Origin of the sequence: Siccirubricoccus soli, assembly GCF_024178315.1 — a bacterium.
Lineage (GTDB): Bacteria > Pseudomonadota > Alphaproteobacteria > Acetobacterales > Acetobacteraceae > Siccirubricoccus > Siccirubricoccus soli.
The window spans coordinates 1-55227 of the sequence record NZ_JAMZIK010000009.1 but is presented as its reverse complement, the minus strand read 5'-3'; the positions used below and the strand labels follow the sequence as shown (position 1 = coordinate 55227).

The following is a 55227-nucleotide window of genomic DNA, read 5'->3' as shown; positions in this document are numbered from 1 at the left end:
CTATCTCCTCGCCGTCGCCGAGCACCGGCATTTCGGCCGGGCCGCCGAGGCCTGCCATGTCAGCCAGCCCACCCTCTCCGCCCAGCTGCGCAAGCTGGAGGAGGAGCTGGGCGTGGCCTTCTTCGAGCGCGGGGCGCGCAGCGTCACCCTGACCGCGGCGGGCCGGGCGCTGTTGCCGCATGCGGAGGCGGCGGTGGCGGCGGCGGATGCCCTGGCCGGCGGCGCCCAGGCCATGGCGGACCCGCTGGCCGGGACGCTGCGCCTCGGCATCATCCCGACCCTCGCCCCCTTCCTGCTGCCGCCCTTCATGCCGCAGCTCCGGGCGGAGTTGCCGCGCCTTGCGCTCGAGCCCTGGGAGGATCTGACCGAGGCGCTGCTGGACCGGCTGCGCCACCATGCGGTGGACGCCGCAGTGATCGCCACCGCGCCGCCGCCGGGGGAGCTGGAGGCGGTGCCGCTGGCGATGGAGCCCTTCCTCGCCGCCCTGCCGCCTGGCCATGTGCTGGTGGGCAAGGGGCCGGTGCCGGAAGCCTCCCTCGGCGCCGAGCTGCTGGTGCTGGCGGATGGCCATTGCCTCAGCGACCAGGCGATCGCCGCCTGCGGTCGGCAGGGAGCGGCCCAGGGCACCGGGCAGGGCTTCCGGGCGGTCAGCCTGGCGACGCTGATGAACCTGGTCGCCGCCGGCTTCGGCGCCACCCTGCTGCCGGCCCTGGCGGCAGGGGCGGCGCGGCAGCAGGGGCTGGTGCTGCGGCCGCTGGCCGGGGGGACGGCGCGGGAGCTGCGCCTGGTCTTCCGCGCCGCGACGCCGCGCCGGCCGGCGCTGCTGGCCCTGGCCGGGGTGCTGCGGGCGGTGCTGTTCCAGGCCGGGCTGCGGCCGGCCGGCGAGGGCTGAGGGTCGGGCGGTGCTGGCCAAGTCCCGGCCGCGCCGCCAGACTGCCGGGATCGGGAGGGAGGACAGGCTATATGGCACGCATCGGCTTCATCGGCCTCGGCAGGATGGGGGCGCCGATGGCGCGGAATCTGCTGAAGGCCGGCCACGCCGTCACCGGCTTCGACCTGGTGCCGGAGGCGCTCGCCGGCTTCGCCGCCGCGGGCGGCACCCCGGTTGCCAGTGCCGCCGCGGCGGCGGCCGGGGCGGAATTCGTCATCACCATGCTGCCCGCCGGGCCACAGGTGCGGGAGGCGGTGCTGGGCGCCGGCGGCATCGCGGCCGCCAGCCCGGCGGATGCGGTGCTGATCGACTGCTCCACCATCGATGTGGCGACGGCGCGGGAGGTGGCGGCGCAATGCGGCCGGGCCATGCTGGACGCCCCGGTTTCCGGCGGCACCATGGGGGCGGAGGCCGGCACGCTCACCTTCATGGCGGGCGGCGAGCCGGAGGTCTTCGCCCGCGCCGAGCCGGTCCTCCGCGCCATGGGCCGGACCCTCGTCCTGTGCGGCGGGGCGGGGGCCGGCCAGGCGGTGAAGGCCTGCAACAACATGATGCTGGCGGCCAACATGATCGTCACGGCCGAAGCGATGATCCTGGCGGAGAAGCTCGGCCTGACCCATCAGGCGTTGTTCGACGTGGTGAGCAAATCCACCGGCCAGTCCTGGGCGTTGACCAGCTACTGCCCGGTGCCGGGGCCGGTCCCCGCCAGCCCGGCCAACCGGGACTACGCCCCAGGCTTCTCCGTGGCGCTGATGGAGAAGGATCTGGGCCTCGCCCAGGCGGCGGCGGAGAGCGTGGGGGCGGCGACGCCGCTTGGCGCCATGGCGCGGTCGCTCTATGCCCGGTTTCTCGCCGAGGGGCAGGGCGGGCTGGATTTCTCCGCCATCATCCAGCTATTGCGGCGAGGGGACATCACTACCGGCTGAGGCGAAAGGGCGATGGTCCGGAAGACATTTTCCGGACATACTCAGCCATGCAAGAAGGTTATGGCCGCAGGCAGGCCACCCCGCAGCAACCCCGCAAGCGCCACCTCGCCATGATGCCAGCCGGCCGCCGGACCCATTCGCCCGCAGGCGCCGAGCCGGGGCCGCCCATCCGCTGCCTCCGGGGCGCGGCGCGGGGGCAGCGCGTCCCGGTCCTGCCGCGGCCCGGCCTCCGGGGGGGTGGGTGCTGAGCGCGCTGTCCGCCCAGGCGGAGGCGGCAGGACTGCCCGCGGAACTCGCCGGGCTGCTCGACATGCTGCCCCTGCCGGCCCTGGTGCTGGAGCCGGAGAGCCTGCGGCCACGCCTCTGCAATGCCGAGGCGCTGGCGCTGCTGGCCCCGGCAGGACCCGCCGCGCATGGCCCGAAGGAGGCTCTCGCCATCCTCGCCGCCGCCTGGGCGACGGCGCTGGAGACGGCGCCGCACGGCCCGCAGCTCCGCCGCCGGTTGGGCCGGCTGACGGCGCGCGAGGTACCGGAAAGTTTCGAGACCGGCTTCGTCCTGCCCGGCCGCACCCCGCTGCACCTGCTGCTGCGCGCCCGGCGGGTGCGGGTCGGGGGGCGGGAGTGGATCAGCCTCGGCCTCGTGGACCTGACGGCCCACCACCAGACGGAGCAGGCGCTGAGCTTCGCCCATCGCCAAGCGGAGGTGGCGCTGGCCGGCGCCGATCTCGGCGCCTGGCACTGGGACCGGCGGACCGGCGTGCTGCAGGTGACCGAGCGCTGGTGCAGCATGCTCGGCCTGCCGTCGGAGAACCGCGAGCTGGCGGTGCAGGACTGGCAGGCCCTGCTGCATCCGGACGACCTGCCCTGGACCCGCGCCCTGCTGGACCGCTACCTGGCCGGCACCTCCGCCCGTTACGAGGCGGAGTTCCGCATGCGCCACCGCTCCGGCCGCTGGGTGTGGATCCTGGCGCGGGGTGAGGCGCTGGAGCGCGGGCCGGATGGCCGCGCCCTGGTGCTGACCGGCACGCATCTCGACCTCACCGCCCAGCGCCGGGCCATGGCGGCGCAGGTGGAAAGTGAGCGGGAGGCGCGGCGGCGCCTCGCCGATCTCGAAATGCTCTACCAGGCGGCGCCGCTCGGCCTGGCGCAGCTCGACCGGGAACTGCGCTTCGTCCGCATCAACTCCGCCCTGGCGGAGATGAACGGGCTGCCGCCCGAGGCGCATCTCGGCCGGAGGCTCTGGGACCTGCTGCCGGGTCTGCGGGTGGCGGCGGAGCCCGTGCTGCGCCGGGTGCTGGAGGCGGGGGAGACGCTGACCGGCGTGGAGGTCCAGGGCGAGACGCCGCGCGCGCCCGGGGTGCAGCGCGACTGGGTGGAACAATTCTACCCGGTGCGGGACCCGGAAAGCGGCGAGGTGACCGGCGTCGGCATCGTCTGCGAGGAGGTGACGGAGCGGAAGCACGCCGAGCGGGCGCGCGACCTGCTGGTGCGGGAGCTGGACCACCGGGTGAAGAACCTCTTCGCCATCATCGGCGGGCTGGTCGTCTTCACCGCCCGCACGGCAGAGACGCCGGAGGCGATGCGCCGGACCCTGCTCGGCCGGATCGAGGCACTGGCCCGGGCCCATGACCTGGTGCGGCCGGCCATGGCGGGGAGCACGGCGCTGCCGGCGACGGGCGGCGGCACGACGCTCGGGCAGTTGCTGGAGGCGCTGCTGGCGCCCTTCCAGGGCGAGCCGGAGCGGCTGTCGCTGGATGGCCCGGCGATCCGCCTGGGGGCGACCGGCGCGCCGCCGGTGGCGCTGGCGATGCACGAGCTGGCAACCAACGCGGCGAAATACGGCGCCCTGTCTCGCGCCGGCGGCCGGGTGGGCATCGGCTGGGAGCTGACCGGGGAGGGCGCGGTGCTGCTGCGCTGGGTGGAGCTGGGTGGCCCGGCGGTGCAGGCGCCGGAGGGGGCCGGCTTCGGCCACCGGCTGGTGCGGCAGAGCTGCGCCCAGCTGGGCGGCGAGGCGGCCTTCGAATGGGCGGCGACGGGGCTGACGGTGCAGTTGCGCCTGCCGGTGGACCGGCTGGGCAATTAGTACTGCCTGGGCAGGAACGAAAATTCCGCGGCGAAATCAGTGGCTTGCCGGCCAGGGCCTGAATTTCGCACCACTCTGAATTTGCTGAATTTTTGGTCGTTTCCGCCCAGGTAGTGTTAGAGCAGATCGCCGTAGGGCGGCATCGCCCGAAGGCCTGAATCTGCCCTGCAAACAAAAGCGTAGAGCGTTTTCGGTGAACGCATGTAAACCGAAAACGCTCTAGGGCGGCCACAGGCCGGCACGATCGGCGAGGCGGCCGGGTGCGGTTTCCGGGTGCCTGTCGTCAGGATGCTTCCTGGGGAGGCTGGGCGGCGGCAGCCTCCGGCTGCCCACGTCTCATGCCGGCCGCGCGGAAGGCTGACCGATGTCGATCCGTGGGCGCGCGGCCGGTATGCCCTTGCGGCTGGCGCGCAGCCGTCCCAGCAACCTTGCGGGGATACCCGGCCTGGACTTTCCGGGCCGGGTATCAGCCTGGGCCGGTGCCTCCGGGCAGCCGTCCCGCGTCCCGGCGCTGCTCATAGGCCTTGCAGTGCAGCAGGGCGGCTTCGTGGATCTCGCTCGGCACCCCCGCCCGCTGCGCCGCTTGGACCAGGAAACCGAGGATATGGTCGGCCTCGATCCGCTCGCCTGCCTCCAGGTCCCGTAGCATGGAGGTGGTGTAGCCGCCCTGCGGGTCGGCGAAGACGCGGCCGATATCCTCGAGGAAGCTTTGCCGCACCGGTTGGCCCTCGGCCGCGGCGATGGCGGCGTTGCGGGCCAGCACCTTGGCCATGAATTCGACGCCGCCCGGCGCCCGTGCGATCTCCCCCGTGCTGGCGCGCAGCAGCACCGTGCCGATGACGCTGGTGCCGAGATGCACCAGCTTCTCCCACATGCGCAGCATGATGTCCGGCACCGCCTCCGCGACGATGCCGGGCGCCTTGCCGGCCAGCGCCGCCAGGGCCTGGACGCGGGGGGAGAGGGTGCCGTCGCGCTCCCCGAAGGTCAGCCAGCGCCAGTCGTTGAGCTGCCGCACCGTGCCGTCCGGCGCCAGCGTCGCCTGGATCTTGGCCAGGCCGCCCAGCACCGCCTCCCGTCCGAAGGCGGCGTCCAGGGTGGCGAGGTGGGAGAGGCCGTTCAGCACCGGCAGCACCGCCGTGCCCGGCCCGACCGCGGGGCGGATGGCCTCGATCGCCGCCGCCAGGTCATAGGCCTTGCAGGTGAGGAGGATGAGGTCGTAGCCGCTGCCCGGCGCCTCGGCGGCGACGGTGCTCACCGGCAGGGTGGCGTTGCCGAAGGGGCTTTCGATGACCAGGCCGCGTTCCGCGAGCTGCGCCGCGCGGCGCGGGCGGACGAGGAAGCTTACCTCCGCCCCCGCCTGTTGCAGCCTGCCGCCGAAATAGCCGCCGAGCGCGCCGGCGCCGAGCACCAGGATCCGCATGCCTTCCCCCCTACCGCCAGCGGCGGTGCATCCACAGCCATTGCCCAGGATAGTCGCGGATCCAGCCCTCGACGATCCGGGTGATGGCCGCCGTCGCCGCCTCGATATCCACCTCGCCCTTCGCGTCGCGGGGCAGGTTGATCGGCTCGGTCAGCTCCAGCCGGAAGCGGGCGCCGTCGAGGCGGATGGCGCGGGCGCCATGCACCGGGCAGTCGAAGCGGCGGGCGAGGCGCGGCAGCAGCGGGTTGGTCGGCGTCTCCCGCCCGAAGAAGGCGATGCGCGGGCCGCGGCTGAAGCGCTGGTCCACCAGCATGCCGACATGCAGCCCCTCATCCAGCGCTTCCAGCATGCGGACCGGGGCGCTGATGTTGGTGGGGATCAGCCTTCCCATGCTGCCGGCGCGCAGCCTGACGATCAGCCGCCCGATCGCGGCATTGTTCGGCATGCGGTAGAGCACGGCGGAGTCGAGCCCATGCGCCGCCGCGGCGATCGCCGGCAGCTCCCAATTCGCCAGATGGGCGGCGAAGAACAGGCCGGGCTTGCCGTCGCCCCGCAGTTCCATGAAGCGGGCCACGGTCTCGGGCGAGAGCTGGATGCGGCCGGTATTGGGATTGGCTTCGTCGAAATCCCAGATGCGGTCCATATGGACGTATTCGCAGGCGGTGCGGCCGAGATTGTCCCAGGCCTCACGGGCGATGCGGCGGTGCTCCTCGGGCGGCTTCTCCGGGAAGGCGCGGGCGATGTTGTCCAGCGTGGTGCGCTGCACCGGCAGCAAGGGACCGATATTCCGCGCGAGGAAGCCGCCGAGCGCCGAGGCACGGTCCGGGCCCAGGGCACGCAACACGGCGAAGAGCGCGCGGACCAGCAGGGCGAGGACGGAATCGAGGAAGCGTTGCATGGCGGGTTATGCGCGGGGCGCATCCGCGGCCCAAGCCTGCCCCGCAGGGCCGGGATGGGTGCGCCCAGCGCCGCCGCGCAGGCGGCGCGCGCTACAGCGTGACAACGATCTTGCCGAAGACCTGCCGCGTCTCCAGCCGCGCCAGCGCTGCCTCGAACTGCTCGAGCGGCGCAACGGTGTCCAGCACCGGCGTGATCCCCGCCGCCATCTTGCCGAGGCCGTCGGCGATGTTGCGCATGGAGGCGCCGAAGCTGCCGAAGATCTTGAGCTGGCGTTGGAAGACCATCATCAGGTTGGTTTCGGCCGAGACGCCCGAGGTGCTGCCGCAGGTCACCAGCCGCCCGCCCATCCGGAGCGAGAGCAGGGAGCCCGCCCAGGTGGTGGCGCCGACATGCTCGAACACCACGTCGACGCCGCGCTTCTTCGTCACCTTGCGGGCGACGCTCTCGAAGCGGTCGGTGGTGTAGTTCACCACATGGTCGGCGCCGAGGGCGCGCGCCTTCTCGCATTTCTCGTCGGAGCCGGCGGTGGCGATGACGGTGCAGCCCATGGCCTTGGCCAGCTTCACCGCGACGGTGCCGATGCCGGAGCCCGCGGCCTGCACCAGCACCACCTCGCCCGGCTCCAGCTTCGCATTGTCGAACAGCATGTGCTCGACGGTGGAGAAGGTGATGGCGGCGCAGGCGGCCTGCTCCGCCGGAATGCCCTCCGGCACCGGCACCAGCAGGCGGGAGTCCTGGTTCACCTTCTCCTGCGCGAAGCCATCGACATGGAAGCCCTTCACCCCGCGGACATTCTCGCAGAGGTTGTCGCGGCCCTCGCGGCAGGCGCGGCAGGTGCCGCAGGTCAGCGCGCCATAGGGCACGGCAAGCTGGCCGGGGCGCCAGCCCGAGACGCCCTCGCCGAGCGCGATCACCTCGCCCACCGCTTCCGCGCCGACGGTCAGGGGCAGCTGCCGCTTGGCGAAGGCCATGCCGCGCCAGCCCCAGACATCGATGTGGTTGAGGCCGACGGCGCGCATGCGGAGCTGCACCTCGCCGGGCCCCGGCGGCGGCGGGTCCGGCACCTCGACAAGGCGGGTATCGCGGTCGCCGAAAAGCTGCAGCGCGCGCATCAGGCCGACGCCCCGGCTGCCGCGCCGCTCACGGGGCAGCCCCCAGCACCAGGCAGACATTCTGCCCGCCGAAGCCGAAGCTGTTGGACAGCACCTGCGTCACCTTCGCGTCCCGCGCCACATTCGGCACCACATCCAGCGGAATCGCCGGATCCGGCACCTCATGGTTGATGGTCGGCGGCAGGCGCTGGTCGCGGATGGTCAGCAGGCTGAACGCCGCCTCGATGGCGCCGGCAGCGGAGAGGGTATGGCCGATCATCGACTTGTTGGAGGAGATCGGCGGTGACGCCTCGCCGAAGACGGCGCGCATGCCGAGGGTCTCCATCTTGTCGTTCTCCGGCGTGCCGGTGCCATGGGCATTCACGTAGTCGATCTGCCCCGGCTCCAGCCCCGCATCGGCAATGGCCGCGCGCATGGCGCCGATGATGGCGCCGCCATCCGGGTTGGAGCGCGTGCGGTGGAAGCTGTCCGCCTTCTCCCCGGCGCCGAGGACCAGGCCGAGCACCGTCGCACCGCGGGCCCGGGCGCTCTCCAGGCTCTCCAGCACCAGCGCCGCCGCGCCTTCGCTCATCACGAAGCCGTCGCGGGACTTCTCGAAGGGGCGGGAGGCCTTGGTGGGATCCTCGTTGCGGGCCGAAAGGGCGGAAAGCAGCGAGAAGCGGATCAGCGCCTCCGGCTGCACGCTGCCCTCGGCGCCGATGCAGAGCGCCGCCTCCGCCTCGCCGCGCTGGATCGCCTCGACCCCGAGCTGGATGGAGGAGGCGCCGGTGGCGCAGGCGGTGGTCAGCGAGATCGGCGCGCCGCGTGTGCCGAAGCGCTCCGCCAGCCGCTCGCCCACGCCGCCGAACAGGCAGCTCTCGAACAGCGCCTGCTGGCCGGTGGCGGCGGCGATCAGGGCCGGGTAGCTGCCCGCCTCCCCGCCATTGCCCTGGCGGGCGAGGGCGAGGCGGGACGGCCATTCCACCTCCACCGGCGGCATGCCGAGGAAGAGCGGGCCGGGGAAGTTCGCCCTGGCGCCGATGCCGGCCTCCGCGACCGCTTCCTCCGCCGCCAGCGCTGCCATGCGCTCGACCCGTTCGGGGGAGCTGAGGGGCTCGCGCCCCGCCTCTTCCGGCAGCACCACCTGGCCGGCGATGGTGGTGCGCAGATGCTCGGTGGGGAAGCGGGTGATGCGGGAGATGCCGGAGCGGCCGGCGAGCAGCCCGGCCCAGCTCTCCGCCACCCCGAAGCCGAGCGGGGTGACGAGGCCGATGCCGGTGACGGCGACGATGGGGCGGCCGAGATGATCGCGCATCAGATGGGCTCCATCAGGGCCAGCGCCTCGCCGCGCCAGACGCCGAAGCCGGTGACCAGCGCCTGCGGCGCGCCGGCCTGCACCGAGGCGGCGGCGAGCGCCAGGTTGGTCGGGAAGGCGGCCTCCACGCTGTGGCCCAGCGTCTCCGCCGTGCGCACCACCGGGCCATGGCCGGGGAGGGAGGCAAGGAATTCCTCCTCCGCCGCCCGCGCCGCGCCGGCGCCGCTCATGCCGGAGATCACCGCCGCGCCGGGGCGGATCGGCAGCCGCGCGGCGAGCGCCGTGGCGGAGGCGGCGGCGCTGTCCGTGCCCCGCCGGCGGGCGGCGCCGGTGGCGATGCCCGCGAGCTTCGCCAGCCCGGCGGCGCCGCGCGCCCGGGCATGGGATTCCGTCTCCAGCACCAGGAAGCAGGCGGCGCTGCCCATCACCAGGCCGGCCTCGCCGCGCTCCGCCAGCCGCGCCCAGGGGCCGCGATGCAGTGTGCCGGAGGCGGCGTAGAGCAGCAGCATGTCCCAGCGCCCGGCGACATAGGCGCCGCCCGCGAGCGCGATGTCGCCCCGCCCCTCGGCCAGCCGGGCCGCGGCGATGCGCACCGCATCGGCCGCCGCGCTCTCCTCCCCCATGAAGGTGCGGGAGGAGCCGGTGACGCCGTGGACGATGGAGATGTTGCCGGCCAGCAGGTTGGAAAGCTGGGCAAGGAAGAGGGTGGGCCGCAGCCCGCCGGCCAGGCGCTCATTCAGCTTTGGCCCGGCCTCCTCCGGCGGCAGCCGGGCCAGCTCGGCGCTGATGGCCTCATCCAGGCCGATATCCCGCTCCCCGCCGCCCGCCGCGACGACCAGGTGCATGTCGGAGACCAGGTCGCGCGCCGCGGCGGACTCGATCGCGAGGCCGGCGGCATAGGTGCCGAGGCGCTGCCAGGGCTCCATCTGCCGCTGGTCGCCCTTCTTCGGGATCTGGCTGTCGAGGTTGAGCGGCGGCAAGGGATGCACGGGGAAGGGGGCGAAGGTCGCCTCCTCCAGCACCGGGGCGCCGCCGGACAGCGCCGGGCGGTTCGCCTCCAGCCCCTCGCCGAGGGAGGTGACGAGGCCGATGCCGGTGATCCAGACGGGCTGGCTCATGAATTCTGGTCCTTCAGCAGGCCGACCTCGCGGGCGCGGCCGCGCATCGCCTCGGCCAGTTCCGGCGCCGGGAAGTCCTGGATGCTGAACTTCATCTCCTTCACCTCCGCGACCTTCCGGCCGGCGGCGGTGATGGCGGCATCCGTGACGGCGAAGCCCGAGCCCTCATGCACCAGCGTTGCGGTGACGGTCAGGCGGGTGTCCGGCCCGACGAAGCTGCGCAATTTCACCGCCCCGGTGCCGATGAGGAAGGCCATGCGGGAGAGGTTCAGGCGGGAGAGCAGCAGGAAGCCGCCGGCCTGGGCCATGGTCTCCACCAGCAGCACGCCGGGCACCAGCGGGTGGCCCGGGAAATGCCCCTCGAAGACCGGACTCGCCGCAGGCACCAGCGCCTCGGCGGTGATGCGTTCGGGCGCCAGCTCCAGCACCCGGTCGATCATCTGGAAATATTCGAGGCGCATGGCGATGGGCGGCGCGCGGGGTGGGGCCTCAGCCGCCCTTGGCCGCCACCAGCTCCTCGATCCGGGCCGCCAGGTTCTGCATGACGAAGTATTGCTCGGCCGGGGCGGCGCCGGAATTCACTTCCTGGGTCCAGGCCTCGACCGGGACCTTGATGCCGAATTCCTTGTCGATCGCGAAGACGATGTCGAGGAAGTCCAGGCTGTCGATGCCGAGGTCTTCGATGACATGGCTCTCGGGCTTGATGTTCTCGCGCGGGACATCGCTGGTCTCGGCGATGATCTCGGCGATGCGGTCGAACGCCGATGCCATGGCGATTCTCCGGAAAAGGCAGGGGGCAGGGAGGGGGGTCTTTGGCGCGTTCCCGGCGGAATGTCCAGCGGGACGGCGAGGATGGTGGCGCCGCCCCCGGCCAGGGCCGGGGGCGGGAGGGCGGCTCGCCGCCTCAGGCCACCGCCGCAACCGGCGCCGGCCGCGGCCGGGCGCCGAAGATCGCCGCGGCCGCCAGCAGGCATAGCACCCCGGAGAGGAAGAAGAAGGGCAGGTAGCTGTCATAGGCGGTGCGGGTGAAGCCGGCGCCATAGGCGGCGAAGGCGGCGCCGAGCTGGTGGCCGGTGAAGACCCAGCCGAAGACGATGTTCGCCCGCTCCCCGAACCGGTCCGCCGCCAGCTTCACCGTGGGCGGCACGGTCGCCACCCAGTCCAGCCCGTAGAAGACGGCGAAGACCGCCAGCCCGTAGAGGCTGAAATCGGAGAAGGGCAGGTAGATCAGGGACAGGCCGCGCAGCCCGTAATACCAGAAGAGCAGCCAGCGGCTGTCATAGCGGTCCGAGAGCCAGCCGGAGCCGATGGTGCCCGCGACGTCGAACAGGCCGATCATGGCCAGCACGCCGGCCGCCGCCACCGGGGCGATGCCGAAATCGCCGCAGAGCGGGATGAAATGCGTCTGGACCAGGCCGTTGGTGCTGGCGCCGCAGACGAAGAAGGTGCCGAAGAGCAGCCAGAACACCCGGGTCTTCGCCGCATCCCTGAGCGTCACCAGGGGGGAGGCGAGCATGGCGCCGAAGCCGAGCGGCGGGGGCGGCGCGGCCACCGGCGCGGTGGCGCCGTAGGGAGCCAAGCCGATATCCGAGGGCCGGTCCCGCATCAGCGCCAGCACGGCCAGCGCCGTGACCAGCAGCAGGGCGAGCATGAGGGACAGCGCGCCGCGCCAGCCGATGCTGTCCGTCAGCGCCGCCAGCAGGGGCATGAAGACGAGCTGGCCAGTGGCGCTGCTGGCGGTCAGCAGCCCCATCACCAGGCCGCGGCGCTGGGCGAACCAGCGTTGCGCCACCGTCGCGCCCAGCACCATGGCGGTGAGGCCGGTGCCGAAGCCCACCACCACGCCCCAGAGCGCCAGCAGGTGCCAAAGCCGCGTCATGAAGAAGGAGCCGAAGATGCCGGCGGCGACCAGGGTCAGGGCGAAGCTCGCCACCCGACGGGGACCGAAGCGATTCAGCAGCGCGGCGGAGAAGGGGGCGAGCAGGCCGAAGAGGACCAGGCGGATGGCGAAGCCGGCGGAGATATCCGCGGTGTCCCAGCCGAATTCCTGCTGCAGCGGGGCGATCAGCACGCCCGGCGTGCCGACCGCGCCGGCGGTGACCAGCATGGTGAGGAAGGTGACCGCCGCCACCACCCAGGCATAGTGCCGGCGGCCGGGGGCGGGCGGTGGGGCGTGGTCCGGTGACATGAGATGGTCCTCAGAGTTAGGGGTATATACCCGTATTGGCCGGAGAAACCGCCATCAAACGGCGTCCAGAACCTCCTCGAAGGCGCGGAGGCGGTCCGGGCCCAGCCGGGCTTCCAGGGCCCTCTGGCATTCGTCCCAGACCGGGATGGAGGCTTCGAGCACGGCCCGTCCCGGCTCCGAGAGGGTGACCATGGCTTCCCGCTGGTCCGCCTTCCCCGGGCCGAGGGCGGCGAGGCCCTGCCGTTCCAGCACCCGGACATTGCGCCCGATGGTGGAGCGGTCGAGCTCCGCCAGCCGGCCCAGCTCCGTCAGGCTGATGGGCTGGTGCCGTTCGATCATCCGCAGCAGGGAGTACTGGGCGATGGTGATGCCGAGTGGCGCCAGGGCCTGGTCGTAGAAGGCGTTGAGCCGGCGCGTGGCTTGGCGAAGGCGGATGCAGTAGCAGCGTGGCGACATGATGCGGGTATATGCGCGCATCATGCCGCGAGTCCAGGACAAAATCCCGCCCCGGCCCTTCGGGGCAGGGTCTGCGCCAGGGGCTGAGCCCTGTCAGGGCCGGCGGCGAAGCGCCGCTGCCTATTCCACCCCTTAGCGCGGCGCCGGCCGGCCCGTCCGCGTCGCCTCGAACAGCGCCAGCCGTGCTGCCTCGGCCCGCTGCCACAGCCCGAGATCGGCCAGTGGCGGGATGGTCACCGCCTCGCCCTGGTCCAGCCCGGCCAGCGCCGCGTCCACCATGTTCTCCACCGTCATCACCATGCCGGTGTCCAGGCTGGCGAGCGGCACGCCGGAATTGTCCCAGATCTCCGTCGCGGTCGCCGCCGGCAGCACCGCCTGCACCTTCACCCCGCTGCCCGCCAACTCCTTCTGCAGGCCGCGGCTGAAATTCAGCACAAAGCCCTTGGTGCCGCTGTACACCGCGCTGCCCGGCAGCACCTCCAGCCCCAGCACCGAGGCGATGTTGATGATCAGCCCGCGGTTGCGTGCCAGGAAGCCCGGCAGCAGCGCCTGGGTGAGCTGGGTCAGGCTGGTGATGTTCAGCGCGATCTGGCTCAGCGAATCCGCCAGCGGTGCGGTGCCGAAGGGTGCCAGCTTGGCGAGGCCGGCATTGTTCACCAGCACCTCGATCCGCGGGTTCGCTGCCAGCGTGGCGGCGGTCTGGGCCAGTGAGGCGGGGTCGGCCAGGTCGGCGACGTGGATGTCCGCCTTGCGGCCATGGGTCTCGGCGATCCGGGCCGCCAGGGCCTGCAGCCGGTCGGCCCGCCGGGCAACCAGGATCAGGTCATGGCCGCGCGCCGCCAGCCGGTCGGCATAGACGGCGCCGATGCCGGAAGAGGCGCCGGTGACGACGGCGAGGGAGGGCTCGGTGGGCATGGCAGGGCTCCGATCGGTTGAGTGCTCAAGGAATGGCCGCCCGGCATTTGGGACGCCCGCGCCCCTGGGCAATGCTAGAGGGCGCAACTAATTTCATGGCATGACCCGCCGCCTGGAGATCGAGCCCGCCGGACCGCCGCCGGACGCGGCCTGCCCCCTGCTGCCCGGGGAGCTGAGTTGCCTGAATGCGACGCTCCGCCGCACCACCCGCCAGCTCGGCGCGCTCTATGACGAGGCGCTGGCGCCGACCGGCCTCAAGGCCACGCAATTCGGCCTGCTGGCGCAGATCGAGCAGGCGGGGGGCGAGGCGGGAGCGCCGCTGCACACCCTGGCGGAGCGCTTGGCCCTGCACGTCTCCGCCCTGACCCACGCGCTGCGCCCGCTGCTGCGCGACGGGCTGGTGGCGCTGCGCCCGGGGGCGGCCGACAAGCGGGTGCGGCAGGCCAGCCTCACCGAGGCCGGCCGGCGGAAGCTGGGGGAGGGGCTGCGGCTTTGGGCCATGGTGAACGGCAAGGTGGAGGCGGCGCTGGGCCACGACGCAGCGGCGCAGCTCCGCGCCCTGGCGCGGCGGGTGGAGTCGGCGGAATTCCGCGCCGCCTACCGCGCCGCCCCGGCGCCGGGGGAGGCCGGGCCGCCCGGCTGAATTCGGGCAGTGCCGGCCTGCGGCGAGCGGCGCGAGCCGGACCACCGACCCGATCGCTACCCTCATGCCCGCCAGGACAACCGCACTCTTCGACTCGGTCCGTCACACCCTCTAGGCTGTCGGCGGCTCAGCCAGGAGGAAACGTTCCATGCCGAAGATCCGCTTCGACCACATCCATCTGCGCAGCCCCAACCCGGAGGCAACGGCCGCCTGGTTCGCCGAGACGCTGGGCGCCGAAGTCATCCGCTCCACCCCCGGCGGCAAGCCGCGCATCGACCTGAAGCTGGGCGGGCAGGACATCTTCATCGCCGAGGCGGATGCGGCGGTGGCGGCGGCGCCCTCCTCGCCCTATCAGGGGCTCGACCATATCGGCCTGTTCGTCGAGGGGCTGGACGAGGTGGCGGCGGAGCTGAAGGCGAAGGGCGTGACCTTCACCATGGAGCCGAAGCAGGCCCGGCCTGGCGTGCGCATCTGCTTCATCCGCGGGCCGGAGAACATCTCCATCGAACTGCTGGAACGCACCCCGGCCTGAGCACAAAGGCCGACGCGTCGGGCCTGATCCCTGCCAAACCCGGAGGTTTGGGGGACGGAAGGGCGCCAGGAGCCAGAGCGATGGGCGCCCCGCGCGAGGCCGGGCGCACGGCAAGCTGCCAGGAAAGGGGCCGCCAATACTGGCTGCATCGGCAAGCCGCCTGACGCCGCACGAGACCGGCCGGATGCCCGGGCGCCGACCGGGTACGGCCTAGCCCCCTGCCGTCTCGAAGCTGAGGCCGCCCGCCCCCGCGAGGATGCGGATGACGCCGGGGAAGGGGATATGCGCCCCGGCCAGGCGCAGCCCGCTCTCCGCGGCCTCCGCCAGCAATTGCTGCCGCATGGCCCTGGCCCCCGCCCGGTCGGCGTCGAACAGGAAGCCCCATTCCGGGTGCTGCACCTGCAGAGCCGGCAGGTGCAGCACATCGGCCGAAAGCAGCACCGGGTCCCGCTGCCCGAGCAGGAAGCCGACCTGGCCTGGCGTATGCCCCGGCAGCGCCCGCACGGTGACGCCGGGCAGCACCTCCTCCCCCGGCCGGATGACGACGAGGCGGTCGGCATAGAGGCGCAGCGCCGCCTCGGCAAAGGGAAGCTGGACGGATTGCAGCTCATCCAGCTTCTCCGGCGCGCGCCAGAAGGCGATCTCCTCCGCCGCGACATGCAGCTTGGCATTGGGGAAGGCCGGAGCCCCGTCCTTGGCCAGCCCGGCGGCATGGTCGCCATGCAGATGCGTCAGGAGCAGATCGGTGACCTCCTCCGGCTTATGGCCGGCGCGCTGCAAGGCAAGTGGCAGCTGCCCGAGCTGGTCACCGCGGCGCTTGCCGTCCCCCGCATCCACCAGGCAGAGCCGGTCCGGCGTGCGGATCAGGAAGGCGTTGACCGAGATGGCGAGGTCATCGAGGTCCTGGCCATCGGCCGCCGCCAGCGCGTCGCCGATGCCGCGCACCACATCGGGGAAGCGCGACATATCGACGTTGAGATAGCCGTCGCAGAGCGCGAAGAGCTCCACCCCGTCCACCGGGATGGGCTGCGCTTGGCCGCCGGAGGCGCGGATGCGTCGCGTCGTCTCTCTCATCCCCGAGGCTCCTATGCGTCGTTGCGCCGGGTCGCGACGAGCTCGGTGCCGGACCAGCCTTCGGTGATCTTCGCCAGCTCCGTGATGTCGCCCTTGGCGAGGCCGCCGGACATGGCGAGGCCGTAGAGCATCTGCGCCGCCCGGCTGGTGGGCATGACGAGGCCGAGCGCCTCCGCCTCCTGCAAGGCCAGGCGCATGTCCTTCGCCATCAGCTCCATGCGGAAGCCGAAATCGAAGCGGCGGGAGAGCACCGGGCCCTCCGCGAAGCGCTCCGTCGCGAAGCTGCGGCCGGAGCTCTTGTTGATGACGCCGACCATCAGCTCCGGGTCCAGGCCCGCCTTGGCGCCCATGGCCAGCGCCTCGCAGGCCGCGGCCCAGCTCGTCGCGGCCAGCAGGTTGTTCACCAGCTTCAGCGTCTGGCCGAGGCCGACCTGCGGCCCGACGAAGACGGTGTTGCTGCCGATCACCTCCAGCACCGGGCGCACCGCGGCGAAGGCCTCCGGGTCCCCCGCCGCCATGACGGAGAGGGTGCCGGCTTCCGCCCCGGCGACGCCGCCGGAGACCGGCGCGTCCAGCGCCGTCACGCCGCGCGGCGCCAGGCCCTGGGCGACCGCGACCGCCACCTGCGCGCCGGTGGTGGAGAGATCGACATAGGTGCGGAGCGCGCCGCCCTCCGCCAGCCCGCCCGGGGCAAGGGCCACCTGCCGCACCACATCCGGCGTCGGCAGGCTGACCAGCACGGTCGCCGCCTCCGCCGCGACGGCGGCCGGGGAGGGGCGGGCGGTGGCGCCGGCCGAGACCGCGGCGGCCACCGCCGTGGCGTTCAGGTCATGGACCAGTACCTGATGGCCGGCGCCGAGCAGCCGGCGGACCATCGGCGCGCCCATGGCGCCGAGGCCGATGAAGCCCAGAGGAGCAGACACCGGCGCGCTCACTGGCGCACCAGCGGGCAGCCGCCCTCGTTCAGCGGGCGGAAGGCCTGATCGGCCGGGATGGTGGAGAGGATGCGGTAGAGATCCCAGGGAGCGGAGGAGTCCTCCGGCTTCTTCACCTCTACCAGATGCACGTCATGCACATGGCGGCCATCCGCACGCACGCGGCCGCCATGGGCGAAGACGTCATCCACCGGCAGCTCCCGCATCTTCGCGGCGACGGCCATCGCCTCGTCCGTGCCGGCGGCCTCGATCGCCTTCAGCCAGTGGCGCACGCCGGAATAGACGCCGGCCTGGTACTGCGTCGGCATCCTGCCCTGGTGCCGCTCGGCGAAGCGGCGGGCGAAGGCGCGGCTTTCCTCGTTCTGGTCCCAGTACCAGGCATCCACGGAAACCACGCCCTGGGCGGTTTGCAGGCCCAGGGCCTTGATGTCCGTGATGTTCACGAAAAAGCCGACCAGCCGCTGGCCGCTCCGCGTCAGGCCGAATTCGCCCGCCTGCTTGATGGCGTTCACCGTATCCGTCCCGGCCTTGGCCAGCGCGACGATCTGGGCGCGGGAGGCCTGGGCCCGCAGCAGGAAGGAGGAGAAATCGGCGGTGTTCAGCGGGTGTCGGGCGCGGCCCATGACGCGGCCACCCTCGGCATTCACCACCGCCTCGGAGCCGCGCTCCTGCGCGTAGCCGCCCTCGTAATCCACCGTCAGATAGTACCAGCTACGCCCGCCCTGGCCCATGACGGCGCGGGTGATGCCGGTGGTCAGCGCATAGCTGTCCAGCACCCAATGGAAGCCGACCGGGGAGCATTGCCGGCCCGTCAGCTCCGTGGTGGCGGCGGAGGTGTTGATGATGATTCGGTTGCGCTCCCGTCCGACCTGCTGCACGGCCAGCGCCACGGCGCTGTTCGGCATGTCGATCACCATGTCCACGCGGTCGGTGTCCACCCAGCGGCGGGCGAGGGCGGCGCCGACATCCGGCTTGTTCTGATGGTCGCCGCCCACCACCTCGATCGGCTTGCCGAGCGCCCGGCCACCATTGTGATCCTCGGCGGCCATGCGCGCCGCGACGACGGAGCCGGGCCCGGCGAAATCCGCATAGGGGCCGGAAAGGTCGGTGAGCACGCCGACGCGGACCACATCGTCCGAGACCTGGGCGCGCGCGGTGAAGGGGGCAAGGCAAAGGGCGAGCGCGCAGGCCGCGCCGCGAAGCAGGGACATCCATTCCTCCGTTTTGGCGCTCATCCGGCGCTTGCAACGGATGCTACACCATCGTGGCCGGGATGCCAGCTTCGGCGTCCTGGGCCCGGCGTCCGGCGGGCCTGCGTGCAGGCCGCGGGTTCCGGCGCAGAGCCGCCTGCCCTGCCCGCTCCGCCCGTCGGGAGGCCGACGGCATTCCAGGCGGGATACCGGCCCCGCTTCAGGAGATCTGCAGCTCCTGCAGCACCGCCTCCAGCTCCTGGAAGCTGGGCATGGAATGGGTGGGCACCGTCTTGCGGCCGGCCTCCACCGCCACCTGCGGCGCATTGCCATGGAGGTGGGAGACGATGACGGCGCGGATCACCTCGTAGAAGGCGGCCTCTTCCTCCACCACGCCCTTCAGCCGCGCCGCCATCGGCCCCATCATGCCATAGGCGAGGAGGATGCCGAGGAAGGTGCCGACCAGCGCGCCGCCGATCATCCCGCCCAGCACGGTGGGCGGCTGGTCGATGGAGGCCATGGTCTTGATGACCCCGAGCACCGCCGCAACGATGCCGAGCGCCGGCAGCGCATCCGCGATGTTCTGCATGGCGTGGGAGGCGTGCAGCTCCTCATTCGCCCGCTTCTTCAGCTCCCGCGCCATGATGTCCTCGATCTGGTGCGGATCGTCGGCGTTCATGCCGACCATGCGGAGATAGTCGCAGATCATCGCGACCGCGGTCTGGTCCGCGGCGATCTTTGGGAATTTCTGGAAGGCGGGGCTTTCCTCCGGCTTCTCGATATGCGGCTCCAGCGCCATGGAGCCCTTGGACTGCGCCAGGCGGACGAACCAGTAGAGCAGGGCGAGCAGATCCGTGTATTCGTGCTTGTGGAATTTGCAGCCCTTCACGATCTTCCCGAAGCCGCCCAGCACATGCTTGATGTCGTGCATGCTGTTGGACATGACGAAGGCGCCGATCGCCGCCCCGCCGATGGTGATCATCTCATGCGGCAGGGAGTGCAGGATGACGTCGAATTTGCCGCCGGCGATGACATAGCCGCCGAAGACGCAGGCCAGCAGGAAGACGAGGCCGCCGATCGTGGTCATGGGGCTCCCGGGGGGGCGGTGAGCGGCGCGGCGCGCAGCAGGGTGATGGCGACGCGGCGATTGGCCGCGGCCTGGGGCTGGTCGGGGATCAACGGGTCGCGGTCGGCATTGCCGGTGACGCTGCGCAGCCGGGCTTCGCCGATGCCGCCTTCCACCAGCAGGCGGCGCACGGCGTTGGCGCGCTCGGCGGAGAGCTCCCAATTGCTCCGCTCCCCGCCGCGGAAGGGCGTGGCATCCGTATGGCCGGAGATGGCGAGCGCATTGGGCAGCCGGGCGGCGACCTGCGCCACCTTCTGGATCAGGCCGCGCGCCCGCTCGTTCGGCGTGGCGCCGCCCACCGGGAACATGGGCTGGCGGTCCGCGTCCAGCAGCTGGATGCGCAGCCCTTCCGGCACCTGCTCGATGCGGAGCTGGCGGGCGAGATCGGCCAAGGCGGGGTCGTCCCGGATGGCGGCGCGCAGCTCCTCCGCCGCCTGCTCGAAGGCGGCAGCCTCGCGCCGCGCGGCCTCGGCGCGGAATTCGGCATCCGTGATCCCCTCCGCCCGGCTGCCGCCAAGGTTCCCCTCCGTGCTGCCGGGGCCCCCGGGGGCGGTCCGGCTCTCCTGCGAGCCCTGGCCGACCTCGCCGGGGATGGGGTGGTCCGTGGGGGCGCCGGGGCCGGATTGCGGCGCCTGCTCCGCCTCCTCCTCCTCGTCCAGGTCGATGCGGGTGGGGGCCGGGCCGCGCTCCACCCGCAACACGGTGGTGTCGGTGGACATCTCCCCGGGGGCGTTCGGGGTATTGCCGCCGAAGGGGGCGCCGGAGCCGCTGGTGCTGCGGCCGAGGACGTTGGTGGGGGCGAAGTAGTCCGCCAGGCCCCGGCGCTGCTCCTCCGAAGTGGCGTTGAGCAGCCACATCAGCAGGAAGAAGGCCATCATGGCGGTGACGAAGTCGGCATAGGCCACCTTCCAGGCGCCGCCATGGTGCCCGTGCCCGCCTTCCTCGTACTTCTTGACGACGATGGTCGCGCCGTCCCGCCTGCCCTTGCCCGCCATATGCCGGTGATGCTCCTGCGGCGCATTCTGCTGGGCGGGCCTTAAGAACTTCCCCACAAGACGCGGCCCGGGGCGCGATCGCGGCGCCGCCGGTGCGCGGCCGGGAGGATCACGGGGAGAGGCCAGGCGGCACCGCTGCCGGCATGGGCATTCTGCACCGGGAATGGGCAGAAATCCCGCCTCCCATTACCCGATCCGCCCCACAACCGCCCGCCAGCGCTGGCACAGGCCTTGCGAAACCCTGCCCGGGCCCGCCGGGAGGCGCGGGCCCGTCCGCCAGCACACGGCACAACAGCCAGGTCTTCCGGGAGACGCCCTGCCATGAGTCTCAGGCGCGCGATATTTGCTGCCTGCCTAGCCAGCCTGCCCCTGCTCGCCGCCGGCCCCGCCGCGGCGCAGGGTACCATCCGCATCGGCATGACCGCGGCGGACATCCCGCTGACCCACGGCCAGCCTGACCAGGGCTTCGAGGGCAACCGCTTCACCGGCGTCCCGCTCTATGACGCGCTGACCGCCTGGGACCTGTCCTCGGCCGACAAGCCCTCCGTCATCATCCCCGGCCTCGCCACGGAATGGGCGGTGGACGAGGCCGACAAGACGCGCTGGGTGTTCCGCCTCCGCCCCGGGGTCACCTTCCATGACGGCAGCCCCTTCAACGCCGATGCGGTGGTGTGGAACGTCCGCAAGGTGCTGGACCGCGAGGCGCCGCATTACGACCCGCGCCAGGTGGGGCTGACTGCGACGCGCATGCCGGCGCTGCGCCGGGCGGAGAAGATCGACGACCTGACCGTCGCGCTCATCACCAGCGAGCCGGACAGCCTGCTGCCGATCAACCTGACCAACCTCTTCATGGCGTCCCCCACCCAGTGGGAGAAGCACCGCGCCGCGACGCCGAATGCCGAGGCCGCGTGGAACGCCTTCGCCGCCAGCCCCGCCGGCACCGGGCCCTTCCGCCTGACCCGCTTCGTCGCGCGGGAACGAGTGGAGATGGTGCGGAACGAGAATTACTGGGGCGAGAAGGCGAAGGCCGAGCGGATCGTGCTGCTGCCGATCCCGGAGGCGAATGCCCGCACCGCCGCCCTGCTTTCCGGCCAGGTGGACTGGATCGAGGCGCCGGCGCCGGATTCCGTGCCGCAGCTCCGCGCCCGCAACATGGTCATCACCCAGAACCTGCAGCCGCATGTCTGGCCCTGGCAGCCCTGCTTCGTCCAGGGCAGCCCGCTGGCCGATGTGCGGGTGCGCCGGGCGCTGAACCTCGCCATCGACCGGGAGGGGATGAAGCAGCTCCTCGGCGGCTTCATGGCGGCGCCGGTGGGCACCGTGGCGCCCGGCCATCCCTGGTGGGGCAACCCTTCCTTCCAGATCCGCACGGACAAGGCGGAGGCGCGGCGCCTGCTGGCCGAGGCCGGCTACGGGCCGAGCCGGCCGCTGACTCTCAAGGTGCAGATCAGCGCCAGCGGCTCCGGCCAGATGCAGCCGCTGCCGATGAACGAGTTCCTGCAGCAGGACCTGAAGGAGGTCGGCGTCAACGTCGAGTTCGACGTGGTGGACTGGAACACGCTGTTCACCAATTGGCGCCAGGGCTGCAGCGCGCCGTCCGCCCGTGGGGCGCATGCCATCAACGTCTCCTTCGCCGCCATGGACCCCTTCTTCGCCATGGTGCGCTTCTGGGACAGCCGGATGGCGCCGCCCACGAGCAACAATTGGGGCTTCTTCAACGACCCGAAATTCGACCAGATGATCCGCGAGGCGCGCAACACCTTCGACCCGGCGGCGCGCGACGCGGCGCTGGCGCGGCTGCATGCCGCGGGGGTGGACGAGGCGCTATTCATCTGGATCGCGCATGACGTCTCGCCCCGCGCCATGACCCCGCGCATCCGCGGCTATGTCCAGCCGCAGAGTTGGTTCGTCGATCTCCGCCTGCCTTACGTCCAGTAGCGCCTGCCGGGCGGGCCGGCGGCCCGCCCCATTTGAGGAAGGACCGCATGATTCTCTACCTGCTCCGCCGCGCGCTCTACGCCATCCCCATCGCGCTCGCGGTCGGCTTCGTCTGCTTCATGCTGGTGCAGATCGCGCCGGGCGATCCGATCAACGCCATCGTTCCGCCGGATGCGCCGGCCGATGTGGTGGAGCAGGTGCGGAAGGATTACGGGCTGGACAAGCCGCTGCCCATGCAGTTCGGGCTGTGGCTGTACAAGGTGGTGCAGGGGGATCTCGGCCGGTCGCTGGCCACCGGGCGGCCGGTCTGGTCGGACCTTTCCACCGCCATCGGCAACACGCTGATGCTGGCCTTCTGCGCCTCGCTGCTCGGCTTCCTGCTGGGCTGCATCCTGGGCGGGCTGGCGGGGACCTTCCGCGGCTCGGCGGTGGATCGCGGCGCGGTCGGCCTCGCGGTCGCCGGCGTCTCGGTGCCGCATTACTGGCTCGGGATGGTGATGGTCGTCATCTTCTCCGTGCAGCTCAACTGGCTGCCGGCGATGGGCGCGGGGCCGGGCGGCTCCTCCGACTGGTCCTGGGACTGGGACCATGTGAAGCACCTGATCCTGCCCATGGTGACGCTCTCCGTCATCCCCATGGGCATCGTGACGCGGACGGTGCGCGGCCTGGTCGCCGAGATCATGAACCAGGAATTCATCACTGCGCTGCGCGGCAAGGGCATGACGCGCGGCGCCATCTTCCTGCATGTGGTGAAGAACGCCGCGCCGAACGCGCTGGCCGTGATGGGCCTGCAGCTCGGCTACCTGATGGGCGGCTCCATCCTGGTGGAGACGGTGTTCTCCTGGCCCGGGACCGGGCTGCTGCTGAACAGCGCCATCTTCCAGCGGGACCTGCCGGTGCTGCAGGGGACCATCCTGGTGCTGGCCATGTTCTTCGTGGCGCTGAACCTGATCGTCGATCTGATGCAGACGGCGCTCGACCCCCGAATCAAGCGGGCCTGAGGAGAGCGTTTTCATGAGCACCGCCACCACCCCCTCCGCCGCCGAGGCCGAGCTCGCCGTCCAGGCGCGGCAGGCCCAGGCGAAATCCGCCGGCTACTGGGCCGGCGTCTGGAAGCGCCTGCGGCGCGACCCGGTGACGATCGTCTGCGCCAGCCTCCTGCTGCTGATGCTGCTGGCCATCGTCTTCGCCCCGCTGCTGGCGCCGCACGACCCCTACCAGGGCAGCATGATCCGCCGCCTGCGGGCCATCGGCACGCCGAACTACCCGCTGGGCACGGATGAGCTGGGCCGGGACATCCTGACCCGGCTGCTCCATGGCGGGCGGCTCTCCTGGTTCATGGGCATCACCCCCGTGGTCTTCGCCTTCGTCATCGGCACCACGCTCGGCGTCACCGCCGGCTATGTCGGCGGCAAGGTGAACATGCTGATCATGCGCACCACGGACGTCTTCTACGCCTTCCCCTCCGTGCTGCTGGCCGTCGCCATCTCCGGCGCGCTCGGGGCGGGCATCTTCAACGCCATCCTGGCGCTGACCCTGGTCTTCATTCCGCAGATCATCCGGGTGGCAGAGAGCGTGACCCAGGGCGTGCGCAGCCTCGACTTCGTCGATGCGGCGCGGGCCTCCGGCGCCTCCGGCTTCACCATCGTCCGGGTGCATGTGCTGGGCAATGTGCTGGGGCCGATCTTCGTCTATTCCACCTCGCTGATCTCGGTCTGCATGATCATCGCCTCCGGCCTCTCCTTCCTCGGCCTCGGCACCAAGCCGCCGGAGCCGGAATGGGGGCTGATGCTGAACACCTTGCGCACCGCGATCTACGTTCAGCCCTGGGTGGCGGTGCTGCCCGGCGCCTGCATCTTCGTCACCTCCATCTGCTTCAACCTGCTGGCCGACGGGTTGCGGCAGGCGATGGATGTGAAGGGGTGACGCTTCCTTTCACGGTGCTGCCGCAGGGCGGCGCCGTGGGGCGGGACGTGCCGATGTCCTGGCGGTGTAGCGCGCCTTGCCGCACCGCCACGCGAAGGCCGGAGAGCCGTAATGAAACCCTGGCGTGAACGGCACGTTCCGGCGCGCACCGCAACCAATTCGGAATCCATGCCGTGATTCTTACCCATCGCCGCAGCCTCGCCCGCCTGATGCTGGCGGGCGCCGCCTTCGCCGCCCCGCTGGCGGCCCTGCCCCGCCCCGCCGCTGCCGCCACCCGGCGCGAGATCGACGCCGATGTCGAGGCGGCGATGATCCGGCTGCGGGAGCTGCCGAACACCGCCCCGCTGCTGCGGGAGGCGGTGGCGACGCTGGTCTTCCCGCGCATCGTCAGTGGCGGCTTCATCGTCGGCGGCCAGTACGGGGAGGGCGCGCTGCTGCGCGGCGGCCATACCGCCGGCTACTACTCCATCGCCGGCCTCTCCCTCGGCTTCCTGGCCGGGGCGCAGGCGGCGGGGCTGGCCATGTTCTTCATGCGGGAGGCGGCGCTCTCCGAGTTGAACCGCCGCGAGGGATGGGAGATCGGCACCGGCCCCTCCGTGGTGGTGCTGGACAAGGGGGTGCAGGCCAATGCCTCCTCCACCACCCTCACCGAGCCGGTCTATGCCATCACCTTCAACCAGCAGGGGCTGATGGCCGCGCTGGCGCTGAACGGCACCAAGATCACGAGGATCGACCCGGCGGCCTGACCGCCGCGGCGCCGCGGCGCGGCCGGCCTCAGGTGCGGGCCGCCGGCTGCGTCGTCTCGCCCTTCGCCCGCTCCCGCGCCGGGTGGTTGGCCAGGGCGAAGGCGAGGCCGACCAGGCCGAGATGCGAGAAGGCCTGGGGGAAATTCCCCACCTGTCGCCCCGCATGCGTGTCGTATTCCTCGGCCAGCAGGCCGACATCGTTGGCGAGGCCGATCAGCCGGTCCAGCACCGCATTCGCCTCCGCCCAGCGGCCCTGCAGCGCATAGACCTCCCCCAGCCAGGCGGTGCAGGCAAGGAAGGTGCCCTCCCGCTGGTGCTTCAGCCCTTCCACCGTGGGATCGGGGCGGTAGCGCAGCACCAGCCCGTCCTCCAGCAGCTCCTCCTCGATGGCGCGCACGGTGCCGCCGATGCGCGGGTCGTCCGCCGGCAGGAAGCCGACCAGCGGCATGCGCAGCAGGGAGGCATCGAGGGCGGGGCTGCCATAGCTCTGGGTGAAGCTGCCGCGCCCGGCATCGAAGCCCTGGGCGCAGACCTGGGCATGGACCTCCGCCCGCACCGCCCGCCAGGTCTCGAGCGGGCCGTCCAGCCCGTACTCCTCCGCGGCCCGGATGGCGCGGTCGAAGGCGACCCAGACCATGACCTTGGACTGGACGAAATGCCGGCGCGGCCCGCGCACTTCCCACAGGCCGGAATCCGGCTCCCGCCAGATCTGCATGAGGTGGTTCAGCATCTCCCGCGTCATCGCCCAGGCCTGGCCGTCCCGCCGCAGCCCGACATGGCGGGCGGTGTAGAAGGCGTCCACCACCTCGCCATAGACGTCGAGCTGCAATTGGGCGCTGGCCTCGTTGCCGATGCGCACGGGGGCGGCGCCCTCATAGCCTGGCAGCCAGGGCAGGATCATCTCCGGCGTGCGGCGCTGCCCCGCCAGGCCGTAGAGCGGGCGCACCTGGGAGGCGCTGCCGGCGACGGCGCGCAGCAGCCAGCTCCGCCAGGCCTCCGCCTCCCCGAGATGGCCGGCGCGGACCAGGGCGTGCAGCGTCAGCGCCGCATCGCGCAGCCAGCAGAGCCGGTAATCCCAGTTGCGGTCGCCGCCCAGCGTCTCCGGCAGGGAGGTGGTGGGGGCGGCGACGATGCCGCCGGTGGGCGCATAGGTCAGCGCCTTCAGGGTCAGCAGCGACCGCCGCAGCATCTCCGGATGCGGGCTTTCCTCCGCGATGCGGCAGCCGGCCAGCCAGTCGGACCAGTGATGCTCGGTGGTGGCGATGGCGCAGAGGGCATCGACGGGCGGGCCGGGCGCCTTGTGGGATTCCGTCCAGACCAAGTGGAAGGGCACCGCCTCCCCGGCCGCGACGGTGAACTCCGCGCAGGTCTTGTAGCCTTCGCCATGCAGCGTGGCCGGGGTGCGGAGGGCCACCTGGTCCGGCCCGCAGACGGCGAGCAGCGCGCCGTCCGGCGCGCGATGCACCCAGGGGATGAGGGAGCCGTAGTCGAATCGCAGGACCAGCTCCATCGCCATGCGCACGCGGCCGCTTCGGCCTTCCACCAACCGCACCAGGTCGGCGGCGTCGTTGCGCAGGGGCATGCAGTCGATGATGGCGACGGTGCCCTCCGCGGTCTCGAACTCCGTCTCCAGCACCAGCGTGCCGGGGCGGTAGCGGCGGCGCACGGCCAGCACCTCCCCCTCCGGCGCAATGTGCCAGCGGCCATTCTCCGGCGAGCCGAGCAGGGCGGCGAAGCAGGCGGCGCTGTCGAAGCGGGGCAGGCAGAGCCAGTCGATCGAGCCATCCTTGCCGACCAGCGCGGCGGTATGGCCATCGGCGATCAGGGCGTAATCCTCGATAGGCAGGGGCATGGACGGTCCTTGCGGTTTCGGATGCTGGACTCGCGGGGGGGCGCCGGGGTTCCATGGAGCAGAGTATCCTTCCGTAACCATGGCCCGGGCCGACGTGCCCGGAAGCCGGGTCAGCGGAGCGGGGTGGTGCCGCGGCCCGATCCCGCCCGCATCTCGAAACGCCAGGGCGCCGCGCTCGTCACCAGCGGGTCCAGCGCCAGCCGGTGTTCCAGCGGCGGGAAGGCTCGGCTACGGCATTCCGCCCGGTCGCAGAGCCGGCAGGACAGCCCGATGCCGACCGCGGCGGCCTCCAGCTCAAGCCCCTCCGCATAGACCAGCTCCGGAGCACGGGAGAGGTCGCAGCCGATCGCCACCACATGGACGGCCGGCGGCTCCCCCCAACGCGCGGGCGGGGCCTGCACGCTGCGCGCCAGGCAGAGGAAGCCGGCGCCATCCGGCAGCCGCGCCACCTGCACCCGCAGCGTGCCGGGCGTGGCGAAGGCGTGATGCACGATCCATTTGGGGCAGGAGCCGCCGAAGCGGGCGAAGGGGAAGCCGGCGGCGGAGAAGCGCTTGTCCACATTGCCCGCCGGATCGACGCGCAGGAAGAAGAAGGGGATGCCGCGCGCGCCCTCCCGCTGCAGCGTCGTCAGCCGGTGGCAGACCTGCTCGAAGGAGACGCCGAAGCGGGCGGCAAGGGCTTCCAGGTCGTGCCGCAGCGCCTGCGCCGCGGCGAGGAAGGGGGCGTAGGGCATCAGCAGTGCGCCGGCGGCGTAGTTCAGCAGCCCGATGCGGATGAGCTGCGCCGCCTCCTGGCTGGTGGCCTCGAACCCCGCCATGGCGGCCTGCACCGCCTCCCCGGCCTCGAGCAGCATGAGCTGGAAGGCAAGCTGGAAGCCGCGGCTCTCGCGCGGCAGGGTCTCGGAGAGCTCCAGCCGCCGCCCCGCCGGGTCAAAGCGCCGGAGCGTGCCGCCGAGCGGGCCGACCGTCACGAGGAGGCCATGCCGCTCCCGCAGCCTTTGCGCCACCGCGTGGTTCATCTCGGCCGGCGCGCTGACACGCATCTCCGCCGCCAGCGCCTCCGCTGCCGCCTCCAGCATGGGGAAGTGGTTGGCGCGGTCATGGAAGAAGTCGCGCGCCTCCTCCGTCGGCAGCAGCAGGCGGCGGCCGGTGGGCAGGGCGATGCCGCCGCTATCCTCCCGCGCCACGCGCCAGGCGCGGTAGAGGGCGAGCATGGCGCGCGCCGCCTGGGGCGCGCTGCCGGCCAGCGTCGCCAGCTCCGCCTCCGGCACCTCCTCCAGGCCGAGCAGCGGGTCGGACAGCACCTCCCGCAGCCCGGTCTCCAGCGCCTTCTCCTCACGGCCGGAGAGGGTGGCGAGATCGACCTGCAGCGCCTCGGTCAGCTTGATCAGCAGGCTGGCGGTGACGGCGCGCTGGTCGTGCTCGATGAGGTTCAGGTAGCTGGCGGAGATGCCGAGGCGGCTGGCCAGGGCCTGCTGGGTCTGCCCCTTCTCCTGCCGCAGCCGCCGCAGGGTGCGGCCGATGAGCGCGCGGCCCATGCTTTACATCCTTTACAAGATTTACACGCTTCCTGTGAAAAGCGTCACGGCTTTGCCATGGTCGATGCTGTTTGGGCGCTGAACTTCGGCGGTGCAATGTGAATTATTCACTCGACCGGCGGCGATCGCCGGATCGTTTGGAGAATCGACATGCGCCCCACCCCGCTTCCCGCCCAGGCCCCGGATGGCAGCCATGGCGGGGCCTGGCATGAGCCCGGCCGGTTCGACGGCATCCGCCGCGACTACACCCCGGAGGATGTCGCCCGGCTGGCCGGCAGCTTCCGCGTCCAGCACACCCTGGCCGATATGGGCGCGCGGCGCCTCTGGCAGCTGCTGAAGACCGAACCCTACGTGAACACGCTGGGCGCGCTGACCGGCATGCAGGCGCTACAGCAGGTGAAGGCGGGGCTGAAGGCCATCTACCTCTCCGGCTGGCAGGTGGCGGCCGATGCCAACAGCGCCGCGACCATGTATCCGGACCAGTCGCTCTACCCGGTGGATTCCGTGCCCACCGTGGTGCGGCGGATCAACAACGCGCTGCGCCGCGCCGACCAGATCGCGGTGCAGGAGGGGAAGGGCGATCAGACCCACTACATGGCGCCGGTCATCGCCGATGCCGAGGCCGGCTTCGGTGGCGCGCTGAACGCCTATGAGCTGATGCGGGCGATGATCGAGGCCGGCGCCGCCGGCGTGCATTTCGAGGATCAGCTCGCCTCGGAGAAGAAGTGCGGCCATCTCGGCGGCAAGGTGCTGGTGCCGATCAGCCAGCATATCCGCACCCTGAACGCCGCCCGCCTGGCCGCCGATGTGGAGGGCGTGCCGACCGTGCTGCTCTGCCGGACGGATGCCGAGAGCGCGCAGCTCCTCACCAGCGATGTGGATGAGCGCGACCGGCCCTTCATCACCGGCGAGCGCACGCCGGAAGGCTTCTTCCGCATCAAGCCGGGTGTCGGCAAGCAATACGCCATCGCCCGCGGCCTGGCCTACGCCCCCTATGCCGATCTGCTGTGGTGGGAGACGAGCGAGCCGGACCTGCAGGATGCGCGCGACTTCGCCGAGGCGATCCACCGCGAATTCCCGGGCAAGATGCTGGCCTATAATTGCTCGCCGAGCTTCAACTGGCAGCGGAAGATGGGCGTCGAGGCCGCGGCGCAGTTCCAGCGCGAGATCGGCGCCATGGGCTATAAATTCCAGTTCGTCACCCTGGCCGGCTTCCACAGCCTGAACCTGTCCATGTTCAAGCTGGCCCGCGGCTATGCCGAGCGCGGCATGGGCGCCTATTCCGAGCTGCAGCAGGCGGAGTTCGCCGCCGAGGCCGAGGGCTTCACCGCGGTGCGGCACCAGCGGGAAGTCGGCGTCGGCTATTTCGACGCGGTGGCGACGGCGGCGGGTGGCGGCCAGTCCTCCACCACGGCGCTGGCGACCAGCACCGAGGCCGCGCAGTTCCACGACCACGCCGCGACGCACTGAGCGACGGGAGGAGCACCCCATGTCCCACGACCAGTATGATGACGGGTTGGTGCACGCCCATCACTGGGCGCGCGAGAAGCCGCTGCAGCAGCCCTCCCGGACGCCGCGCCAGGCGGAGCTTGCCGCCGCCATGGCGCAGCATCCGGAGGAGATGGCCGAGGCCTATGATGATGGGCTGGTGCATGGCCATGGCTGGGCGTCCTCGGACGGCAGCCGGATGCCTGGCTGAGGCCAGCCAGGCCACGGGGTGGGGGTGACCCTGGGCATCCTTGGCAGGGGAGGGGTGCGGCGCACCCCTTCCGCGTCCCGGGCTCCCGGCGGGCGGGAAGGCGGCTTTGCCGGCTCCCGCACCCGACGCCGGAGAACCCGCTTGGCGAAGCTGAGCTCCTCGGTCCCCGGCAACGCTAGCCGAGCAGCCCTGCCGCCAGGTTCACCGCCGTCGCCAGGATGACCATGTTGAACAGGAAGGACACCAGCGCATGCACCAGCGTGAGCTGGCGCAGCAGCCGGGCGGAGATCTGTACATCTGAGGTCTGGAAGGTCATCCCGACGGTGAAGGCGAAGTAGAGGAAATCGCCGAAGAGCGGCGTCTCCCCGCCGGGGAATTCCAGCCCGCCGCCGGCCTGCCAGTACTCATGCGCGTAGCGCACGGTGAAGACGAGGTGCACGAAGACCCAGGACAGGCCGATGGTGAACAGGCCGATGGCCACATCCCGCGGCGCCGCCGCGTCGCGGCCCGCCGCCAGGTGCCAGGCCACCGCCACCAGCGAGGCCAGGGCGGCGGCGAGGCTCGCCGCCAGCACCATGCCCTCGCCCTCGTCCAGCTCCTCCGCCCGGCGGCGGAGCATCTCGGGCGTTGCCTGGCGCATGAGGTTGACGGTCGCGAGGATCCAGGCCGCGACGCCGAGGGACCAGCCGATCAGCATGGCCCGCGGCGCAGGCTGGCCGAGCTCCCAAAGCAGGCCGCCGCTCAGCAGCGCCAGCCCGGCGGCGAAGAGCAGCACCTTCCGGTGATGCAGCAGGCCAAGGCGCATCAGGCGGCGCTGCCCCAGGCGCAGGGTGCGGACACCTCCAGCAGAATGACGGCATGCCGGCCCATGCCGCCATCCTCCGCCACGCCGCGTCTGCCGGCAAGCGCCGGGCGGACGGTGAGGGGCGCCTGGCGATAGCCGCCGCCAAGCGCCTGTGCCGCCGTGGTGCCCGCTGGGATGCCGGTGAAGGCGCGGGCCGGTCCGGGGGCGGGCGGCCCGGGCGCGCCGCCCGCCGGGCGGTGCATCCCGGCTCAGCAGGGCGGCGTCAGCGTTCCGGGTCGCGGGTCGTCCGCGGCGCGGTGCCAGGGGCGGGGGTGGGGGCGCGGTCGTCCTCCACTTTCACCTCGGTGTGGCGCACCGTGTCGGAGATGGTCTCGGTCCGCTCCTCCACCTGCTTGCGCAGCCGCACCTCCTCCCGCACCCGGGCCTCCTTGCTGACGACGGCCTCCTCGGAGGTTTCCGTCGCCTCGATGCTGCGCTCGGTGAAGGCTGCCGCATCGGCCGCGGTCGCCGGGCGGTCCACCGGCCGGCGCTCCACCTCCACATGCTCCTGGCGCAGCTGCACCTGCTCCTGCACCGGGGTTTCCACCACATAGCTGCGAACCCGGACGCGGCCCTGCTGCGCCTCCCGCTTGCCGACGCGCAGCCGCTCCTCCACCAGCGGAATCACCTCGCCGCCGTCGGAGGCCCTATCGGCGGAGACGCCGGTGGCCGGCATCGTCGTGCCGCCCGCAGCGGCGGCTCCCGCTGCCGGTGCGGGCTGCGGCGCCGGCATGGGCGGCGTGGCCGGCATGGGCTGCGCCGCCATGCCCGTGCGCTCGCCATCGCTGCTCGGCCCCAGCACCGCATCGCCGCCATAGCTGGACATCGGCGCGGTGCCGGCTTCCTCGCCGGTCCAGCCGCCGGCGCGCCATTCGGATTCGCGGGCATCCAGGTCCACGGCGCCATGCCGCTCGAAGGCGTCCATCACCGCCTCCAGCTCCGCCTCCTCCGCCCGGACGGAGACCATGATGCCGCCGCGGCGCAACCCCTCCGCATAGGTGGCGCGGTCTTCCTCCGGCAGGAACAGGTCGCGCAGCGAGGCCAGGAAGCCGTGATGCGATTCGTCGCGGCGCTCCATCGTCCCCGCCGTCGCATTCTCCTCGCCGGCAGCGTGAACGGTGATGCGGTCACGGTCGATGCCGTGCTGCTGCACCAGCGTCTCCACCGTGCGCTCGGCCTCGGCGCGGGAATCGAACAAGCCAGTGATCATGCGTGTCATGAGCCTCTCCTGCTGTTGCGGATCGGGGGGCAGGCGTTCGATCACGGGCTCCTGGCGGCGCAGCGCGATGCGCTTCACCTCCTGCCTTTCGCCATGGGCCAGGCGCAGCCGCACCTCCTCCCGCAGCATCAGGCGGCGCTCCACCACCAGCACTTCCTCGAGCACCGGGATGACGAGGGTGTCACCCTCCTCCCGCACCGGCGGCGGCGCCGGGACCGGCCGGTTGACCGGTATGCGGGTGATCTCCACCCTGCGCTGCCGCAGCACCTCCTCCACCACCCGCTCCTCGGTCGCGGTGGCCAGGGTGATGCGGACGCGGCCGGTCGCCCGGGTCGCGCGCGTCACCTTCAGCCTTTCCTCGAGGATGGGGATGACGGTCTCGGCCGGCTCCTCCTGCATGCGCTGGCCCCTCCGTCCGACGGGAGCTGAACGGGCCCTGTGGCCGGATGTTCCTCCCGGCCACGCATCATCATGCCGCGTCATCACGCCCGGGGGCGACCCGTTGTCACGCCGGGGGAGAAGGCACTACTCTCGTATCATGGTCGGTACAGGCCAGTGCAAACGACCGGTGGGGTATGCCCGCCGCGCAAGGGAGACGAAGTATGTCTGAGAAGGGATTCACCCTGGCCGGGGTGACCCGGCGGCAAACGCTGCGGGCGGGGGCCGGGGTGCTGGCGGCGGGGGCGCTGGGCGCCCCCATGGTGCATGCGCAGGGCACCGGCGGCACGCTGCGCTTCGCCTTCTGGGACCATTGGGTACCAGGCAGCAATGATGCGCTGAAGGAGCTCTGCGCCAAATGGGGGGAGCAGAACCGGGTCAACGTTCAGCTCGACTTCATCAACACCACTGGCAACCAGCTTCAACTTACCGCTGCCGCCCAGGCCCAGTCCCGCAACGGGCATGACGGCATCTCCCTCACCCCCTGGGATGTCGGTGCCTATGCCGACCAGCTGGAGCCGGTGGACGACGTCATCCAGCGGCTGGTGGCGAAATACGGCCCGATCAACCCGATCGCCGAGTTCCTCGGCAAGCATGGCGGGAAGTGGCGCGGCGTGCCGGCGACCAGCGGCACCCAGACCAAGCCGGCCTGCGTGCGCTTCGACCTGATGGAGCAGCATGCCGGGATCGACGTGCGGGCGATGTGGCCGGCGGCGAACCAGGCCGGGCCGGGTGCCGACACCTGGACCTGGGACACCTTCCTGACCGCCGCCGAGAAGTGCAACGCGGCCGGCGTGCCCTTCGGCCTGCCGATGGGCCAGTTCACCGATGCGGTGGACTGGGTCGGCGCGCTCTTCCTCAGCTACGGCGCGGCGATCACCGACGCCAGCGGCAAGCCGACGGTGCGGGGTAACGCCAAGCTGAAGACCGCCATCGAATATGCGGTGCGGCTCTCGAAAGTCCTGCCGAACGACGTCTGGGCCTGGGACGACGCATCCAACAACCGGGCGCTGATCTCCGGCCGCTCCGCCCTGGTGTTCAACCCGCCCTCCGCCTGGGCGGTGGCCAAGCGGGATGCGCCGCAGGTGGCCGAGAAGTGCTGGACCATCCCGATGCCGGCCGGGCCTGAGGGGCGCTTTCTCGCCTACCTGCCCTATACTACCGGCATCTGGGCCTTCGGCCGCAACAAGACGGCGGCGAAGGAGCTGCTGGAGTTCATCGGCCAGCGCGACAGCTCCGAGGCGATCACCAACAAGAGCGGCGGCTACGACATCCCGCCCTTCGACAGCATGGCCGACTTCAAGGTGTGGGAGCGCGAGGGGCCGCCGGTCGGCAGCATCTTCAACTACCCGCTGAAGCCGCACCACAAGGCGAAGTATTCCATCGCCTTCAGCCCGGCCCCGGCGGAGCTGGCCAGCCAGATGTACATCCAGGCGCTGAACACCAAGGTCATCGCCCGGGTCGCCCAGGGCGGCGAGACGGTGGATCAGGCCATGGGCTGGCTGGAGCGCGAGATCAACAACATGCGGCGCGGCTGAGGCGCCGGGTCCGACCGGGTGTGAGGCGGGGGCATCCCCCGCCTCACGCGGCCTTTTCTTGTTTGCCCGCGGGAATTCGCGCTTTTCCGCTGCAGGGCCACGGGGCTGCCATGGCGGCCCCGGGCCCGCCGGCGGTGCCGGGATAACAGGGGCCACCCGCCAACGAAGCGGGAACGGGCCCAGCAGGGAGTATAGCGTCCATGCCCTCAGACGCGTCCGCCGCTCTTGCCCCCGGCCGCGCCCCGGCCTCGGCAGCGCGGAGCAGTAGCCTGCGCCGCTTCGCCCGGCGGCGCTCCACCGTCGCCTTCCTGATGACGCTGCCGCTGATTGCGGTGATCGGCGGGCTGGTCGCCTGGCCGGCCAGCTACGCCATCTACCTGGCGACGCTGAACCGGCGCATGACGGCCTTCATCGGCCTTGAGAACTTCGACATCCTGCTCGAAAACGAGACCTTCCGCGGGGTGATCTGGCAGAGCTGCTTCTTCGCCATCACCGCGGTGCTGCTGAAGGCGCTGATCGGCTTCTGGCTGGCGCATATGCTGCACCACATCCCCAGCAAGGGGCAGCGCAAGTGGCGCGGCATGCTGCTGGTGCCCTGGGTGATCCCGCCGGCGCTCTCGACCCTCGGCTGGTGGTGGATGTTCGAGCCCTCCTACAGCTCCATCAACTGGCTGCTGAACGCCTTCGGCGGGCCTTCCATCCCCTGGCTGGGCGAGCCTTGGTGGGCGCGGATCTCGGTCATCATCGTCAATGTCTGGTACGGCGCGCCCTTCTTCATGATCATGTATCTGGCGGCGCTGAAATCGGTGCCGGACCAGCTCTATGAGGCCGCCGCCATCGACGGCGCCACCGGCTGGCAGGGGCTGGTCCATGTGACGCTGCCGATGATGCGGAACATCATCTCCATCACCGTGCTGTTCAGCCTGATCGTCACCTTCGCGAATTACGACATCGTCCGGGTGCTGACCAATGGCGGGCCGCGCGACCTGACGCATGTGTTTGCGAGCTATGCCTTCCAGGTGGGCGTGCTGTCCGGGAACATCCCGCGCGGCGCCGCCGTCAGCCTCTTCATGTTCCCGCTGCTGGCCGTGGTCGCCTTCTTCGTCCTGCGCGGGGTCAATCGCCGGCAGAAGGAGATGGCGTGATGTCGGCCACCGCGGCACGTCCTTCCGATGTCCTCCCCGGCCTCGGCCGGAAGATCGGCAGCCTGCGGCGGGAGCGGCGCTGGGCGCTGGTCACCGCCTACATCTCCCTCATCATCGCGGCGATCTTCATGCTGGGGCCGCCGCTCTACATGCTGCTCACCAGCCTGAAGACCAGCGCGGAGATCGCCGATCTCAGCCGCAGCCCCTGGTCGATCTCCGAGATCACCTTCTCGAACTACGCGCAGATCCTCGGCGACCCGATGTTCCGTGGGTTCTTCTACAACTCCATCATCGTCACCGTGCTGGTGGTGGCGATCACCATGGTGATCTCCGTGCTGGCGGCCTTCGCCCTCGCCCGCATGCGCTTCTTCGGCAGCCAGGTGCTGGCGACCGGCGTGTTCCTCACCTACCTGGTGCCGGATACGCTGCTCTTCATCCCGCTCTACCAGATCGTCGGCGGGCTCGGCCTGCTGAACTCCATCTGGGGGCTGGTGCTGGTCTATCCGACGCTGACCGTGCCTTTCTGCACCTGGATCATGATCGGCTACTTCGCCTCCATCCCGAAGGAGCTGGACGAGGCGGCGCTGATCGATGGCGCCAACTGGATGCAGATGCTGACGAAGATCTTCATCCCCGTCGCGCTGCCCGGCATCATCGCGGCGACGATCTTCGCCTTCACCGTCTCCTGGGCGGCCTTCGTCTATCCCACCGCCTTCATCACCCAGCCGGATTCCATGCCGCTCACCATCGGCGTGGTCAGCCAGCTCATCCGCGGCGACACCTTCGCCTGGGGGCAGCTCATGGCCGGCGCGCTGCTGGCGGCGCTGCCGCCGGTGATCGTCTACGCCTTCCTCATGGATTACTACATCGCCGGCCTGACCGCCGGCGCGACGAAAGGCTGAACCCGATGGCTCAGGTCACCCTGCGCAGGATCGTCAAGGAATACGAAGGCGGCGTGCAGGCGGTGAAGGGGATCGACCTCGACATCGCCGACCACGAATTCGTCGTCCTCGTCGGGCCGTCCGGCTGCGGCAAGTCCACCACGCTACGCATGATCGCGGGGCTGGAGGAGATCTCGGCCGGCGACATCGCCATCGGCGGCGCCCTGGTCAACGACATCCCGCCGCGCGACCGGGACATCGCCATGGTGTTCCAGAACTACGCGCTCTATCCGCATATGACGGTGTACGACAACATGGCCTTCGGGCTGATGCTGCGGAAATTCCCGAAGGCGGAGATCGACCGGCGGGTGAAGGAGGCGGCGCGCATCCTCGATATCGGCATGCTGCTGGACCGCAAGCCGAAGGCGCTGTCCGGCGGGCAGCGCCAGCGCGTGGCCATGGGGCGCGCCATCGTGCGCGACCCCAAGGTGTTCCTGTTCGCCGAGCCGCTGTCGAACCTCGATGCCAAGCTGCGGGTGCAGATGCGCACCGAGATCAAGAAGGTTCATCAGACGGTCAAGACCACCACCATCTACGTCACCCACGACCAGGTGGAGGCGATGACGCTGGCCGACCGCGTGGTGGTGATGAACCACGGCGTCATCGAGCAGGTGGGCCCGCCGCAGGAGCTGTACCACAACCCGGCGACCAAATTCGTCGCCGGCTTCATCGGCAGCCCGGCGATGAATTTCATTCCCTGCCGGCTGGAGCAGAGCGGCTCGGCACTGCAGGTGCAGTTGCCAGGCGGCGCCGCCTTGCCGGTGCCGCAGGACCGCACCGCCCGTTACCAGGCGCATCTGGGGCGGGAGCTGCTGTTCGGCATCCGCCCCGAACACCTGACGGAGGTGCGGCCGAACGATCACCGCGAGAACATGGCGGTGTTGGAGGCGGTGCCGGAGGTGGTGGAGCCGATGGGCATGGAGACGCTGGCGCATTTCTGGATCGAGGGGGCGGAGATCTGCGCCCGGCTCGACCCGGCGACGCCGGCGGCGCCGGGGCGGAAGCTGCCGCTGGCGGCGGACATGGCGAAGATGCACCTGATCGACCCGAAGACCAACAAGGTGCTTTAGCACGACCTGGGAGCGCGACCCGGGCCGTTTGAGGCCGGGTGCCGGCCTCGGTTTGCGTGGGTGGTGCGGGCAGGGGATGGGCGCGGCGAAGCCGGCGAACAGCCGCGCCGTGATGGCACCTCCACCTCATCCTTGGGGCCAAGGAGCTTGCTGTGAACTGCTTGCCGGGGGCCTTTTGAAGGGGTCCTCTGGGATGCGCTTCCGGATGAAGCACGCGCCGCTTGAGCGGCGAAAAGGCCGCCTCCCTCGAATGATATCCCGCGGCCCGGCTATCCCGCCCCATATCCGAAGTGCCCCTTGCCAGTCCCTTGATCGGCCTAGCCTTCGGCTTTAAGGCCGGTTCCCGCTCGGCGTGGTGCCGGGACGGGAGAACGGCCCTCCAACCAAGCGGGAGAACAGGAGGTTGAACGCAGCGGCGGGCGGCAAGGGGCTGCGCATTCTGGCGAGCGTGTCGCCAGGAGAGGTGCGGGTCGTGCTGCTCTCCGGCGACGAGCTGCGGGAGGCTTGGGTGGAACGGCCGGCGCGGCCGGATGGGGTGGGGGATGTGCACCGGGCGCGGGTCTCGGCCCTGGCGCCGGCCATGGCGGGGGCGTTCCTGGCGCTGGAAGGCGGGGAGACGGGCTTCCTGCCCGATGGCGAGATGCCGGGGAAGCGCGGCGGGCTTTCCGAGGGGCAGGGGGTGCTGGTGCGGGTCAGCCGCGCGGCGCAGGGCGGCAAGGGGCCAAGGCTGACGGCGCGGCTCTCGGCCGCCGAGGCGGCGCTGGGGCCGGCCGAGGGGCCACCGAAGCTGCTGGCGCAGGGGCCGGAGGCAGCGCTGCGCCTGGCCCGCGCCCTGCCGACCGCGCCGGTGGTGACGGATGGGCCGGCGCTCGCCGCCCGGTTGCGGGCGGCGCTGGGGGAGGGGCGGGTGGTGCTCAGCCACCAGCCGGTCTTCGACGCGGCGTTGGATGGGGAATTCGCCGCCCTGGCGGAGCCCGAGGTGCCGCTGCCGGGCGGCGGCCGGCTGCTGATCCACCCGACGCCGGCGCTGACCGCCATCGATGTCGATGCCGGGCCGGTGGCGGGCCAGGACCGGGCGGCGCAGCAGCGTTTCAACCTGCTGGCAGTGGCCGAGTCGGCGCGGCAGGTCCGGCTGCGGCGGCTGGCGGGCGGCATCCTGCTCGACCTCGCCGGGCTTTCGGTGAAGCAGCGCGCCGCCTATGCGGAGCCGTTGGGCAAGGCGCTGGCACGGGACGGGCTGGCGCAATTGCTCGGCCTCGGGCCGCTCGGCCTGTTCGAGATAAGGCGGCAGCGGGTGCATCCGCCGCTGCATGAGGTGCTGGCCGGGCCCTTGACCCCTGGCCTCGCCGCGCTGCGCCAGGCGGTGCGGGAGGATGCGGCGGTGCCGGGACGGCGACTGGCGCTGCGCGTCGCCCCCGTGGTGCTGGCGGCGTTGCAGGGGCTGCCCGGCGCCCTGGCGGAGGCCGAGGCCGCCATGACCCGGAAACTGACCCTGCGCCCCGACCCCTCCCTGCCTCTCGCGGGCTGGACCATCGAGGAGATGCCCCATGGCGGATGAGCCGCCGAAGCGCCCACCGCGCCCCTGCCCGGTCTGCGGCACCCCCACCGGGGAGCGTGACCCGGAGGGCCGCTTCCGCCCCTTCTGCTCCGCCCGGTGTCGGCAGGTGGATCTCGGCCGTTGGCTGGCCGGGGATTACGTGGTGCCCGGGGAGGCCGTGGCGGAGGAGGAGGAGGGCTGAGGTCGGGGGCCTCGGTGGAAAACCCTATCTTCCCCGGGTGGACAGATGCGCGGGCTTCCGCTATCTCCCGCGGCCTCTGCCGGCGCCCCTTGGGTGCGCTATGGGCCCAGGTAGCTCAGTTGGTAGAGCATGCGACTGAAAATCGCAGTGTCGGTGGTTCGATTCCGCCCCTGGGCACCATTCCCTTTTCAAGCATCTGATCGTCTCCTAGCAACCTGAACAGCATGGAGATTTTGTCGGTTCGATATCCCTCGCCCCGCATGTAGGGCAGATGGTCGGCAAAGACGAGTTTGAGCACCGCGCGGCGGTCCTCGATCCTCTCCGATTCCCAAAGCTTGCAAGGGTTTGCGAGGAAGTCGAACGCGGTTCGATAGGCGTCGCCAAAACTCTGCATGGGCTTGCCGCAGTTGGCGATGCGCTCACGCATCAGCGCCTTCTGCGTCTCCAGCTTCTCGATCCGCCGCTCATAGGGTGATGACCGAAGCGCTCGACGCCTCCACGATGCGGACAAGAAGCTTCTCCACCTCCCGCTCAAGCTAACCGGCCTCAGCCTCAACAGCGTCGGCACGCCGAACAGGAGGATGCGGAAAATGACAAAGGCGGGCAGCGCCACAGCGCCAGCGAGGCTGCAATAGACGAACCGCCGCGCCTCATCGGGCTGATGCGGCCGATGGTGTGCCAGAGGTCATCGAGGGTGCGCGCAGCCGCCTTGCGCAGCATGGCTTTCAGCTTGGCGAAGGCCTGCTCGATGGGGTTGAAGTCCGGGCTGTAGGGCGGGAGGTAGAGCAGATTGGCACCTCTCGCCTCGATGGCGCGCCTGAAGGGGTTGCCGAAGGCGTCGGCCACGATCACGCTGTGCCGGCTCGGCCAGGCCGCTAACGCCTTCTCTGGCTCAGGGCGGATCGGGATCATCAGCCCGACCCGCTTCTGGCCGGCCTTCCGCCTGGCCTGCTTGGCGGCGATCAGGCGATCCTCAGCGCGGCGATCTGGTCAGAAGAGACAAGTTGTGAGGAGACTGTGCGCGGATGCGCTTGAGGCGACGCGGCGCGCTCTGATTCCATGACGTCGGCGGCAGGAGGCGGCCAAGGGGCGGCGACGGACCGGGTGAGAGGATCTCATTGCGCGGCCGGAGCTGCGCTCGGCATCGTCGCTGGCGGACCTCGCCGGGCTGCTCGACTGGGCCGAGATCGACCGAGTTACGCCGAGGGCCGCCGCACATTCAGTGCAAAGCGCCTCCGGCCTTCACAGACCGCTGATCTGGCGACGCCGGGGCTGGCATCTGGCGCGGGGCCAAGCTCTGCTAGCTTCCCAAAGACGAAGAATAGTTGCAGAGGGAACGTCACATGCCGCAGGTTTCACGCCGCGGGGTGCTGGGCACAGGCCTGGGCGCCACGGTAGCCAGCTTCGCGATCATTCGCCGAGGTGCGGCGGAGAATCTGCCCCAGCATGAGCGCGAACTCTATGAGGCTGCCAAGCGCGAGGGCGAGATTACCTGGTACTCCGGCCAGTACAGCGCGGAGGGGTCGGAGGCGGTGGGCCGCGGCTTCATGGAGCGGTATCCCGGGGTGCGCTGCAACGTGGTGCGCAGCACCTCCCAGGTCGCCTTCCAGCGCCTGTCGCAGGATGCGCGGGCGCGGGTGGCGCAATGCGATGTCTTCAGCTCCACCAACACCGGCCACTTCACCATGTTGAAGCGAGAGGGGCGGCTGCTGCAGTTCCGCCCCAGGAACGCGGACGGGTTGCTGGAAGCAATCCGCGTCGCCGACCCCGACAACTACTACCAGACCAGCTTCCTCGGTCTGTTCCTGCTGGGCCATAACGTCCAGAAGGTAAAGGAGGCCGATGCACCGAAGAGCTGGACTGATGTGCTCGACCCGAAGTGGAAGGACCAGGTGGCCGTGGGCCATCCGGGCTTCAGCGGTGCCATCGGCGTCTGGGCCGTGCAGATGCGCAAGATGTATGGCTGGGACTATTTCAAGCGTCTGGAGCGGAACCGGCCGCAGATTGGCCGCTCCAGCCAGGACCCGGTTACCCTGCTGAATGCCGGGGAGCGCAGCATCGGCATCTGCGTCCCTGCCGGAACCATGCTGCTCAGCATGTCGCGCGGCAACCCGTTGCGGCTGATCTACCCGACTGAGGGCACGCTAGCCACCATCGCGCCCTCTGCGATCCCGTCGAACGCGCCGCATCCGAACGCGGCCAAGCTGTTCATGGAGTACCAAACCGGGCCGGAGATGTCACAGGTCATACGGCGCCTGTTCGGGGAGCCGTTGCGGCCGGATGTACCGGCGGCCGAAGGCTCTCTACCGCTGGACCAGGTGAAGCTGATTGCGCCGAGCCAGGATGAGCAGGAGAAGGGCGTGCCAGAGGTCCGCGAACTCTGGCGCGACACGTTCGGTATTTGACATGCCCGACACTGCCGCCTCCCTTCCCGAACCCGTGGGCGAGGCCCGCGGCACCGATCGCCTGGGCCTGCTCGGACGGCTGCGCCATGTCGAACCGGTAGCACTGGTCTGGCTGCTGCTGATTGTGGCGCTGCTGTTCCTGGTGGTGGCGCCCTTGGCCAAGCTCTTCGCCGTGAGCTTCGAGACGCAAGGCACGGGCGAGTTCACCCTCTCCAACTACGTCACCGCCTACGGCCGTGCGCGCTACGTCGATGCGCTGGTGAATTCGCTGACCCTCGGCCTCGCTTCCGCCGCGCTGTCGGTGGCGCTGGCAGTGCCGATGGCCTGGGCGGTGTCGCGCACCGACATGCCTGGCAAGGGCCTCACCTGGGGCGTGGTGATGGGTGCCTTCGTCATGCCGCCCTACCTCGGCGCGGTAGGCTGGATGCTGCTGGCAGGTCCGAATTCAGGTGCGGCCAACCGCTTCTGGCGCTGGGCGACGGGGGCGGAAGGCCCGCTCTTCAACATCTTCAGCTTCGAGGGACTGGCGCTGGTCATCGCGCTGCACTCCTTCCCGCTGGTCTTCATCTTCGTCAAGGCGGCCCTGGACCTCATCTCCTCGGAGATGGAGGATGCCGCCAACATTCTTGGCGCCGGCACCTGGACGGCGATGCGCAAGGTGTCCCTGCCCCTGGTCTGGCCGGCGATCCTTGGCGCCTTCGTGGTGGTGTTTCTGGAAACCATCGCGCTGTTCGGCACGCCAGCCCTCATCGGCATACCGGCGCGCATCAACGTGGTCACGACACAGCTCTGGCAATTCTTCGAATATCCGGTGCGGGTCGAGGTCGCGGCCGCCTATGCCATGCCGCTGCTACTGATTACGGTGGGCATGATCGTGGCGCAGAAGCTGCTTCTTGCGCGCAAGGGCTTCGTCTCTCAGACTGGCAAGGGCGGTGAGCGGCGGCCGATCAAGCTTGGCCCCTGGCGCTGGCTGCTCTTCGCCTGGTGTGCCTTGGTCGGGCTGCTGTCGGTGGTGATGCCGTTAGGCATCCTGGTGCAGGCCTCCTTCGCCAAGGCCTGGGGGCGCGGGATCAGCCTGGACAACTTCACCTTGCGTAACTATCAGCACCTGATCTTTGAGCACGAGATGGCGCTGACCTCGATCTGGAACACGATCTGGTTCTCAGCCTCCGCCGCGACCATGGCTGTGCTGATCGCGCTACTGGTCGCCTACATCGTGCAACGCCGCCTGGTGCCCTTCGGTGATGCGCTCGGGTTCCTGGCCATGGCCCCCTTTGTCATCCCGGGCATTGTCATGGCCATTGGCTTCTACGCAGCCTATGCCTCGCCGCCGCTGGCGCTCTACGGCACGGCGGCCATCATAATCTTCGCCTTCACGGCGCGCTTCCTGCCCATCGCCTACGCCAATTCGGCCGCTGCGGTACGAACCGTGCATCCCGAAATGGAGGAAGCGGCACGCATCCTGGGCAGCGGCCGGCTGCACGCTATCGTGCATGTCACGGCGCCGCTGCTGAAAAAAGCATTGCTCGGCGGCTGGCTGATCGTCTTCATCGTCGCCACACGGGAACTCTCCGCAGCAATCTTCTTGGTCGGGCCGCGGACGCGAACCATGTCCGTCCTTCTCTACGACCTGAGCGAAGCCGGCAATTTCGAGGTGCTGGCCGCCTTCGGTGGTCTGCTGCTGTTGATCACCCTCGTGCTCGTCGGCATCGGCATGAAGCTGGTCGGGCGCGACTTCATGCTACGGAGGAACTAGGGATGTCCCACCTTTCCCTCCGGGGCCTGACAAAGGCCTACGGCAAGATGGTGATCGTGGACCACATCAACCTGACCCTGAACGAGGGCGAGTTCGTCTCCCTGCTCGGCCCCTCCGGCTGCGGCAAGACCACGACGCTGCGCATGATCGCCGGCTTCATCGAGCCGACGGATGGCACGGTGGAGATGGGCGGTAAGGTCATCTCCATGCCGGGTTCTGTCATGCCACCCGAGCGGCGCCAGATGTCCATGATCTTCCAGAGCTATGCCATCTGGCCAAACATGACGGTTGCGGAGAATGTCGGCTTCGGCCTGAAGCTGCGCAAGCTGCCGGCGGCCGAGGTGCAGCGCAGAATCGCCGAGATCCTGGAGGTCGTGCAGATGGGGCATCTGGCCGGGCGCTACCCGGCCGAACTCTCCGGTGGGCAGCAGCAGCGCGTGGCACTGGCGCGAGCCATCGTGGTGAAGCCCGCTGTGCTGCTCCTGGATGAGCCGCTCTCCAATCTCGACGCCAATCTGCGGGAGGAGATGCGCTTCGAGATCCGCCGCCTGCACAACGAATTCCGCATCACCACGGTTTATGTCACGCACGACCAGGCGGAGGCGATGGCGACCTCCGATCGGATCGCGGTGATGCATGCCGGCCGGATCGAGCAGGTCGACGCGCCGCACCTGCTCTATACCAGGCCGAAGACCCGCTTCGTGGCCGGCTTCATCGGCCGCACCAATCTGCTCGAGGCGAAGCTGGAGGCCGGCGAGATCGGCTTCGATGGCGTCGCCTTCCAGGCGGGCCAAGTGGATGCCTCACTGAACGGCGCCAACCGCTCCGTCTTGCTCTCCGTGCGGCCCCAGAGCATCGGCCTGCACCGGACGCAGCCCGCGGGCGCTACGGGCCGGCCGGTGGTGCCCGGTACAGTGACGCAGCGCGTCTTCCTTGGCGAGACCTGGGATTACCTGATCCAACCCCGAGGCAGCGGTATCAAGCTGCGTGTCACGGCCCCGCCGCTGCAGGTGCACGAGGTGGGTGAGGCTGTCTGGCTGGAATTCGATCCACGCCAGATGGCACTAGTGGAGTAGCACTAGGCCTGGGGCCGCAACCTGCGCCGGATAGGCTTGCTGCGCGTGCTTGGCACCGCCTTCACCGACTGGCAACTCGGTGGCGATCCACCGAATTGCGTCGGGCTCGTGAACGTCCGCGCGCTGCCGGCAGGTCCGGAGTTCCGCGCCTCCGTACTCGTCACTGCATGCTAGGTTCTGATGGTGGTGCCCGGCGCGCTGGGCCTCGGCCTTGGGCGCGCACTGCTGCTGCAGGGCTGCGGACGCGGCCGCACGATTTACCCGACCATCTTCTTTCTGCTTTTACATCGCCGCGCTCGCGGCCATGTCCATCGCTTGGCAGATGCTGTTGCACCCGTCCTTTGGCATGGCGAACCAGGCGCTGGCAACGCTCGGTCTTGGCAGCGTAAACTGGCTGCGCGACGAGGCCACCGCTCTGCCGGTGCTGGCGCTGATCAGCGTCTGGCACGAGACCGCCTTCGCCATGATGTTCTTTCTGGCGGCGCTCAGGGCTGGGCGGGCCGCGGCCGAGCCGCGGCCCGAGGCGGATCCGAGCCGCCAGCCATCCCAGGCCAGGCAGGCCTTGACCTTCAGCGCCGGGCTGCCACCGCCACCTGCGCCGCCCGCAGCAGAAGTCCGACGAAGGCGGCGAGCCAGGCCACGAGCGCCACCCAGACGAAGAGTTGCGGGACCAGCAGGAGGAAGTCGTGGCCGGCCACTCGCGCGAAGGTCGCGGTCGCGGCGGTGTACATGCCGAGCGGGAAGACCATGGACCAATATTGCGGGTCGTAGGCCAAGGGTATCCTCCCGGCCGCATGCCGCCAGGCAGTCAGCAAGGCCAGCAGCGGCACCCACCAGGTCGCCGTGGCCCAGAAGCCCGTTGTCAGCGCGGTGATGAAGGGCTGGAAGCCCAGGGCGCCGGGATGGCCCTGCGCGTAGAGCAGGAGGTCGGCGCCGGCGAGGGTGGCAATCGCCACTGCACCCATGTTGATCCAGTAGGGTGGCGCTAGCATTGCCGGGGTCATCTCAAGGAAGAGCCAGCGGTAGAGGATGAGCACGATCAGGACCGTGTAGAACATCCCGCCGAGCAGGAAGAGGCAGACGCAGGCAAAGAATCCAACCTCCGGCCGCGGCAGCAAGTCGGCAACCGAGGTGCCGAGGACACAGAGCGCTTCGGTCGAGACCGTAACCAGGAGCCAAGCTCCGCTCAGCCCCCGCTCGATTGGCGGCTTCGGGCTGGCCAGTGTCGCTGCGAGAATGAAGCCGTAGAGTAGGGCGACCCAGAGCAGGATGGCCCACAGCCACAGCACCAGGGCAATCCCACGGAACGGGGTCAGGGAGGCGAACTGGGCCCCGAGCACGCCGGTCGCGGCGACCATGGTCAGAAAGCCCGGGCCCACCGCATGGTCGGCCAGGTCGCGGAGCAGGGCAGAAGGGTGCCGCATCAGCCGCGCTAGCGTGATCGCCAGCAGCGCCGGGTAGGCGACTAGGCTAAGCGCGAACAGCGCTACGGGGACCAGCGGCACCTCCTGGAGGTGGGCGGCAAGGGAGACGATGCCGGTCGCCATGACGAAGGCGAAGTGGCCAGGCGGGAAGCGTGCCAGCCAGCCATGGCAGCCACTTGGCACAACGGCCGGCCCTCTCGGGGCCTGCACGGCAGACGCCAAGTCCGGGCTCGGGGAAGGGGCCGGGCGACCGGCTTGGGTCATCCTGCCAGGCTCGCCGGACGGCGGCTGAAGTGCAGGCTGATCCTGCACGGGGCCGGCTCGCGCTCAGACGTGGCAGAGGGGAGGGGCAAGGGCACGAAATCGGCGTGGCTACTCATGGCCCGATGCTACCGCGACGACCCGTCCCGGCGGGAGACGGTCAGTGTCGCCCGTTTCGCCGATGATGCGCATTTACGCCACCATGGCGCAGAAGGAACGCGAGCTGAGTGGTCGTAAAGTTCATTCCGCGCAGATTCGGCACAGGTCCGGCAATTACTGGAGGAATCCGATCCAGCGCCCCGCGACGACGGCAGACGGCCAAGCGACGAGTGAGACTGCCACCGCGACCCGAACTGTCGCTGGGGCCTCGCCTTGGTATGTGCCGCTGTGCCACCAGGGATGCAGGCGGAGCGCCAGGGCATTCAGCAGTGCGAGGCCGACCAGGGCAAGCTTGGCAAGAAACGCCGGATTCTCCATGTAGATGACAGGCCGAGTACTGAACAGCAGCAGGCCTGTCACCGCTGCGGCCAGGAGGCCAGCCGCAGCAACACGCACGAGCGGCGGCGCAAGATGTCCAATGGGATGCACCCGGAAGGCCCCGAGGAGACGCAGGTCCAAGGTGACAATCGCGCCCAGAAGCAGCCCAATCGAGGCAATGTGGGCCGCATTCACCAGGGGATAGGCGATGTCCGAGGCACGCAGCCAAGCCCCGATGGGCCAACCTGCGATCGCATCCAGCACCGCCGGCGGGCTCAGCCAGCGCGGATCCTCTCGGGGTAGATGTCATAGGTTCGCGCTCGCACAGTGATACGCACCGCTTTCAGCCGCTTATCCTCACGTGTCCGGGAGCGATTGCCGAGCGCAAGCACCTGATCGCCAGCTGCAGCCGAGGCCTCGGTGAAGCCGGCGCGCTCCGTTTGGCGGGGATTGCCGAGTTCGACGAGCCAGAGGCCCTCGGCGGTCTCGACGCGAAGCGTAGGATGCGGGTGGCCGATGTAGATCTCCCGAATTGTGCCGCGAAGCTCGATCTGCTCATCCTCGGCCCAGCTCCAGCCGTGGTGGGCGTAGGCGGTCCCGCGGGCAACCAGCCCAAGCGTGGCGCCCCCAAGGGCGAGCATTGGACGCCGACCGACAAGGGAGTGTGCCATCCGACCCTCCTTGAGATGCAGGGGGCAGAGATTGTAGCACGCCGTCGGCCCGCTATGCCCTCGCCAGGCCCGCTCGCCTGTCCCTGTTCACCACCGAGCAACGGTGGTCGGTGTGCGTCGGACATGCGGCGCTTTGCCAAGCACCGCCTCGTCATACGGTCACCGGTTGCGCAGGAAGTCCGTGATATCGCCCTGCCCGCTCTCTGCCATGGTCCGGCCCACCGCCACTGTCAATGCGATCGCAGCATCGACTTTCTGCTCCGGTTGCTGCTCGGTAGGGTCAAGATTGCCCGTCGGTTGGGCTTGCCGGCCACATTGACGCCGCATCATTCCAACGCCGAATTGCCGTCGTGCCGGAATGCATCGCAGCATCAAGCTCGAGGATCGCCGGGCTGAAGTTCTGCGTCGTGGTCCGGAACTCCAGCATGTCCGGAGATTGACAGGGCGGGTCAATGTCAGAACCCTATCGCGGCCTTCTGCACCGAACACCGGCTGCCACGGCCGAATGGACGCAAATAGATAAAGGAGCGCGGTGATGCGAGACAATCCGCGCCGTTTAGGGAGGATCGCACCATGATACGCCGGCATATCGCCATTGTCGCTGCCCTGCTCGCGTTGGCCACAACGTCCCCTGGTACGGCGCAGGAACGCACGGTGCGGATCCTGAGTGGGGCCTCCGCTGGCGGCTCCTCGGATTTCGTGACGCGAGTACTCGCAGATGCATTGGGACCGATCCTTGGTGTTCGTGCCGTGGTGGAGAACCGCACCGGTGTGAACGGAATAGTCGCCGCGCAGGAAACGGCACGAAGCGCTCCGGACGGCTCCACGACCTTCATCTGTCCGATGAGCACCATGTCCATCACGCCGCAGCTTCTTGGCGCAAACCTGCCCATCGACCCGGGGACGGAACTGCTGCCGATCGCCAATGTCGCGCTGTCCTCGTATGGCTTCGTCGTCGCCGCGAATGGGCCCTACCGCAGTGTACAGGACGTGCTCTCAGCCGCGCGGGTGCGGCCCGGACAGGTAACCTTCGCCTCAGCTGGGGTCGGCTCCGCCCAGCACCTCCAGGGGGAGCTGCTGAAGCAGAAGACCGGCGTGGATATGGTCCATGTGCCGTATCGCGGTGCAAGCCCCGCCATCGTCGACATCCTGGGCGGACGCACCGACTTCATGATCACAAACATGGCCGACGTAACGCGCCACGTACAGGAAGGCGCGCTGCGGCTGCTGGCGATCTCAGACGAAGAGCCCTTTCCGCTCTTTCCGGATGTGCCACCGTTATCGCGGCTGATCCCGAGCTTCAACGTCGTCGGCTGGTTTGCGCTTTGTGGTCAAAAGGCAATGGCGCCTGAGCTGGTCGACCAGCTGGAGGCGGCCGTACGACGCGTCATGGCGGATCCCGCGGTCATCCGGCGCATGGCGGAGGGCGGACTCACCCCGCGCTTTGAGGACCGTGCGGCCATCACGCAGCGCCTCGCCAACGACCGCGCGCTTTGGCTCGGTGTGATCCGCGCCGTCAACCTGCGCGCCAGTTGACCGGGGCGAGGATCATACGCGCGCGTATCTGAGACCGCATCGCCGCCTATCTGAAATCCTCGGTCAGCCATTCCTTTGGCTTCGACCAGCGTCTTCGGGTCGGCGGACCTCGCACGGTGATGGACAGCGCCCGCTGCTGCCCGACCAGCACCGCCACGGGCGGGTGGAGCAAACGGAGGAGGCGACGGAGGTGCCGATCCTCCACCTTATCGTGGATCGCCTGATCGACCGGTCGGGCCTGTTGGACAGGCTCGGCAAGACCGATGGCGGGTCGGCGGGCCTGGATCGTGTGCTTGGTCGGGCGGAGGAGGTGCGGTGGCCGGATCCAGGGGCACCCCGCCCCACGGCTCAACCAGAGGGCGCGAGACTTCAAGCAGAGGACTGCCTTCATGGCCGTGCTGTCGGAGGATGCCGCGGCGTTTGGTACCTGACGTCGCGGTCAGCGACACTCCTCCAGGAGCAGCGACGAGAAACCGGGAACACGGCAATGAGGATATCGGCATCGCCGGTCTCAACTCGTCATTCGATCCTGTTGCAGGACACTCTCATGCTGCAGCAGCCAATACCCTCGGCGGTAGCCTATGCGCGAATAAGCGAGCAACCGCCTTCCCGCAGGGGGCGGAACGCTTGGTCAGCTGGCGTGGTGCTGATGCGCTCATAGTAGTCCCACGGACCGCGGCTTGCCTCCGGCGACTTCACCCGGAACAGATGCACGTCGTGGAGCTTGCGCCCATCCGGGCGGATTGCGCCGGCGCCGAAGGCATCATCGTCCGTCGCCAGGGCCTTCATGCGCGCGACCGTCGCCGCGCCGCTTCGCTTCGCTTCGGCTGGCCCCATCTGCGCGACCGTCTTGAGATAATGCGTCGCGGCGGAATAGCAGCCGGCTTGGTTCATGTTCGGGCGGATGCCGCCAGTCTTGCTCAGTACACGATTGGTGAAGGCCCGTGTGCGGTCGTTCAGGTCCCAGTAGAAGCTCTCCGTGAGCAGCAGGCCCTGCGCGGTCGGCAGGCCGATGGCATGCACATCACTGACGAACATGAGCAGCGCCGCAAGCTTCTGGCCGAAGCGGGTGATGCCGAATTCCGCTGCCTGCTTGATGACGTTGACGGTATCGTCGCCGCCATTCGCAAGGCCGATGATCTTGGCCCGGCTCGCTTGGGCCTGCAGCAGGAAGGAGGAGAAGTCGGAGGTGCCGGGCGCGGGGTGGGCAACCCGGCCGAGCACCTTGCCACCGGCGCGACGCACCGCGTCTCCCGTATCCCGCTCCAGGGCGTGGCCGAAGGCGAAATTCGCCACGATGAAGAACCAGCTATCGCCGCCGCTGCGCACCAGCGCGCCGCCGGTACTGGCGGCCAGCATCCAGGAATCATAGGTCCAATGCACACCATTCGGCGTGCACGCCTTACCGGTCAGGTCCGCGGTTGCGGCCGCCGAGTTCAGGTGGATCTTGTCCTTTTCCCGCGCGACATTCTGCACGGCGAGGGCCACGGCGCTGTTTGATACGTCCATGATGACGTCGGCGCCATCCAGGTCGAACCATTGCCGGGTGAGATTCACCCCGACATCTGCCTTGTTCTGGTGGTCGCCGGCCAGGACCTCCACATTGAAGCCGTGAGCTACCGGGTTGAAATCCTCGACCGCCTGGCGGACGCAGGCGATGGAAACCGGGCCGCTGGTGCTGCTGTAGGGGCCCGACTGATCGCTCATTACGCAGATCTTGATAGTCGGGACAGCAACGCCTGGCTGCGCTCGAGCTCCCGAATACGCAAATATGGGCAGGGCTCCGGCCGAGGACAGGAGTTGCCGGCGGGTCAGCAGCATCGGATCGAATCCATCCCGTAAGTTCTTGGATGCCAGCCGACTGCTACCTGCTCCACGACCGCTGACAGCAAGCCAGCGCCGACAGAGGTGCACCCCGCCAGTGCATCGTCCACGTCATGGTTGCGAGGAACTGACGGCGGGTCAAGCCGGCCATCCGTGCAATAGGGAGGGCCGGAGCTCTCCGCCCATAGTTCGCAATCACGCCTGCTGAGATTGTCGCAAGGGGATGCGGTTTGGGTAAGCGGCGCTTGGCGTCAACGCCGACGATCACCTGCCTGCACGGCCGAGAAGCATGCACCGCGCCGGTCGGTGCTGAGTACTGCGTACGCAAAGCGCACCCTTGCTGACGCTGCCAACTCGCGTCCCAACGGCACCTGTTGCGGATAAGGCATCAAACAGGCTGATCCCCGGCCGGCTCATTCGTCCCGAGATCGCTATGCCCTAGATGCCGCTTGCAATCGGTAGACACGCTCCGACGTGCCGGAGAACAGGGCACGCTTCTCATCGGCCGAGGCGCCTGCCGCGAGAAGCTTAAAGGCATTCCAGAGCTCCGAGTAACCGATACCCATTTTCTCCACCGGGAAGTTGCTCTCGAACAGGCATCGATCCGCGCCGAACAGGTCGATGCAGGTTTCGATGTAGGGCCGCCAATACGCCGCCAACTGCGCGGAGGTTGGCGGCAGGGGCAGCGCTCCATAGTCGTAAGCTGCCAGCCGCATCATCATGCCGCCAAGCTTCACGGCGACATTGGGGCACCGCGCCAGCGCGGTCATGCCTGCCTTCCAATGAGCAAACACCTCCTCCGTACGGTTCGCATACGGGCCGTAGCCCAGCGGCCCGCCGCAATGGCCGAGGATGAAGCTGGTCGAAGGACAGGCCCGCACCAGATCGAGCGCTTCGTCCAGCTGGGTGTGAAAGACCCAGAGGTCGAACGAAAGACCAAGGGCGGTAAGCCGTTGCAGGCCAGCGCGGAAGTCTGCCCGCTGAAGCAGATGCGGAGCTGGATGGCCATTTCCAATGACCGGATCAGCATCCCAGGCGGCGGAATGGCGCACGCCCCGAAAACGTCCTCCACCCGCACGCATATGCGCTTCGAGCACGGGCTCGACACGATCGCCGAGCCTGAGATCGGCGAAGCCGACGATGCCAGCGGCAACCCGCGTTGGGCCGGAGGCACCGCTATCGCTCATGGCGGCTATACCGGAAACGAATTCCGTCTCGCCGACCGGGCGCATCTCCTCTGGGCCAGAGGCGCGGTACATGGCATGGCATTGGACGAAGACGGTTGCGGTGATCCTGTGGCCGGTATCCAGGTCGGCGAGGAATTCCGGCAGGAGATAGCGCTGGTCCGGTCGGTGCCACAGATGGTGATGCGCATCGATGACGGAGAGATCTGGCTCCAGTGCTGGCTCTTGGGGGCGCTGCGAGAGCCAAGCCGTGTTCGGAGGAAAAATCCGCCCGTAGCGTGTGGGATGATCGAAGTTGCGCATCTTTCCCCCCCCCAACCCTTGGCCATAGCCCGGCGCTGGAGACTACGACACGTCCCCCGGCTGGATGCAATCTGGCCGCTGGGCTTCCGGAATCCAGCGGCCAGCTGGTAGATAGGAGTCGGTGCCCAGGGCCACGGCATCTCGCTGCCGCCGGCTTCAGCTGAAGCATGCAGAAGGCGATTTGGATGCTACCGGAGCAGCTTGTCCTATCAGCTCGGTGAGCATTGCCAGCGATGCGTCGAGAGCCATCCTTCTGCTTGGCAGTCCGGGCAGATCACTCGGCAAAGCCTCGGTCGCAGTGAATGACTCGGGAAGTCCTCCTCTTCGCTTGGCACGATTATACCGCCAAGGGATGGCTACCTACGGCGGCTGCTGTGCCCCATGCCGCCCTATCGTGCATATCGCGAGGCCCGCGGCACCGGCCCGGTCGAGCGACGAATGGCTACTGCAGGCGCCGTTGTTGTAGGCAGGGTCAACGCGTCGGCAGACGTCAGCTGCCCCGCAGAAACAAGCGTCTGGGACGGCTGTGGCGGGCTGGGCTGATAGTCCTCTCGCTTAAGGCGGTTTCAGAACCGCTCGCCATAGCGGTCCGAGCCCATGATCGAGAGCGCCACACGGGCGTGGAACGCCGGGCCGGCGTTCCAGGCCGCGATGATCTCGGCCGAGCCCTCGAAGCCGGCAACAGCCTCGAGGGCCTCAGTCGACAGCGACACGGACGCCATTCCGCTCGGCGAGGTGAGTCCGCAGCCGTCGGTCAAGCAGGGTCTGCAGGCGATACGCATCCACCCCGAGCTCGGCTGCAAGCTCGGTAGCGATACGGGCCGGCCAGGTCAGGCGGGCATCGCGCTCCTCTCGGGCCAGCCGGTGGACCAGCAGCAGGGCCCGGGCCTTGTCCACCAACCGGCCGCGACGCTCATCCATCTCCAGCCGGCGCCCCGGCTCTGGGCCAACCACACTGTCCGCGGCTTCTTCGCCGGCCTCAAGAAGCGCCAGGGCATCTCCGTCGAGGTGCTGGAGCGGGTCCGGCAGGTCGGCCCCAACAAGCAAGGCGCCAAGGGCAGCTACACCATCTACCGCATCGCGGAGGCCGGCTGATGCGATCGGCGCTGCACAGTGCTGCCAGGCTCGCGGTCGGCCTCTACCGGGTCTCGACCGCCGAGCAGGGCCAGAGCGGCCTTGGCCTGGAGGCCCAGCGAGCCGCAGTCCAAGCCTTCGCCGCGGCTCAGGGCTGGACGCTGGTGGCGGAGTACTCTGACGTAGCCAGTGGCAAGGATGATCGCCGCCCTGGCTTCCAGGCGGCGCTGGCTCGCTGCCGGCAGCTCGGGGCGGTGTTGGTAGCGGCACGGCTCGATCGCATCACCCGGCGGGCGCACACCCTGTCGTAGCTGCTGGAGGACGGGTACTCGATCCGGACCGCCGACATGCCTGGGGCCGATGACCTGATGATGCGGATCTACGCCGCCATGGCGCAAAAGGAGCGCGAGCTGATCAGCGAGCGCACTCGGGCGGCGCTGCGGGCTGCCAAGGCGCGTGGGGCCGTGCTGGGCGGCGACCGGGGCTACAGGCCTGCCCAAGGCCCAGACGCCGCCGCGGCCGCCCTGGCGCGCCAGCAGGCGGCCGAGCGGGCGGCGCATCGGCTGGCCCTGGAGGTGCAGCGGCTACAGGCGGAGGGCGTCACGGGCCAAGCGGCGATGGCCAGGGCGCTGAATGGGCGCGGGGTGCCTGCGCCATCAGGCCGCGGTGCATGGACCCATACTACGGTGGCTAGGGTGATGGCCCGGGCGGAAAGCCGAGAGGCAAAGATCCAGATCTGCCCGGAGCAGCGGGTGATGTCTCATCGTCGATAATCTGACGGCGGCGTCCCATCCGCAAGCGGCCATCCGAGGGGTTACCGCTGGGCACGAGTTGAGCTTAGACCTTGGCCGAGATGACGCTCTGTCCTCGAGCGCTCACCGCGATAAAGCAGACGCTCGAGTCGATTTGCCTGAAGGCCGGTCCCGCTCGACTGGGATGCAAAGTACGGGCATTCCGAAGGCACGAAGCAAAAAGATTTCCGGCCGCGCTTGGCCGCAATTCAATTCATAACATGCCGGATATGAACAGGTGCTGCTCCGAATAGTCCGACCAATGCTCGCAACCGACTTTTCGGCACAATCGACTTTTACGAACAGTCAGCCAGCCCACGGGTGTCGAAGGCTGGACCGAACTCGTCGATGACTGTGTAAGGCCACCTTCGATCTAGTTTCGGTTGATCTGGCGATTCACGTCCTGAGTTTCTACTCAGGGCCATCGGGTGCTAATGCGCTTGCGCTTGCCGCTTTCTGGGAAGAGGTACTCAAGCATAGCTACACCTGCTCCGATTCCAACAAACGCAATCAGAAATCTGAGCGGAACGGCGGAGACAGGGGAGCCCAGCAGCGCACCTCCAGCAAAAGCGTTGAGGCCGCCTGCCGTGAGCGCGCATGTAAAAATTCGCATCCCGCTGGAAAAATACGGTCTTGCGGTAACGAAGAAGAGTGCGACTACCACGACTGCTGCGATCAGGCGGTACATATTCAGGTAAAAATCGGACATTTCGTGCTCCAGAACAGATTTTCACTGCTCACTATTGCTATTCGGCGCAGCGAATGCGGGCGGGCGGCTGGTTCAGTACGCCCCATAGCCGTAGATATCGGCCGGTATCGGCACGGTTTGGTCGGAGACCTCCTTCACGCCAGGCACCTGCTCGGCCATGACACGCAGTGCGCGTTGCACCGATGGGCCAGGCGAGAAGCCGTGAAATTCTACGACCCCATCGTGAACGTCCACTGTCAAGGCGCTCGCCGCCCAATAATGCCGGCGCATCCTCGCTACGATGGCGCGCCGGATGCGCTCGTCAGGCACATCGGCAGGCTCCCTCTCCGGGCTCTCGACGACACGGAGCAGATCGCGGCGGCTGACGACGCCCAGAAGGCGCCTATGCTCAACCACCAAAACCCGTCGGATGCGGTGACGTTCTAGCGTTGCGGCGATTGCCGCTGCCGGCATATCCGGCGGAATGGTTACCACCTCGGTGGTCATCACCTCCTCGGCGGTAAAACCATGCGCGCGGGCATAGCGTTCTGCCGCCTGCGCCGGATCGGCAAACAGCGATCCGAGCCAGGACGGCGCCTCGTCGAGTTGCGCCGCGAGGCGACAGATCAGATCGGCCTCCGTCACTAGGCCGAGCAGACTTCCGTCCGCCGCGACGACCGGCACGGCTGAGATACCGTGCTCGGCGAGCAGGCGGGCAATGTCGGCGACCGGCATGTCCGGCGGGATCGTCGTGACCCGTGCCGTCATCAGGCTGCGTGCCAAGGGCTCGTTCATCAACGCCACTCCTGGCCCGGGCGGGGGCCGACCGTGCCCTACCGCGGCGTGACAAGGCGCGAGGATATCCGTCATCCCCTTGTCCACACGGGGTGAGCACCATGAGAGTGGTGTCCCCGTTTAATCCTGACAAATGACATTTATTGGCCGTTCAATGCAGTTTTCTTGCTTTAACGCTTGGCAGACGAAGGTCCGTTTTCCAGGCAAGCTCGCCATTAGGCTTTGCTGGCCGCATGTCGGCTTCCAGGAAGCTGTGCGGCGCGAACGGATGACCGGGAAGGGCGTGAAGCCATCGGTCCTGCCTTTCGCGATCCATGGCCGCTTTGCCTTCCAAATTTGGACCCTAGATGTTTGGTCCCGGCATTTGGTGGTGCGGGTCAGCGGTAAACCTGTGTGGCTCGGTGGCCCATGATCGGCAGATGAACTCGTAGGGGGTGAGGCCCTTCAGCGTCTTGAGCCGCCTGGCGTAGTTGTAGGCGTTGAGGAACAGG

Annotated in this window: 50 protein-coding genes, 1 tRNA gene and 3 pseudogenes (1 of these 54 only partly in view); 24 read left to right on the top strand and 30 right to left on the bottom strand. The window is 69.6% G+C overall.

The window, feature by feature from the left end; all coding sequences use genetic code 11:
- The 3 genes from NJ376_RS01710 to NJ376_RS01700 all read left to right on the top strand — a co-directional run.
- On the top strand, window positions 1-892 hold the 3' portion of the coding sequence (locus NJ376_RS01710) for a LysR substrate-binding domain-containing protein (protein WP_252951480.1). Its footprint begins 20 nt before the window's first position; only the last 892 of its 912 coding nucleotides appear in the window; its start codon lies off the left edge, out of view; it ends in the stop codon at window positions 890-892.
- A gap of 71 nt (window positions 893-963) precedes the next feature.
- A complete protein-coding gene (gene mmsB, locus NJ376_RS01705; RefSeq protein WP_252951479.1) occupies window positions 964-1857 on the top strand; it encodes a 3-hydroxyisobutyrate dehydrogenase in 894 nt (297 codons plus the stop codon).
- 241 nt (window positions 1858-2098) lie between these two features.
- On the top strand, window positions 2099-3940 hold the full coding sequence (locus NJ376_RS01700) for a sensor histidine kinase (protein ID WP_252951478.1): 1842 nt from the start codon (window positions 2099-2101) through the stop codon (window positions 3938-3940).
- Between the two features lie 466 nt (window positions 3941-4406).
- Here NJ376_RS01700 and NJ376_RS01695 read toward each other — a convergent pair whose 3' ends face one another.
- The 10 genes from NJ376_RS01695 to NJ376_RS01650 all read right to left on the bottom strand — a co-directional run bounded on the left by NJ376_RS01695 (window position 4407) and on the right by NJ376_RS01650 (window position 13343).
- Window positions 4407-5360: a ketopantoate reductase family protein gene (locus NJ376_RS01695; RefSeq protein WP_252951477.1), complete on the bottom strand. Its 954-nt coding sequence runs from the start codon at window positions 5358-5360 to the stop codon at window positions 4407-4409.
- A gap of 10 nt (window positions 5361-5370) precedes the next feature.
- The gene (locus NJ376_RS01690) at window positions 5371-6258 is read right to left on the bottom strand and encodes a lipid A biosynthesis lauroyl acyltransferase (protein ID WP_252951476.1); all 888 of its coding nucleotides are present in this window, start codon (window positions 6256-6258) and stop codon (window positions 5371-5373) included.
- Between the two features lie 91 nt (window positions 6259-6349).
- A complete protein-coding gene (locus tag NJ376_RS01685; protein ID WP_252951475.1) occupies window positions 6350-7372 on the bottom strand; it encodes a zinc-binding dehydrogenase in 1023 nt (340 codons plus the stop codon).
- Between the two features lie 28 nt (window positions 7373-7400).
- Window positions 7401-8666, bottom strand: a complete 1266-nt coding sequence (locus NJ376_RS01680) for a beta-ketoacyl-ACP synthase (protein ID WP_252951474.1) — start codon at window positions 8664-8666, stop codon at window positions 7401-7403.
- Window positions 8666-9784, bottom strand: coding sequence for a beta-ketoacyl-ACP synthase (locus tag NJ376_RS01675; RefSeq protein ID WP_252951473.1), 1119 nt, complete (start codon window positions 9782-9784; stop codon window positions 8666-8668). Before NJ376_RS01675 ends, NJ376_RS01680 begins: the two co-directional genes overlap by 1 nt.
- Window positions 9781-10245 (bottom strand): 3-hydroxyacyl-ACP dehydratase FabZ family protein, encoded by a 465-nt coding sequence (locus NJ376_RS01670; RefSeq protein ID WP_252951472.1) that lies wholly within the window; start codon window positions 10243-10245, stop codon window positions 9781-9783. The genes NJ376_RS01675 and NJ376_RS01670 overlap by 4 nt, the downstream gene beginning before the upstream one ends.
- 28 nt (window positions 10246-10273) lie before the next feature.
- Window positions 10274-10555 (bottom strand): acyl carrier protein, encoded by a 282-nt coding sequence (locus tag NJ376_RS01665; protein ID WP_252951471.1) that lies wholly within the window; start codon window positions 10553-10555, stop codon window positions 10274-10276.
- Between the two features lie 133 nt (window positions 10556-10688).
- Window positions 10689-11972 (bottom strand): MFS transporter, encoded by a 1284-nt coding sequence (locus NJ376_RS01660; protein ID WP_252951470.1) that lies wholly within the window; start codon window positions 11970-11972, stop codon window positions 10689-10691.
- A 54-nt stretch (window positions 11973-12026) separates the two neighbouring features.
- Window positions 12027-12452, bottom strand: a complete 426-nt coding sequence (locus NJ376_RS01655; RefSeq protein WP_252951469.1) for a MarR family winged helix-turn-helix transcriptional regulator — start codon at window positions 12450-12452, stop codon at window positions 12027-12029.
- Between the two features lie 108 nt (window positions 12453-12560).
- Window positions 12561-13343 carry an SDR family NAD(P)-dependent oxidoreductase gene (locus tag NJ376_RS01650; RefSeq protein ID WP_252951468.1) on the bottom strand — a complete coding sequence of 261 codons (783 nt, stop codon included), beginning with the start codon at window positions 13341-13343 and terminating at the stop codon, window positions 12561-12563.
- 100 nt (window positions 13344-13443) lie between these two features.
- Here NJ376_RS01650 and NJ376_RS01645 point away from each other — a divergent pair, with 100 nt between their 5' ends.
- Both NJ376_RS01645 and NJ376_RS01640 read left to right on the top strand, forming a co-directional pair.
- Window positions 13444-13986, top strand: a complete 543-nt coding sequence (locus tag NJ376_RS01645; protein ID WP_252951467.1) for a MarR family winged helix-turn-helix transcriptional regulator — start codon at window positions 13444-13446, stop codon at window positions 13984-13986.
- A gap of 148 nt (window positions 13987-14134) precedes the next feature.
- Window positions 14135-14518 (top strand): VOC family protein, encoded by a 384-nt coding sequence (locus NJ376_RS01640; RefSeq protein ID WP_252951466.1) that lies wholly within the window; start codon window positions 14135-14137, stop codon window positions 14516-14518.
- Between the two features lie 210 nt (window positions 14519-14728).
- Here NJ376_RS01640 and NJ376_RS01635 read toward each other — a convergent pair whose 3' ends face one another.
- The 5 genes from NJ376_RS01635 to NJ376_RS01615 all read right to left on the bottom strand — a co-directional run bounded on the left by NJ376_RS01635 (window position 14729) and on the right by NJ376_RS01615 (window position 19838).
- Window positions 14729-15592, bottom strand: coding sequence for an MBL fold metallo-hydrolase (locus tag NJ376_RS01635; RefSeq protein WP_252951465.1), 864 nt, complete (start codon window positions 15590-15592; stop codon window positions 14729-14731).
- A gap of 11 nt (window positions 15593-15603) precedes the next feature.
- Window positions 15604-16515 carry an NAD(P)-dependent oxidoreductase gene (locus NJ376_RS01630; RefSeq protein WP_252951464.1) on the bottom strand — a complete coding sequence of 304 codons (912 nt, stop codon included), beginning with the start codon at window positions 16513-16515 and terminating at the stop codon, window positions 15604-15606.
- A gap of 8 nt (window positions 16516-16523) precedes the next feature.
- Window positions 16524-17738 carry an ABC transporter substrate-binding protein gene (locus NJ376_RS01625; protein WP_252951463.1) on the bottom strand — a complete coding sequence of 405 codons (1215 nt, stop codon included), beginning with the start codon at window positions 17736-17738 and terminating at the stop codon, window positions 16524-16526.
- 199 nt (window positions 17739-17937) lie between these two features.
- A complete protein-coding gene (motA, locus tag NJ376_RS01620; RefSeq protein WP_252951462.1) occupies window positions 17938-18804 on the bottom strand; it encodes a flagellar motor stator protein MotA in 867 nt (288 codons plus the stop codon).
- Window positions 18801-19838 (bottom strand): flagellar motor protein MotB, encoded by a 1038-nt coding sequence (locus tag NJ376_RS01615; RefSeq protein WP_252951461.1) that lies wholly within the window; start codon window positions 19836-19838, stop codon window positions 18801-18803. The genes motA and NJ376_RS01615 overlap by 4 nt, the downstream gene beginning before the upstream one ends.
- Window positions 19839-20159: 321 nt before the next feature.
- Between NJ376_RS01615 and NJ376_RS01610 the strand changes: the two genes are divergently transcribed.
- The 4 genes from NJ376_RS01610 to NJ376_RS28955 all read left to right on the top strand — a co-directional run bounded on the left by NJ376_RS01610 (window position 20160) and on the right by NJ376_RS28955 (window position 24448).
- Window positions 20160-21776: an ABC transporter substrate-binding protein gene (locus tag NJ376_RS01610; RefSeq protein WP_252951460.1), complete on the top strand. Its 1617-nt coding sequence runs from the start codon at window positions 20160-20162 to the stop codon at window positions 21774-21776.
- A gap of 47 nt (window positions 21777-21823) precedes the next feature.
- A complete protein-coding gene (locus tag NJ376_RS01605) occupies window positions 21824-22777 on the top strand; it encodes an ABC transporter permease (RefSeq protein WP_252951459.1) in 954 nt (317 codons plus the stop codon).
- Between the two features lie 13 nt (window positions 22778-22790).
- A complete protein-coding gene (locus NJ376_RS01600) occupies window positions 22791-23702 on the top strand; it encodes an ABC transporter permease (protein WP_252951458.1) in 912 nt (303 codons plus the stop codon).
- 173 nt (window positions 23703-23875) lie between these two features.
- Window positions 23876-24448 carry a lipid-binding SYLF domain-containing protein gene (locus tag NJ376_RS28955; protein ID WP_252951457.1) on the top strand — a complete coding sequence of 191 codons (573 nt, stop codon included), beginning with the start codon at window positions 23876-23878 and terminating at the stop codon, window positions 24446-24448.
- A gap of 28 nt (window positions 24449-24476) precedes the next feature.
- Here the strand turns inward: NJ376_RS28955 and NJ376_RS01590 are convergent, their stop codons facing one another.
- On the bottom strand, window positions 24477-26300 hold the full coding sequence (locus NJ376_RS01590) for a glycoside hydrolase family 15 protein (protein WP_252951456.1): 1824 nt from the start codon (window positions 26298-26300) through the stop codon (window positions 24477-24479).
- A gap of 110 nt (window positions 26301-26410) precedes the next feature.
- A complete protein-coding gene (locus tag NJ376_RS01585; RefSeq protein WP_252951455.1) occupies window positions 26411-27838 on the bottom strand; it encodes a helix-turn-helix domain-containing protein in 1428 nt (475 codons plus the stop codon).
- A 150-nt stretch (window positions 27839-27988) separates the two neighbouring features.
- Here NJ376_RS01585 and aceA point away from each other — a divergent pair, with 150 nt between their 5' ends.
- Together aceA and NJ376_RS01575 are read left to right on the top strand one after the other, a co-directional pair.
- A complete protein-coding gene (gene aceA, locus NJ376_RS01580) occupies window positions 27989-29308 on the top strand; it encodes an isocitrate lyase (protein WP_252951454.1) in 1320 nt (439 codons plus the stop codon).
- Between the two features lie 19 nt (window positions 29309-29327).
- A complete protein-coding gene (locus tag NJ376_RS01575; RefSeq protein ID WP_252951453.1) occupies window positions 29328-29537 on the top strand; it encodes a hypothetical protein in 210 nt (69 codons plus the stop codon).
- A 175-nt stretch (window positions 29538-29712) separates the two neighbouring features.
- Here NJ376_RS01575 and NJ376_RS01570 read toward each other — a convergent pair whose 3' ends face one another.
- From NJ376_RS01570 to NJ376_RS01560, 3 genes are read right to left on the bottom strand one after another with little or no spacing between them, the layout of a single operon-like run.
- Window positions 29713-30342, bottom strand: a complete 630-nt coding sequence (locus NJ376_RS01570) for a DUF1345 domain-containing protein (protein WP_252951452.1) — start codon at window positions 30340-30342, stop codon at window positions 29713-29715.
- Window positions 30342-30584, bottom strand: a complete 243-nt coding sequence (locus NJ376_RS01565; RefSeq protein WP_252951451.1) for a hypothetical protein — start codon at window positions 30582-30584, stop codon at window positions 30342-30344. The genes NJ376_RS01570 and NJ376_RS01565 overlap by 1 nt, the downstream gene beginning before the upstream one ends.
- Before the next feature lie 20 nt (window positions 30585-30604).
- Window positions 30605-31999, bottom strand: coding sequence for a YsnF/AvaK domain-containing protein (locus tag NJ376_RS01560; RefSeq protein ID WP_252951450.1), 1395 nt, complete (start codon window positions 31997-31999; stop codon window positions 30605-30607).
- Window positions 32000-32202: 203 nt separating this feature from the next.
- Here NJ376_RS01560 and NJ376_RS01555 point away from each other — a divergent pair, with 203 nt between their 5' ends.
- The 7 genes from NJ376_RS01555 to NJ376_RS01525 all read left to right on the top strand — a co-directional run bounded on the left by NJ376_RS01555 (window position 32203) and on the right by NJ376_RS01525 (window position 38651).
- A complete protein-coding gene (locus NJ376_RS01555) occupies window positions 32203-33576 on the top strand; it encodes an ABC transporter substrate-binding protein (RefSeq protein ID WP_252951449.1) in 1374 nt (457 codons plus the stop codon).
- 200 nt (window positions 33577-33776) lie between these two features.
- On the top strand, window positions 33777-34721 hold the full coding sequence (locus NJ376_RS01550) for a carbohydrate ABC transporter permease (protein ID WP_252951448.1): 945 nt from the start codon (window positions 33777-33779) through the stop codon (window positions 34719-34721).
- Entirely contained in the window at window positions 34721-35623 is a 903-nt protein-coding gene (locus NJ376_RS01545; protein WP_252951447.1) for a carbohydrate ABC transporter permease, read from the top strand. Before NJ376_RS01550 ends, NJ376_RS01545 begins: the two co-directional genes overlap by 1 nt.
- Before the next feature lie 5 nt (window positions 35624-35628).
- Window positions 35629-36732 carry an ABC transporter ATP-binding protein gene (locus tag NJ376_RS01540; RefSeq protein ID WP_252951446.1) on the top strand — a complete coding sequence of 368 codons (1104 nt, stop codon included), beginning with the start codon at window positions 35629-35631 and terminating at the stop codon, window positions 36730-36732.
- 403 nt (window positions 36733-37135) lie between these two features.
- A complete protein-coding gene (locus tag NJ376_RS01535; RefSeq protein WP_252951445.1) occupies window positions 37136-38290 on the top strand; it encodes a ribonuclease E/G in 1155 nt (384 codons plus the stop codon).
- Window positions 38280-38471, top strand: coding sequence for a DNA gyrase inhibitor YacG (locus NJ376_RS01530; protein ID WP_252951444.1), 192 nt, complete (start codon window positions 38280-38282; stop codon window positions 38469-38471). Before NJ376_RS01535 ends, NJ376_RS01530 begins: the two co-directional genes overlap by 11 nt.
- Window positions 38472-38575: 104 nt before the next feature.
- Window positions 38576-38651: transfer RNA gene (locus NJ376_RS01525), tRNA-Phe, on the top strand.
- A 372-nt stretch (window positions 38652-39023) separates the two neighbouring features.
- Here NJ376_RS01525 and NJ376_RS01520 read toward each other — a convergent pair.
- A pseudogene (locus tag NJ376_RS01520) lies at window positions 39024-39290 on the bottom strand (transposase); the annotation flags it as partial.
- Window positions 39291-39814: 524 nt separating this feature from the next.
- On the opposite strand from NJ376_RS01520, the gene NJ376_RS01515 reads away from it, so the two are divergent.
- Genes NJ376_RS01515 through NJ376_RS01505 form a run of 3 tightly spaced genes read left to right on the top strand, consistent with a single transcriptional unit; the run spans window position 39815 to window position 43708 of the window.
- Window positions 39815-40876, top strand: a complete 1062-nt coding sequence (locus NJ376_RS01515) for an ABC transporter substrate-binding protein (protein WP_252951443.1) — start codon at window positions 39815-39817, stop codon at window positions 40874-40876.
- A 1-nt stretch (window position 40877) separates the two neighbouring features.
- Entirely contained in the window at window positions 40878-42632 is a 1755-nt protein-coding gene (locus tag NJ376_RS01510) for an ABC transporter permease (protein ID WP_252951442.1), read from the top strand.
- Window positions 42633-42634: 2 nt separating this feature from the next.
- Window positions 42635-43708 (top strand): ABC transporter ATP-binding protein, encoded by a 1074-nt coding sequence (locus NJ376_RS01505; RefSeq protein ID WP_252951441.1) that lies wholly within the window; start codon window positions 42635-42637, stop codon window positions 43706-43708.
- A 282-nt stretch (window positions 43709-43990) separates the two neighbouring features.
- Here the strand turns inward: NJ376_RS01505 and NJ376_RS01500 are convergent, their stop codons facing one another.
- The 4 genes from NJ376_RS01500 to NJ376_RS01485 all read right to left on the bottom strand — a co-directional run bounded on the left by NJ376_RS01500 (window position 43991) and on the right by NJ376_RS01485 (window position 46541).
- Window positions 43991-44173, bottom strand: a complete 183-nt coding sequence (locus NJ376_RS01500; RefSeq protein WP_252951440.1) for a hypothetical protein — start codon at window positions 44171-44173, stop codon at window positions 43991-43993.
- A gap of 104 nt (window positions 44174-44277) precedes the next feature.
- Window positions 44278-45315, bottom strand: coding sequence for a tellurite resistance/C4-dicarboxylate transporter family protein (locus tag NJ376_RS01495; protein ID WP_252951439.1), 1038 nt, complete (start codon window positions 45313-45315; stop codon window positions 44278-44280).
- 351 nt (window positions 45316-45666) lie between these two features.
- On the bottom strand, window positions 45667-46134 hold the full coding sequence (locus NJ376_RS01490; protein ID WP_252951438.1) for a DUF2214 domain-containing protein: 468 nt from the start codon (window positions 46132-46134) through the stop codon (window positions 45667-45669).
- 11 nt (window positions 46135-46145) lie between these two features.
- On the bottom strand, window positions 46146-46541 hold the full coding sequence (locus NJ376_RS01485) for a DUF6152 family protein (protein ID WP_252951437.1): 396 nt from the start codon (window positions 46539-46541) through the stop codon (window positions 46146-46148).
- A gap of 573 nt (window positions 46542-47114) precedes the next feature.
- On the opposite strand from NJ376_RS01485, the gene NJ376_RS01480 reads away from it, so the two are divergent.
- A complete protein-coding gene (locus tag NJ376_RS01480) occupies window positions 47115-48077 on the top strand; it encodes a Bug family tripartite tricarboxylate transporter substrate binding protein (protein WP_252951436.1) in 963 nt (320 codons plus the stop codon).
- A gap of 579 nt (window positions 48078-48656) precedes the next feature.
- On the opposite strand, the gene NJ376_RS01475 is transcribed toward NJ376_RS01480, so the two are convergent.
- Both NJ376_RS01475 and NJ376_RS01470 read right to left on the bottom strand, forming a co-directional pair.
- Window positions 48657-49898, bottom strand: a complete 1242-nt coding sequence (locus tag NJ376_RS01475) for an ABC transporter substrate-binding protein (protein WP_252951435.1) — start codon at window positions 49896-49898, stop codon at window positions 48657-48659.
- Between the two features lie 434 nt (window positions 49899-50332).
- Window positions 50333-51388: an amidohydrolase family protein gene (locus tag NJ376_RS01470; protein ID WP_252951434.1), complete on the bottom strand. Its 1056-nt coding sequence runs from the start codon at window positions 51386-51388 to the stop codon at window positions 50333-50335.
- Between the two features lie 597 nt (window positions 51389-51985).
- On the opposite strand from NJ376_RS01470, the gene NJ376_RS01465 reads away from it, so the two are divergent.
- The gene (locus tag NJ376_RS01465; RefSeq protein ID WP_252951433.1) at window positions 51986-52483 is read left to right on the top strand and encodes a hypothetical protein; all 498 of its coding nucleotides are present in this window, start codon (window positions 51986-51988) and stop codon (window positions 52481-52483) included.
- Window positions 52483-53235: pseudogene (locus NJ376_RS01460) on the top strand (recombinase family protein). The gene NJ376_RS01465 and the pseudogene NJ376_RS01460 overlap by 1 nt, the downstream one beginning before the upstream one ends.
- 433 nt (window positions 53236-53668) lie before the next feature.
- Here NJ376_RS01460 and NJ376_RS01455 read toward each other — a convergent pair.
- From NJ376_RS01455 to NJ376_RS01445, 3 genes and pseudogenes are all read right to left on the bottom strand, one after another.
- Entirely contained in the window at window positions 53669-53962 is a 294-nt protein-coding gene (locus NJ376_RS01455; RefSeq protein ID WP_252951432.1) for a hypothetical protein, read from the bottom strand.
- 72 nt (window positions 53963-54034) lie between these two features.
- Window positions 54035-54736, bottom strand: a complete 702-nt coding sequence (locus NJ376_RS01450; RefSeq protein WP_252951431.1) for a CBS domain-containing protein — start codon at window positions 54734-54736, stop codon at window positions 54035-54037.
- Between the two features lie 343 nt (window positions 54737-55079).
- A pseudogene (locus NJ376_RS01445) lies at window positions 55080-55227 on the bottom strand (IS481 family transposase); the annotation flags it as partial.

Excerpts from the sequence above, each read along its gene's own strand:
- mmsB (WP_252951479.1), top strand. The coding sequence starts at position 964 with ATGGCACGCATCGGCTTCATCGGCCTCGGCAGGATGGGGGCGCCGATG.
- NJ376_RS01695 (WP_252951477.1), bottom strand. The coding sequence starts at position 5,360 with ATGCGGATCCTGGTGCTCGGCGCCGGCGCGCTCGGCGGCTATTTCGGC.
- NJ376_RS01690 (WP_252951476.1), bottom strand. The coding sequence starts at position 6,258 with ATGCAACGCTTCCTCGATTCCGTCCTCGCCCTGCTGGTCCGCGCGCTC.
- NJ376_RS01685 (WP_252951475.1), bottom strand. The coding sequence starts at position 7,372 with ATGCGCGCGCTGCAGCTTTTCGGCGACCGCGATACCCGCCTTGTCGAG.
- NJ376_RS01680 (WP_252951474.1), bottom strand. The coding sequence starts at position 8,666 with ATGCGCGATCATCTCGGCCGCCCCATCGTCGCCGTCACCGGCATCGGC.
- NJ376_RS01675 (WP_252951473.1), bottom strand. The coding sequence starts at position 9,784 with ATGAGCCAGCCCGTCTGGATCACCGGCATCGGCCTCGTCACCTCCCTC.
- NJ376_RS01670 (WP_252951472.1), bottom strand. The coding sequence starts at position 10,245 with ATGCGCCTCGAATATTTCCAGATGATCGACCGGGTGCTGGAGCTGGCG.
- NJ376_RS01665 (WP_252951471.1), bottom strand. The coding sequence starts at position 10,555 with ATGGCATCGGCGTTCGACCGCATCGCCGAGATCATCGCCGAGACCAGC.
- NJ376_RS01660 (WP_252951470.1), bottom strand. The coding sequence starts at position 11,972 with ATGTCACCGGACCACGCCCCACCGCCCGCCCCCGGCCGCCGGCACTAT.
- NJ376_RS01655 (WP_252951469.1), bottom strand. The coding sequence starts at position 12,452 with ATGATGCGCGCATATACCCGCATCATGTCGCCACGCTGCTACTGCATC.
- NJ376_RS01650 (WP_252951468.1), bottom strand. The coding sequence starts at position 13,343 with ATGCCCACCGAGCCCTCCCTCGCCGTCGTCACCGGCGCCTCTTCCGGC.
- NJ376_RS01645 (WP_252951467.1), top strand. The coding sequence starts at position 13,444 with ATGACCCGCCGCCTGGAGATCGAGCCCGCCGGACCGCCGCCGGACGCG.
- NJ376_RS01640 (WP_252951466.1), top strand. The coding sequence starts at position 14,135 with ATGCCGAAGATCCGCTTCGACCACATCCATCTGCGCAGCCCCAACCCG.
- NJ376_RS01635 (WP_252951465.1), bottom strand. The coding sequence starts at position 15,592 with ATGAGAGAGACGACGCGACGCATCCGCGCCTCCGGCGGCCAAGCGCAG.
- NJ376_RS01625 (WP_252951463.1), bottom strand. The coding sequence starts at position 17,738 with ATGTCCCTGCTTCGCGGCGCGGCCTGCGCGCTCGCCCTTTGCCTTGCC.
- motA (WP_252951462.1), bottom strand. The coding sequence starts at position 18,804 with ATGACCACGATCGGCGGCCTCGTCTTCCTGCTGGCCTGCGTCTTCGGC.
- NJ376_RS01615 (WP_252951461.1), bottom strand. The coding sequence starts at position 19,838 with ATGGCGGGCAAGGGCAGGCGGGACGGCGCGACCATCGTCGTCAAGAAG.
- NJ376_RS01610 (WP_252951460.1), top strand. The coding sequence starts at position 20,160 with ATGAGTCTCAGGCGCGCGATATTTGCTGCCTGCCTAGCCAGCCTGCCC.
- NJ376_RS01605 (WP_252951459.1), top strand. The coding sequence starts at position 21,824 with ATGATTCTCTACCTGCTCCGCCGCGCGCTCTACGCCATCCCCATCGCG.
- NJ376_RS01600 (WP_252951458.1), top strand. The coding sequence starts at position 22,791 with ATGAGCACCGCCACCACCCCCTCCGCCGCCGAGGCCGAGCTCGCCGTC.
- NJ376_RS01590 (WP_252951456.1), bottom strand. The coding sequence starts at position 26,300 with ATGCCCCTGCCTATCGAGGATTACGCCCTGATCGCCGATGGCCATACC.
- NJ376_RS01585 (WP_252951455.1), bottom strand. The coding sequence starts at position 27,838 with ATGGGCCGCGCGCTCATCGGCCGCACCCTGCGGCGGCTGCGGCAGGAG.
- aceA (WP_252951454.1), top strand. The coding sequence starts at position 27,989 with ATGCGCCCCACCCCGCTTCCCGCCCAGGCCCCGGATGGCAGCCATGGC.
- NJ376_RS01575 (WP_252951453.1), top strand. The coding sequence starts at position 29,328 with ATGTCCCACGACCAGTATGATGACGGGTTGGTGCACGCCCATCACTGG.
- NJ376_RS01570 (WP_252951452.1), bottom strand. The coding sequence starts at position 30,342 with ATGCGCCTTGGCCTGCTGCATCACCGGAAGGTGCTGCTCTTCGCCGCC.
- NJ376_RS01565 (WP_252951451.1), bottom strand. The coding sequence starts at position 30,584 with ATGCACCGCCCGGCGGGCGGCGCGCCCGGGCCGCCCGCCCCCGGACCG.
- NJ376_RS01560 (WP_252951450.1), bottom strand. The coding sequence starts at position 31,999 with ATGCAGGAGGAGCCGGCCGAGACCGTCATCCCCATCCTCGAGGAAAGG.
- NJ376_RS01555 (WP_252951449.1), top strand. The coding sequence starts at position 32,203 with ATGTCTGAGAAGGGATTCACCCTGGCCGGGGTGACCCGGCGGCAAACG.
- NJ376_RS01550 (WP_252951448.1), top strand. The coding sequence starts at position 33,777 with ATGCCCTCAGACGCGTCCGCCGCTCTTGCCCCCGGCCGCGCCCCGGCC.
- NJ376_RS01545 (WP_252951447.1), top strand. The coding sequence starts at position 34,721 with ATGTCGGCCACCGCGGCACGTCCTTCCGATGTCCTCCCCGGCCTCGGC.
- NJ376_RS01540 (WP_252951446.1), top strand. The coding sequence starts at position 35,629 with ATGGCTCAGGTCACCCTGCGCAGGATCGTCAAGGAATACGAAGGCGGC.
- NJ376_RS01530 (WP_252951444.1), top strand. The coding sequence starts at position 38,280 with ATGGCGGATGAGCCGCCGAAGCGCCCACCGCGCCCCTGCCCGGTCTGC.
- NJ376_RS01515 (WP_252951443.1), top strand. The coding sequence starts at position 39,815 with ATGCCGCAGGTTTCACGCCGCGGGGTGCTGGGCACAGGCCTGGGCGCC.
- NJ376_RS01510 (WP_252951442.1), top strand. The coding sequence starts at position 40,878 with ATGCCCGACACTGCCGCCTCCCTTCCCGAACCCGTGGGCGAGGCCCGC.
- NJ376_RS01505 (WP_252951441.1), top strand. The coding sequence starts at position 42,635 with ATGTCCCACCTTTCCCTCCGGGGCCTGACAAAGGCCTACGGCAAGATG.
- NJ376_RS01500 (WP_252951440.1), bottom strand. The coding sequence starts at position 44,173 with ATGGCGAAGGCGGTCTCGTGCCAGACGCTGATCAGCGCCAGCACCGGC.
- NJ376_RS01485 (WP_252951437.1), bottom strand. The coding sequence starts at position 46,541 with ATGGCACACTCCCTTGTCGGTCGGCGTCCAATGCTCGCCCTTGGGGGC.
- NJ376_RS01480 (WP_252951436.1), top strand. The coding sequence starts at position 47,115 with ATGATACGCCGGCATATCGCCATTGTCGCTGCCCTGCTCGCGTTGGCC.
- NJ376_RS01475 (WP_252951435.1), bottom strand. The coding sequence starts at position 49,898 with ATGCTGCTGACCCGCCGGCAACTCCTGTCCTCGGCCGGAGCCCTGCCC.
- NJ376_RS01470 (WP_252951434.1), bottom strand. The coding sequence starts at position 51,388 with ATGCGCAACTTCGATCATCCCACACGCTACGGGCGGATTTTTCCTCCG.
- NJ376_RS01465 (WP_252951433.1), top strand. The coding sequence starts at position 51,986 with ATGATCGAGAGCGCCACACGGGCGTGGAACGCCGGGCCGGCGTTCCAG.
- NJ376_RS01455 (WP_252951432.1), bottom strand. The coding sequence starts at position 53,962 with ATGTCCGATTTTTACCTGAATATGTACCGCCTGATCGCAGCAGTCGTG.
- NJ376_RS01450 (WP_252951431.1), bottom strand. The coding sequence starts at position 54,736 with ATGAACGAGCCCTTGGCACGCAGCCTGATGACGGCACGGGTCACGACG.